At 70.4% G+C, this 40,867-nt stretch carries 33 protein-coding genes; 19 read left to right on the top strand and 14 right to left on the bottom strand.

The features are described 5' to 3' along the window. The first annotated feature begins 199 nt into the window (after positions 1-199). The 3 genes from Q8S40_RS11645 to Q8S40_RS11635 are packed head-to-tail and all read left to right on the top strand — an operon-like array spanning position 200 to position 2,845. Entirely contained in the window at positions 200-1,495 is a 1,296-nt protein-coding gene (locus tag Q8S40_RS11645; protein ID WP_305670532.1) for an O-acetylhomoserine aminocarboxypropyltransferase/cysteine synthase family protein, read from the top strand. After that, positions 1,492-2,496 carry a porphobilinogen synthase gene (gene hemB / locus Q8S40_RS11640; protein WP_304814619.1) on the top strand — a complete coding sequence of 335 codons (1,005 nt, stop codon included), beginning with the start codon at positions 1,492-1,494 and terminating at the stop codon, positions 2,494-2,496. Before Q8S40_RS11645 ends, hemB begins: the two co-directional genes overlap by 4 nt. After that, positions 2,489-2,845: a hypothetical protein gene (locus Q8S40_RS11635; protein WP_304814620.1), complete on the top strand. Its 357-nt coding sequence runs from the start codon at positions 2,489-2,491 to the stop codon at positions 2,843-2,845. The genes hemB and Q8S40_RS11635 overlap by 8 nt, the downstream gene beginning before the upstream one ends. Before the next feature lie 2 nt (positions 2,846-2,847). Here the strand turns inward: Q8S40_RS11635 and Q8S40_RS11630 are convergent, their stop codons facing one another. Together Q8S40_RS11630 and Q8S40_RS11625 are read right to left on the bottom strand one after the other, a co-directional pair. Beyond that, on the bottom strand, positions 2,848-3,693 hold the full coding sequence (locus tag Q8S40_RS11630; protein ID WP_305670531.1) for an alpha/beta fold hydrolase: 846 nt from the start codon (positions 3,691-3,693) through the stop codon (positions 2,848-2,850). Beyond that, on the bottom strand, positions 3,694-4,899 hold the full coding sequence (locus Q8S40_RS11625; protein WP_305670530.1) for a CaiB/BaiF CoA-transferase family protein: 1,206 nt from the start codon (positions 4,897-4,899) through the stop codon (positions 3,694-3,696). A 117-nt stretch (positions 4,900-5,016) separates the two neighbouring features. Between Q8S40_RS11625 and Q8S40_RS11620 the strand changes: the two genes are divergently transcribed. Beyond that, positions 5,017-5,394, top strand: coding sequence for a winged helix-turn-helix domain-containing protein (locus Q8S40_RS11620; protein WP_304814625.1), 378 nt, complete (start codon positions 5,017-5,019; stop codon positions 5,392-5,394). 13 nt (positions 5,395-5,407) lie between these two features. Here the strand turns inward: Q8S40_RS11620 and Q8S40_RS11615 are convergent, their stop codons facing one another. Genes Q8S40_RS11615 through Q8S40_RS11600 form a run of 4 tightly spaced genes read right to left on the bottom strand, consistent with a single transcriptional unit; the run spans position 5,408 to position 15,227 of the window. Further along, a complete protein-coding gene (locus tag Q8S40_RS11615) occupies positions 5,408-9,115 on the bottom strand; it encodes a cellulose synthase subunit BcsC-related outer membrane protein (protein WP_305670529.1) in 3,708 nt (1,235 codons plus the stop codon). Positions 9,116-9,118: 3 nt separating this feature from the next. Further along, on the bottom strand, positions 9,119-13,744 hold the full coding sequence (gene bcsA, locus Q8S40_RS11610; RefSeq protein WP_305670528.1) for a UDP-forming cellulose synthase catalytic subunit: 4,626 nt from the start codon (positions 13,742-13,744) through the stop codon (positions 9,119-9,121). Further along, positions 13,741-14,568 (bottom strand): cellulose synthase operon protein YhjQ/BcsQ, encoded by an 828-nt coding sequence (locus tag Q8S40_RS11605; RefSeq protein WP_304811439.1) that lies wholly within the window; start codon positions 14,566-14,568, stop codon positions 13,741-13,743. Before Q8S40_RS11605 ends, bcsA begins: the two co-directional genes overlap by 4 nt. Positions 14,569-14,600: 32 nt before the next feature. Next, complete coding sequence (locus Q8S40_RS11600) at positions 14,601-15,227, bottom strand: hypothetical protein (protein ID WP_305670527.1); 627 nt, start codon at positions 15,225-15,227, stop codon at positions 14,601-14,603. A 700-nt stretch (positions 15,228-15,927) separates the two neighbouring features. Here Q8S40_RS11600 and Q8S40_RS11595 point away from each other — a divergent pair. Beyond that, a complete protein-coding gene (locus Q8S40_RS11595) occupies positions 15,928-16,791 on the top strand; it encodes an oxygenase MpaB family protein (protein ID WP_305670526.1) in 864 nt (287 codons plus the stop codon). Between the two features lie 9 nt (positions 16,792-16,800). Here Q8S40_RS11595 and Q8S40_RS11590 read toward each other — a convergent pair whose 3' ends face one another. The 5 genes from Q8S40_RS11590 to Q8S40_RS11570 form a co-directional block, all read right to left on the bottom strand. Beyond that, positions 16,801-17,010 (bottom strand): hypothetical protein, encoded by a 210-nt coding sequence (locus Q8S40_RS11590; protein ID WP_305670525.1) that lies wholly within the window; start codon positions 17,008-17,010, stop codon positions 16,801-16,803. Positions 17,011-17,074: 64 nt separating this feature from the next. Beyond that, positions 17,075-18,424: a hypothetical protein gene (locus Q8S40_RS11585; protein WP_305670524.1), complete on the bottom strand. Its 1,350-nt coding sequence runs from the start codon at positions 18,422-18,424 to the stop codon at positions 17,075-17,077. Further along, positions 18,421-20,043: an ABC-F family ATP-binding cassette domain-containing protein gene (locus tag Q8S40_RS11580; protein WP_305670523.1), complete on the bottom strand. Its 1,623-nt coding sequence runs from the start codon at positions 20,041-20,043 to the stop codon at positions 18,421-18,423. Before Q8S40_RS11580 ends, Q8S40_RS11585 begins: the two co-directional genes overlap by 4 nt. Positions 20,044-20,076: 33 nt before the next feature. Further along, the gene (locus Q8S40_RS11575) at positions 20,077-21,261 is read right to left on the bottom strand and encodes an acetate/propionate family kinase (RefSeq protein ID WP_305670522.1); all 1,185 of its coding nucleotides are present in this window, start codon (positions 21,259-21,261) and stop codon (positions 20,077-20,079) included. After that, positions 21,258-22,637 carry a bifunctional enoyl-CoA hydratase/phosphate acetyltransferase gene (locus tag Q8S40_RS11570; RefSeq protein WP_305670521.1) on the bottom strand — a complete coding sequence of 460 codons (1,380 nt, stop codon included), beginning with the start codon at positions 22,635-22,637 and terminating at the stop codon, positions 21,258-21,260. Before Q8S40_RS11570 ends, Q8S40_RS11575 begins: the two co-directional genes overlap by 4 nt. Positions 22,638-22,777: 140 nt before the next feature. On the opposite strand from Q8S40_RS11570, the gene Q8S40_RS11565 reads away from it, so the two are divergent. The 3 genes from Q8S40_RS11565 (at position 22,778) to Q8S40_RS11555 (ending at position 24,872) form a co-directional block, all read left to right on the top strand. Continuing rightward, positions 22,778-23,089: a phasin family protein gene (locus Q8S40_RS11565; RefSeq protein WP_305670520.1), complete on the top strand. Its 312-nt coding sequence runs from the start codon at positions 22,778-22,780 to the stop codon at positions 23,087-23,089. Positions 23,090-23,208: 119 nt separating this feature from the next. Beyond that, positions 23,209-23,625, top strand: a complete 417-nt coding sequence (locus Q8S40_RS11560; protein ID WP_305670519.1) for a CopG family transcriptional regulator — start codon at positions 23,209-23,211, stop codon at positions 23,623-23,625. 53 nt (positions 23,626-23,678) lie between these two features. Then, on the top strand, positions 23,679-24,872 hold the full coding sequence (locus Q8S40_RS11555; RefSeq protein WP_305670518.1) for a PHB depolymerase family esterase: 1,194 nt from the start codon (positions 23,679-23,681) through the stop codon (positions 24,870-24,872). Positions 24,873-24,875: 3 nt separating this feature from the next. On the opposite strand, the gene Q8S40_RS11550 is transcribed toward Q8S40_RS11555, so the two are convergent. Next, a complete protein-coding gene (locus tag Q8S40_RS11550; protein WP_305670517.1) occupies positions 24,876-26,843 on the bottom strand; it encodes a methyl-accepting chemotaxis protein in 1,968 nt (655 codons plus the stop codon). A gap of 151 nt (positions 26,844-26,994) precedes the next feature. On the opposite strand from Q8S40_RS11550, the gene Q8S40_RS11545 reads away from it, so the two are divergent. The 5 genes from Q8S40_RS11545 (at position 26,995) to Q8S40_RS11525 (ending at position 29,591) form a co-directional block, all read left to right on the top strand. Continuing rightward, positions 26,995-27,363, top strand: coding sequence for a hypothetical protein (locus Q8S40_RS11545; protein WP_304814299.1), 369 nt, complete (start codon positions 26,995-26,997; stop codon positions 27,361-27,363). A 269-nt stretch (positions 27,364-27,632) separates the two neighbouring features. Beyond that, positions 27,633-27,803, top strand: coding sequence for a hypothetical protein (locus Q8S40_RS11540; protein ID WP_305670516.1), 171 nt, complete (start codon positions 27,633-27,635; stop codon positions 27,801-27,803). Between the two features lie 26 nt (positions 27,804-27,829). Continuing rightward, positions 27,830-28,228, top strand: a complete 399-nt coding sequence (locus Q8S40_RS11535; protein WP_305670515.1) for a DUF4345 domain-containing protein — start codon at positions 27,830-27,832, stop codon at positions 28,226-28,228. A 32-nt stretch (positions 28,229-28,260) separates the two neighbouring features. Further along, positions 28,261-28,920: a DsbA family oxidoreductase gene (locus tag Q8S40_RS11530; protein ID WP_304814302.1), complete on the top strand. Its 660-nt coding sequence runs from the start codon at positions 28,261-28,263 to the stop codon at positions 28,918-28,920. A gap of 95 nt (positions 28,921-29,015) precedes the next feature. Next, complete coding sequence (locus Q8S40_RS11525) at positions 29,016-29,591, top strand: BPSL0067 family protein (RefSeq protein ID WP_305670514.1); 576 nt, start codon at positions 29,016-29,018, stop codon at positions 29,589-29,591. A 7-nt stretch (positions 29,592-29,598) separates the two neighbouring features. On the opposite strand, the gene mfd is transcribed toward Q8S40_RS11525, so the two are convergent. Both mfd and Q8S40_RS11515 read right to left on the bottom strand, forming a co-directional pair. Then, positions 29,599-33,216: a transcription-repair coupling factor gene (gene mfd, locus Q8S40_RS11520; protein WP_305670513.1), complete on the bottom strand. Its 3,618-nt coding sequence runs from the start codon at positions 33,214-33,216 to the stop codon at positions 29,599-29,601. Then, on the bottom strand, positions 33,213-33,470 hold the full coding sequence (locus tag Q8S40_RS11515; RefSeq protein ID WP_371136829.1) for a succinate dehydrogenase assembly factor 2: 258 nt from the start codon (positions 33,468-33,470) through the stop codon (positions 33,213-33,215). The genes mfd and Q8S40_RS11515 overlap by 4 nt, the downstream gene beginning before the upstream one ends. Positions 33,471-33,626: 156 nt before the next feature. Here Q8S40_RS11515 and recG point away from each other — a divergent pair, with 156 nt between their 5' ends. The 6 genes from recG (at position 33,627) to Q8S40_RS11485 (ending at position 40,729) form a co-directional block, all read left to right on the top strand. Beyond that, positions 33,627-35,699, top strand: coding sequence for an ATP-dependent DNA helicase RecG (recG, locus tag Q8S40_RS11510; RefSeq protein ID WP_371136828.1), 2,073 nt, complete (start codon positions 33,627-33,629; stop codon positions 35,697-35,699). Positions 35,700-35,768: 69 nt separating this feature from the next. Beyond that, positions 35,769-36,503, top strand: coding sequence for an ABC transporter ATP-binding protein (locus Q8S40_RS11505; RefSeq protein ID WP_305670511.1), 735 nt, complete (start codon positions 35,769-35,771; stop codon positions 36,501-36,503). Then, on the top strand, positions 36,503-37,234 hold the full coding sequence (locus Q8S40_RS11500; protein ID WP_305670510.1) for an ABC transporter permease subunit: 732 nt from the start codon (positions 36,503-36,505) through the stop codon (positions 37,232-37,234). The genes Q8S40_RS11505 and Q8S40_RS11500 overlap by 1 nt, the downstream gene beginning before the upstream one ends. A 5-nt stretch (positions 37,235-37,239) precedes the next feature. Beyond that, positions 37,240-39,177 carry a GldG family protein gene (locus Q8S40_RS11495; protein WP_305670509.1) on the top strand — a complete coding sequence of 646 codons (1,938 nt, stop codon included), beginning with the start codon at positions 37,240-37,242 and terminating at the stop codon, positions 39,175-39,177. Positions 39,178-39,202: 25 nt separating this feature from the next. Then, complete coding sequence (locus Q8S40_RS11490; protein WP_305670508.1) at positions 39,203-40,285, top strand: DUF4340 domain-containing protein; 1,083 nt, start codon at positions 39,203-39,205, stop codon at positions 40,283-40,285. Continuing rightward, the gene (locus tag Q8S40_RS11485; RefSeq protein WP_305670507.1) at positions 40,286-40,729 is read left to right on the top strand and encodes an NUDIX hydrolase; all 444 of its coding nucleotides are present in this window, start codon (positions 40,286-40,288) and stop codon (positions 40,727-40,729) included. Positions 40,730-40,867: the final 138 nt, after the last annotated feature.

Raw genomic sequence — 40,867 nt, 5'->3', positions numbered from 1 at the left:
CCCGTCGGCGCGAAAAGCACTCTGACGCTTTGATGACTGTTTCGTTATCGCCGATATACAAGTGGCAGGCCCGCGAGTATCCACGAAACGGGCATGGCGGCGGTCCGCCCGCATTGGCCCGCCCCTTCCGCTTGGCGTCCGGGCAAGTGCCGTGTCACCAATGCGCCCGGAAGCGCCAGAGATGGCCAGAGGGGCAAAAATGACCGACAGCACCAATCCGGAAACCATCGCACTGCATGCCGGCTGGCGCGCGGACCCCACCACCGGTTCCGTCGCCGTGCCGATCCACCAGACCACCAGCTTCCAGTTCCAAGATACCGGCCACGCCCAGCGCCTGTTCGGCCTGGCCGAGATGGGCAACATCTACACCCGCATCATGAACCCCACGGTGGACGTGCTGGAAAAGCGCGTGGCCGCGCTGGAGGGCGGCGTGGCGGCGCTGGCGGTGGGCTCCGGCCAGGCGGCGACCACCTTCTGCGTGCTGAACCTGTGCGAGGCGGGGGACAACATCGTCTCCTCCACCGATCTGTATGGCGGCACCTGGAACCTGTTCGCCAATACGCTGAAATCCTTCGGCATCGAGGTCCGTTTCGTGGACCCGGCGAACCCGCAGGCCTTCGCCGATGCCACCGATGACCGCACCCGCTGCTGGTATGCGGAGACGCTGCCCAATCCGAAGCTGCAGGTCTTCCCGATCGCGGAAGTCGCAGCCCTCGGCCGCAAGCTCGGCGTGCCGCTGATCATGGACAACACCGCAGCCCCGGTGCTGTGCAAACCGCTGGCACTCGGCGCGGCCATCGTCATGCACTCGACCACCAAATGGATCGGCGGCCATGGCACCAGCATCGGCGGCGTGGTGGTGGATGGCGGCAATTTCGACTGGGAGGGCAATGCCGCCCGCTTCCCCACCCTGAACAAGCCGGATGCCAGCTACCACGGCGCGGTCTGGACCCAGGCGGTGAAGGCGATGGGGCCGGTCGCCTACATCATCCGCATGCGGGTGATCCTGCTGCGCGACTTCGGCGCGCCCATGGCGCCGATGAACGCCTTCCTGACCCTGCAGGGGCTGGAGACGCTACCGCTGCGAATGGAACGCCACTGCGCCAACGCCATCAAGGTCGCGGCCCACCTGGCCGGCCACCCCGCGGTCGCCAGCGTCACCCACCCCAGCCTGATGACCGGCGAATCGAAGCGCCGGGCCGATGCGGCGCTGAAGGGCGGCTATGGCAGCCTGATGGGCTTCGAACTGAAGGCCGGTGCCGAGGCGGGCCGCAAGTTCATCGAATCGCTCAAGATGTTCTACCACGTCGCCAATATCGGCGACGCCCGCAGCCTGGCGATCCACCCCGCCACCACCACCCACAGCCAGCTCTCGGCCGAGGAACAGGCGGCATCCGGCGTCAGCCCGGGCTATGTGCGCCTGTCCATCGGCATCGAGCATATCGACGACATCATCGCCGATCTCGACCAGGCGCTGGCGGCCGCCGCGGCATGAGTGGCTATCCGGCCCAGCGCCCCCGCCGCAACCGGGTGGATGCCTTCACCCGGCGTCTGGTGGCGGAGAACAAGCTCTCGGTCGATGACCTGATCTGGCCGATCTTCGTCATCGAGGGCCAGGGCATCGAGACCGAGGTGGCCTCCATGCCCGGCATCAAGCGGGTCACGCTGGACCGGCTGGCGGCGCATGTGGAGCCGGCGGCGAAGCTCGGCATCCCGGCGCTTGCCCTGTTCCCCGCCACCGACCCATCGAGGAAGGATGGCGAGGGGACCGAGGCGAAGAATCCGGAAAACCTGATGTGCAGCGCCGCCCGGTTGCTGAAGCGGGAATTCCCGGATCTCGGCCTGGTCGGCGACGTGGCGCTCGACCCCTACACCGACCACGGTCATGACGGCGTGTTGCGCCCCGGGCCGGGCGGCATGTATGTGGCGAATGACGAGACGGTGGAGATCCTGGCGATCCAGGCGGTGATCCAGGCCGAGGCCGGCATCGACATCATCGCGCCGTCGGACATGATGGATGGCCGCATCGGCGCCATCCGCGCGGCGCTCGATGCCAAGGGGCTGATCCACACGCGGATCATGTCCTACGCCGCCAAATACGCCTCGGCCTTCTACGGCCCGTTCCGGGATGCGGTGGGCTCCGGCGCCTCGCTGCAGGGGGGCGACAAGAAGACCTACCAGATGGACCCCGCCAATACGGATGAGGCGCTGCGCGAGGTGGCGCTGGACCTCGCCGAAGGCGCGGACATGGTGATGGTCAAGCCGGGCATGCCCTATCTCGACATCGTCCGCCGCGTGAAGGACCGTTTCGCCGTGCCGACCTTCGCCTACCAGGTGTCAGGCGAATACGCGATGATCATGGCCGCCGTCCGCAATGGCTGGCTCGACCATGACCGCGCGATGATGGAAAGCCTGCTCGGCTTCAAGCGCGCCGGCGCGGATGGCGTGCTGAGCTACTTCGCCGTGGAGGCCGCGACGCTGCTGCGCCATGGCTGAACCGACCCCCTTCCCCCGCCCCTGGCACGGCGCCTCCGACCGCGGCAGCGAGCCCGCGGTGGCGGCGCTGCGGGCGCAGCGGGCGGAGGTGGAGGCGCTGATGGTCTGGCAATTCGCCCGGCCTGGCGAGGCGAAGACCCTCGCCTGGTGGCGGCTGCACCGCGCGCGGCAGGCCCGCCTGGCCCTGATGCAGGAAGACGCGCACCGGCTGCCGCCACTACCGGCACCGGATGGGGCGCTCGACCGCTGGCAGAAGCTCCGCCTGCGGTTCGGCCTGCTGCGGCTGGAGACGGCGCGGCCACCCGGCCGCATCGCCCGGCTTCTGGAGAACGAGCCGGGGCCGCGCTGAGGTCAGTCCAGGAAGCCGGCCACCAGAGCCACCTGGGACGCATCCATCAGCGCCGGCGCATGCCCGACCGCCGGAATCTCCGCCACCCGCACGCCGGGGCGCGCGGCCATTGCGGCCAGCGTCTCCGGCAATAGCAGGTCGCTCTCAGCGCCACGGATCGCCAGGACGGGAACCGAGACCAATCCCCACAGCGCCGAGAGGTCCACCGGCTCGGGCGGCCGGGCGCGGATCGGCACGGCGAGGGCGGGGTCGAAATGCAGCATCAGCCCGCCTTCCGGCGCCGCCCGGGCCGAATGGTGCGCCAGATGGCCCCATTGCGCGTCGGTCAGTTGGCCGAAGGGCGCATGCACCTGGCGCAGATGCGCCTCCACCGCCGCGAGATCCGCGAAGCGGGGTGTCTCGGCGAGATAGGCCTGGATGCGCGCGATCGCCGCCTGCGGCACAAGCGGCCCGACATCGTTCAGCACCAGGCGGCGGATCGGGTTCCCCGTGGCGGCGGCTACCATCATGCCGCAGATGCCACCCAGCGAGGTGCCGACCCAATCAACCGGCCCATCCAGCCGCGCCAGCAGATGCGCCAGCGCGCCGACATAGACCGGCGGCGCATACATCGCCGGGTCCGGCAGCCAGTCAGACAGGCCACGCCCCGGCAGATCCGGGCACAGCACGCGCCGGCCCTGCGCGGCCAGCGCCTGCGCCAGCGCATCGAAATCCCGCCCATTGCGGGTCAGGCCGTGGACGCAGACCACGGGGATGTCCCCGGGGGCGCCATCCGCCGGCCCCCATTCGGTCCAGGCCAGCTGGTGGAAGGCCGCACCCAGCAGGTAGCGCAGCCTTCCCGCCCGCATTCAGACCACGCCCTTCTCGCGCAGCGCCGCGATCCGGCTTTCGCTCATGCCCAGAAGGCCGGAGAGCACTTCCTCGGAGTGTTCGCCCAGCCTGGGCGGCGGCACGCGGTAATCCGCCGGGGTGGCGGAAAGCCGCACCGGATTGGCGATGACCTCCACCGTGGCGCCGGAGGTGTGCAGCATCTCCACCACCACCTTGCGGGCCTGGACATGCGGGTCCGCGAAGACCTTCTCCAGCGTATTGATCGGGCCGCAGCCGATCTTGGCGGCCTCCAGCGCGGCCACCCATTCATCCGTGCTGCGCTGCTGCATCACGGGCGTCAGCGTCTGGGTCACGAAATCGCGGTTGGCGACGCGCGCGGCGTTGGTGGCGAAGCGTTCGTCGGACAGCAGCGCCTGCTGGCCGGTCACTTCGCAGAAGCGCACGAAGGTGGGGTCATTGCCGACGGACAGCACGATATGCCCGTCCCGCGTCGGGAACACCTGGTAGGGCACGATGTTCGGGTGCTGGTTGCCCAGCCGCACCGGGTTTTCCTTGGTCGCCAGGTAGTTCATGCCCTGGTTCGCCAGCCAGGCCACGCTGGTGTCCAGCATGCCGATATCCACCTGCTGGCCCTGGCCGGTGCGTTCCCGGTGGCGAAGCGCCGCCAGGATGCCGATGCAGCCATACAAGCCGGCGAACAGGTCGGCCACCGGCACGCCCACCTTCTGCGGCAGCCCATCCGGCTCCCCGGTCAGGGACATGACGCCGCCCATCGCCTGGATCAGCGAATCATAGCCCGGACGCGGCGCATAGGGGCCGGTCTGACCAAAGCCGGTGATCGAGCAATAGATCAGGCCGGGGAATTTCTGGCTGAGCTGTTCGAAGCCCAGGCCGTATTTCGCCAGTGCGCCGACCTTGAAGTTCTCCACCAGGATGTCGCAGCCATCCAGCAGATCATGGATGATCGCCTGGCCTTCCGGCTTGGCGATATCCAGCGTCAGCGACTTCTTGTTGCGGTTGACCCCGAGGAAATAGGCGCTTTCCTCGGTCTCCGGCCAAACCGGCGGCGCGAAGCCGCGGGTGTCGTCGCCCGAGCCGGGCTTTTCGATCTTGATGACCTCCGCACCCAGGTCACCCAGCATCTGGGTGCAGGTGGGGCCGGCCAGGACACGGGTCAGGTCGAGAACACGAAGGCCGCGAAGCGGGCCGGTGGGCGATGTCATGGGCTGCCTCCATCTCCCGGGTTGCTTAAGCGTGGTGCCCGGACAGGGCAAGCCCGGGGCGCCGCGCCGAGGCGGGAGGTGGTTGGCGCCGGCTGGCGCGCGTGGTTTCCTGGCGCCATGGCAGGACGGCGCAATCGGGGCGAAGTGGGGCGGCGGATGCTGACGCTGCGGCTCGCCCTGGGCGAACAGGTCGCCATCGGCCCGGGCAAGGCCGAGCTGCTGGAGGCGATCCGCGACGCAGGCTCCATCGCCGCGGCCGGACGGCGCATGCAGATGTCCTACCAGCGGGCGCATGATCTGGTGAGCGCGCTGAACGAAGATTTCCGGGAGCCGCTGGTGACGACCGCCATGGGCGGATCGGGCGGCGGTGGCGCGCGCCTGACCCCCCTCGGGGAGCAGGTGCTGCGCGCGTACCGGGAGGCGGAGGCGGCGGCGGAGGCCGCGGTCCGGGATCGCGTCGCCTGGCTGCGCGGGGTCCTGGCCGGCCAGGGCTGACCGCGGCCCGGCTTCAGAAGCGGTTCCGAAGGCGCAGCTGGAACCGCGTCTCGTCGAAATTCGAAGCCTTGTCGTAGCGCAGCCCGGCCCCGATCGAGAGGCTCGGGTTCAGCGCATAATCCAGATCCGCCCTGATCCCGCCCACGGCACCGGCCTGGGACTGGCTGCGAAAATTCGCCAGGATCGGGTTATCGGTGCCCGCCGTGGAATTCGCCAGCGACACCAGCTGGCCCTGCAGACCCGGATCGTTCGGGAAGACCGGCGCGGAATCCTCCCGCCAGGCCGCATAGCCGATGGTGGCGCCGACGCCATAGGACAGGTCGCCGCTCCGGCCACGGTAGTCCACCGGGATGTTCAGCGCCGTGTATTGCTGCGGCGAGAAATAGCCGCCATGGCCGAGGGTGAAGTAGCGCAGGTTGCGCTCATAGGCGAGGTAGACGAGGTCCAGCCCGGTCCGCAGCTCCGCGTCCCCCTGCCGCCAGACCGGGACGGAAACGCCCGCGCCACCCTCGATCCGGGTATTGGAGGCGACGCCGCTGCCATCCAGGCTGGAATAGCCGCCGCCGATATAGCCATAGCCATTGCCGAGCGGGAATTCGAGCTGCGCCCGCCCACCGGTCCGCAGCACCGGGCCCCAGCTTGTGCCAGTGCGCGGGTCCGTGGCGCCGGACCAGGACAGCAGGCTGTCATTCATGCCGCGCCGTTCGGCGGTGAAGCGCGCGCGCAGCCCCTGCGCGGTCAGTTGCGGCGCGATCTCGGCACCGCCGATGATGTTGGAGGTCTGGAAGCCGATCGGCGTGGTGCCGACATCCAGCCGCAGCCAATCCCCGCGCTGATAGGCGAGGCCGACGCCGACGCCGGCGGCACCGGAATCGCGCGGCGCCGGCAAGGTCCCTGCCCCGTTCAGCACGCTGGTGCCGAAGCGCTGCCGCGCCTGCCGGGAATTCTCCAGCGACCCGGAATCGATGGTGGTGGGCTCCGCGAAGGCGGTCAGCCGACCGCCGATCACCGGCAGCGCCGCCACCCCCTCCAGCCGCGCCGAAAGCTCACTCAGCTTGTCGAGGCCGCCATCGCCGGAGCGCATGCGGCCGGAGGCGATGGCGGCCAGGCTGGGGCCGACATCGTCGCGCAGCGCGGCCAGCTCGCGCTCGATCTCCCGGCTCAGCGGGTCGGCCGGCACGCCGGGCCGCGCCACCGCGGCGGGGCCGAAGGGATTGGTCTGGCCGGCGGGCGTCGCCGGGGCCAGGCCGCGCCCGCCGCCGAGTTCAGCGGCGCGTTGCCGCTGCGCGGCCTCCAGCGCCTGGCGCGCCCTGCCGCCATCCCCGGCATCCCGCGCCACGCGGGCCTCCAGCAGCAGCATGCGCGCATCACCCGGCATGGCGCTGCGGCCTTCCGCGAGCAACTGCGCCGCGCGCTGGCGGTCTCCGGCGGCGATCGCCGCCTCGATGGTGGCGCGCCGCGTCTCGACATTGCGCGGGTCGCGGGCCAGCAGGGTCTCCGCGATCCGCAGCGCCTCGGCGGGCTGCCGGGCGGTGATGTAGAGGCGCGCGAGGGCCAGTTGCGCGGCCGGGTCACTGCCGGAGGCCAGGGCCGGGCGCAGGCGTTCGAAGGCACCGGCCTGGTCGCCTGCCTCGTTCAGCCGGTCCGCGGCGCGGATCGCGGCGCCGCCGCGCAACGCCGCGAGGTCGCGCTGCGCCTCGGCGGACACGCCGCCGGCCTCGATCTCGGCGGCGAGCGCCACCGCTTCCGCCTCCAGCCCGGCCGAGAGCAGCGCGCCGGCGATGGCGATACGGGCCGGCACCTGCGTGCGGTTGGCGATCGCCGCGACCCGCCCGGCTTCCCCGGCGCCAGGCCGGTCGCCGGCCTCGCCGAAGGCACGGATCACGGCGGCGGCGGTGGACCCGGTGGGGTCTGGCCGGGCCGCGATGGTCAGCAGCCGGGTGCGGCCATCCAGCGGCGAAGCCGCCATCAGCGCCACCGCCGCCGCCACGTCGCGCTGGCTGCGGATGCGGGTGGCAAGGCGGGACATGTCGGCGCTGCGGCGATTGGCGGGGATGCGGGCCAGGAAGGCATCGGCATCGGCGAGCCTGCCATCCTCCTCCGCCATCAGTGCCGCGGCATAGGTCGCATCCGGCGTATTGAGCCGGCCGGCCAGTTCCTCGACCAGCGCGCGGCCCTCCGCGCCACGGCCCTGGCGGCGCAGCGCGCGGGCCAGGTCGAGGCGAATCCAGGGGTCATCCGGCGCCGCCGCCACGGCATTGCGCAGCAATGCGGCAGCCGCGGCCGGGTCGGCCATGCGCGCGGCCTCGGTGCGGAAGGCGATGGCGGCGGCGGGCGCGGGCGGTGTGCCGCCAGCCGCCGCGCCGGGCACCGCGCCCGGCACGCTGGCCTGGCTCACAGCGACCTCGCCGCCGCGATTCTGCGCCCGCAGCGCGGCATTCAGCCCGGCCTGGGCGGTGGGAAAGCCGGGGCGCCGGGCCAGCGCCGCCCGGAACCGGGCCTCCGCCCCCGGCGCGTCGCCACGGCGCAGCGCGATCTCGCCCAGCACCGTCTCGGCGTCGGATCGGTCTTCCACATCACGCAGGGCGGCGCGCCGGCCGGCGGCATCGGCCTGATCGAGCGCGCCCCGGCGCAAGGCGGCACGGGCGGAGGCGACTTCCTCCCCATAGGAGGCCGCATCCAGGGCGCGCTGCCACTGCCGGGCATTGGCCGGGTTGGCGGCGATGGCGCGCTCCAGCAGATCCCGCGCCTGCGGCAGGTTGCCTTCCCGCAGCCGGATGATGCCAAGGCCGCCGAGGGAATCGGCATCCGCAGGGTTGTCCTGCACCAGCGCCTGGAACCGCCGCGCGCTGTCGCCGAGGGCACCGGCTTCGAGCCGGGCGAAGGCCGTCTCCCGCGCCGCGGCATCCGGGTCGGGCACGGCCGCGGTGGGTGCGGGGGTGCTGCGCAGCGTGGCCAGGCGCTGCGCCATGGCGGTGTCATCCGGGAAACGGCGCAGGAAGGTCTCGGCCTGCGGCGCGATCGCGGGGTCGTTGCCGGCGAAGCCGATCGCGGCGGCCCAGGCGCGGCGCGCCTCGACCGAGATATCGGGCACCTCGGCCAGGGCGCGCAGACGCTCGATGCCCTGGGTGCGGGTGGCCGGTGCGAAGGTCAGTGCCTGGGCATAGGCGAGGCGCGTGCGGTCATCCGCGCCGGGCCGGTCAGCGAGGCGGCCGAGATTCCGCACCCCCTCCTCCCGCGTCGCCGGCGCACCGGCCAGGGCCTGGTAGTACTCGGCGGCGAATTCCTCGGGCGGCGGGCGGTTGCCGAAGACGGCGCGGTAGCGCTGCACCGCGGCGGCGGCGCGGCCATCCTGGGCCAGCCGGCGGGCTTCCTCGATGCCGGTGCGGTCGAGCAGGCTGGCGCGCAGCGCATCCTGCACGGATTCCATCTGCGCCGTCGCGCCGGTGCGTTGCAGCCGGATCAGGTAGCCATTCGCCGCATCCCGGTTGCCACGCGCCAGTTCAAGCCGCGCCGCCACTTCCAGGGCCGAGGGGTTCTGCGGCTCAGCCGCCAGGGCCCGCTCCACCGGCGCCGCGGCCAGATCCGGACGATCCTGCCCCAGCCAGCGTTCCGCCTGCCGGATCAGGATTCCGACGGCGCCGGAGGCCGGAGCCTCCTGTGCCATGGCGGGCGCGGCCACCAGCGTGGCCAGCAGGAGGAAGGGGAGCGGCTTTCGCATCCGTCAGTGGTCCTTCGGGCTGCGCGCACGCAGGCGCATGGCGGAACGGCGGCGCAGCATCCACGCCGTCGGCAGGCCCAGCAGCAGCGCCGCGGCCAGCATCAGCGCGATGACCACGTAGGGGTCTTCGCCGATCCAGAGATAGGGCACGAGCCACCAGGGCGGGTTGCCCACGGAATAACCGCGCCCGGTGCGGAAGGCGCTGATGCGGCTGCCGTTGAGCACGGAGAGGTCACCCTGCACCTGCCCCGCCGTCGCCGGGTCGCGCAAGGTTGCCACCGCATTGGCCAGCGCCAGCGGCGTGGCGCCCAGCACCGCGACGACAGACCGGCCCGATTGCAGCGGAGATTGCGTGCCGACGATCACCGCCACGCTCTCGCCAAGCTCGGTCAATGCCGCGGCGGCGCGCTGGCGTTCCTCGCCCTCACCCAGGAACAGCGCGCGGATCTCGGACAGGCGGTCGGAGGCCCCGAGGCTCAGCCGGTCCGCCGTCACCAGCACAGGGCTGTCGCGCAGCAGCGCCGCGGCGGCCGGCTGCCGGCCGAGCGTGCCGAGCAGGATCACATCCCGCGCGCTGGTGGTGGCGAGGCCATTGGGGAAGGCGACCTGCAAACCCGTCGCCGGCAGCCCGACCTTCAGCGCCAGCGCGCCGATCAGGTCGAGGAAGGCGCCGGTTTCCACCGTGTTCGGCTGTTCCGGCAGCACCACCGCGGTGCCGGACAGATCCGCCATGCGGGTGAAGGGAAAGCCGGAGGAGGCGAAGAAGCCCAGCGAGGGCAGCCGCGCATGCCGCCAGGCGCCGGAGATGTCGATGGTCGAGGTCGGCTCGATCGCGGCGCGGATCTCGCCCGGCACCGCCACGCAGTCGCCGCGCGCCAACGGGCGCATGTCGAAGCGCATCTGCAACTCGTCCTGGCCGGCCAGCAGGTAGGTCGGCACCAGCACGCGGCCACGGCGCACCGCCGGGTCGTCCAGCAGCGTGCCGACCAGCCAGGGCTGCGCGAAGCCCGGCAGCCACCAGCGTTCCCCGCTGCCCAGCGGCAACGATTTCAGGAAGGCGCCGGAGATGGCGATGTCGAGGCGTGACGCCGCCACATCCAGCGCCTGGCCGGTCGGCGCCCGGAAGGCGATATCCACCGGAACGCCCCGCCCGGCCCAGGTCAGCAAATCCGGCGCGGTCCGCATCGGCACGCGGATGGTGCCGGGCGAATAGCCGTAGGCCTGCAGGTCGCTGCGATCCGTGCGCTGGCCGAACTGCTCCGGCCGGTCGGCCGCGACCCAGCGCGGCGCGTCATAGGGCTGGCGCGGCGCCAGGGTGGGCGGGGTCGAGATCACCACGATCTCGCCGCCGAAGCTGTTGCCGCCCACCGCCATGGCGGTCGCCGCCTGCACCAGCTCCGCCTCGGATCGCCCGGCCATGACCAGCAGCGTGCCGAAGGGGTCGGTCGGGTTCGGCACCAGCGCCAGCGTCGGCCCGGCGATGCGCGGCAAGGGCAGGTTCGGGATGGCATCGGCGCTGGCGGCCAGCACCAGCGCGTTGCCGGTCGGCGGCAACTGCCGGGAGACAGGGAAGCGCGCGCCGCGATAATCCGCCTCCACCGCGAAATAGGAGGTGGCGATCGCCGCCGCGCGCAGCGCCGCGGTGCCGGATTCGGAGGCCATGACCACCGGCAGGTTCAAGGCCTGGCGCAGGTTGCGGCGGTCGAACAGCGGCTCCGGCAACCGCGCCAAATCACGCTGCGGCGCCAGCCGCTCGATGGTCAGCGACAGGGTCGAGAGGTCGGAGACATTGGCCGAGAGCAGGCCGGAGAGCGGATCGTTGCACTCGGTGCTGTAGCGCGCGCTGAAGCGGAAATTCAGCCGGTTCAGCTCGGCGAAGGCCAGCGGGTCCAGGTCGAAGCCGACCGGGCCGAAGGCACCGCGCGCCGGGTCCAGCGGCAGGTTGCCGACGAACTGTTCATTCAGCGTCACGGCGATCTGCGAGAGGGAGGGGATGAGCTGGGCGGAAGACCCGCCCTGCACCACCAGCCGCGCGGCGGTGACGACCTCATCGCGGGAGAAGCCGAACAGCACGCCTTGCAGATCCGCCGTGCCGCGGAACTGCATCGGGCCGGCGAGCCCAAGCTCGCGCAGCGTGAAGCGCAGTTCCCGCACCGCATTCGAGGCCAGAGGCGCCGCGGCCAGCGGGGTGAAGGATGGGGGCGTGGGTTGGGTCGCCAGCGGGGCGGGCGCGAATCCGGCCCGCGGCGGTGCCGGTTCGGTCAGGGACGGCTCGGCCAGGGAAGGCTGGGCGAAGGAGGGCTGGCCGAAGGACGGCTCGGCCAGGCTGCCAGGGTCCAGCAGCGGGCGCGGCGCCTGGGCCAGAGCTGCCCCGGGCAGCCCGAGCGCCAAGGCCAGCAGCGCCGCGGAAACCACTTCCGGCACTCTCGCGCGCCCTGTCGCGACCTCTCCCGGCCGGCGCGGACGCAGCATGTCGGACTTCCGTTCCTGGACCGCGGCGGCCAGCGCTTCCGGCTTGCGGACCGGTGGCTTGCGGATGCGGAAGCGGTAGCGCACGAAAACCGCGTCACGCGTTGCCGCCACCACGTCACGCAGCGCCCGCATGGGGCGGTCGACCGGCCAGTTGTCCCAGGCAACCCACGCATCCGGCCGGCCGAAGAACACGCGCACCAGCGCCATCTCATTCCGCACATCGGTCAGCACGAAACGCACCATCGCCTCATCATCCTCCCAGCGCAGCAGTTGCGCCGGGATTTCCAGAACCTCGCCACCGACATGGAAGGCGATGCGGATCTCGGCCTCGTCGGCCAGGCCGAGCGGCCGGTCCAGCAGCAGCCGCGCGCCGGATAGCGACATGTCCGACGTCGTGGCCGGCATCCGGCGCCCGTCGGACAGCACGATCTCGGCGGGGATGTCGGCCTGGATGCGGGCGCGCGCGCGCATCTGCTCGCGCTCCACCCCCACCGCGACGGCGGCGGAAACCGGCACCAGGCACAGCACGGCCCACAGCGTGTTCAGCGCATAGGCCTGGAATTCCAGCGAGCCGGCCGTGGTGGTGGACAGCCCGTAGATGCCGATGGACACGCCGACGAGCAGCATGCCGAGGATCAGCATGGTCGGCAGCACGGCGCGCACGTCGAGGTAGCCTTCCTCCACCATGCCGCCCTTGTCGGTCACGTTGAACTTGCCCTTCAGCGGGTCCCACAGCGTGGCCAGGGTCACGCGCACCAATGGGCCGGCCAACGTCGCCTCATAGATCTCGGACCAGAAGGAATGGCGGTTCTTGCCGTTCAGCCGGGCCGCCGTGCCGAAGGCGTGGATCATGTGGCTGCCGGCATAGGCGATGATCGCCAGCGGCGAGGCCGCGATGATGTTCTGGCCGAGGAACAGGAAGGCCAGTGGCGCCGTCAGGAAGACGATGCGCGGCAGCGCGAACAGGAAGGAGAAGCCGGCGGTGGTGTAGCAAAGCCGCTGCGCGATGGTGAGTTCGCGCACCATCGGCGTGTTTTCCTGCCGCAGGATCTGGATCATCCCGCGCGCCCAGCGCATGCGCTGGCCCATATGGATGGAAAGGCGTTCGGTGGCGAGGCCGGCGGCCAGCGGCAGGCGGAGATAGGCGGTGTGCCAACCCTTCTTCTGCATCAGCAGGGCACGGTGGCAATCCTCCGTCACCGTCTGGTGCGGCACGCCACCCACTTCCTCCAGCGCCGTGCGGCGGATCAGCGCGCAGGAGCCGCAGAAGAAAGCGGCGTTCCACAGATCATTGCCGGGCTGGATGGCGCCGTAGAACAGCAGCCCCTCATTCGGCACCGGGCGGCGGCGCGCCAGGTTCCGCTCGAACGGGTCGGCCGAGTAGAAGAAGTGCGGCGTCTGCACCAAGGCGATGCGGGCATCACGCACCATCCAGCCGGCGGTGAGCTGCAGGAAGGCGCGGGTCGGCGCGTGGTCGCAATCGAAGATCGCGATGTATTCGCCATCCGTGTGCTTCAGCGCGTGGTTGATGTTGCCGGCCTTGGCGCCCTTGTTGTCGGGGCGGATGATGTAGCCGCAGCCCACTTCCTCGGCGAATTTGCGGAATTCGGTGCGGCGGCCGTCATCCAGGATGTAGACATTCATCCGGTCCCGCGGCCAGTCGATGTTCATCGCCGCCAGCACCGTTGGGCGGACGATGTCGAGGTCCTCGTTGTAGGACGGCACGTAGATGTCCACGGTGGGCCAGGTCGCCGGGTCCGCCGGCAGCGGCACCGGCTTGCGGTCCAGCGGCCAGGTCAGCTGGATGTAGGACAGGAACAGCAGCGTCGCCGCATAGGCCTCCGCGAGGATCAGGCCAATGGACAGAGTGCCGCCCAGCACGGTGTCGAATTCCAGCGTCTGCGTCACCCGCCAGAACAGGTAGCGGGAGGTGATGGCGACCGAGAGCATCACCAGCACCACGGTGACGCGGCGGGACCGGAAGCGGTTCAGGATGATGAAGGCGGCAGCCCCCGCCAGGGTCAGCACGCCCTGGGCCTCACCCGGCAGCGGCACCGTGACGACGATGAGAAGCGCCAGCAGGCCGATGCCGATCAGCAGCCCACGCAGCAGGCGGCCGGCGAGCGGCAATTGGCCTTCCGTCGCGGCGCGGATCAACGCCGGTGACCCCAGGATGCCAGCGCCGAGAAGGTTGGCCGCGGCTTGTCCCGGTCCTGCGGCACGGCCAGCGCCAGCAGTCCCTCGATGCGTTCGGCCAGCAGGGCGAGATCCTCGGAGCCCGGCCCGGTGCCCTCCACCGGCAGGCGCCGGTCGGCCAGCGCTTCCGCCACCGCCGGGTCGCGCGCCACGGCGCTGACCGGGCGGTCGCCCATGGTCTGCTGCGCGAATTCAAGCACGGCATCCGACAGCGGGGAGGCGAGTTCCACCTGATTCAACACCAGGATCGCCTTCTGCGCCGAGCGCGCCGCCAGGGTGCCACGGCCAAGGAAACGGCCGCTGGCGATGGAGGGGATGAAGGATGCGGAACCCGAATCCGCCAGCAGCACCACGCAGATCACGTCCGCCAGCGGCAGCACCGCAGACAGCGCCGGCGTCGGCCCTGGCGGTGCATCCACCACCACCACGCGCTGCGGCGCCGACAACATGTCCCGCACCTGGCTGGCCAGCACATCCGGCTGTTCCAGCAGCAGCCGGGTCAGGTCCAGCGCCGCCTTGGGTTCGGCGTTGCCGTGCGCCAACAGGGAAACCGCCGCCCGCGTCGGGCGTACGCAGTCGCGCCAGGAAACCCCCTCCCCCAGCCGGGCCAGGAAGCCGCCTTCCTCATGAATCGGCACGCCGAGATGCAGGCGCAGCGCGTTCTGTGGATCGAGGTCGAGTCCCACGACCTCATGCCCCTGTGCCGCCAGTACGGCGGCGACATTGGCAGCAAGGGTGGTCTTCCCGACGCCGCCCTTGGGCGAGACGAAAGCTACGAGCGGCATGGCAGATGGGATACTCTGGCTAGGTGTGTAGGCTAGAGCGTGGAGGGAGGCGGAGCGCGGCGGTCGGTATAGCGTGGTGGGGCCGGCGCCAATTCATCGAGCAGCGCAAAGCGCCGGGCCGGCACGGCTTCAACCGCCACCGCGGGCGGCCCACCCGGGGGCGGACGGTGCGCGCCGAGCGACACGTCACGGCGATCCCGCAGCATCTTTGCCGGTGGCCGTTCGCCGACATGGATGGGCGCCTCGAACCCCTCCGGCGGGGGTAGTGCAAGCGGACCGCGCAGCCGGGCGGTACGCTGGGAGCCAGGGGTGGCCGTCAGGGCCGGCTGCATCGGCGGCGTTTCGATCAGCCGGTAGAGGCTTGCCAGCAGCGAACGGGCGCGCGGCGCGGCTGGAGCACCGGCAGCGCCGGCGGTTTTCGGATCCGCGATGGCCTCGGTCCCGACAATCCCGGCCGTGCCGGGCCCGGGCTTCTCAACCACGGCCAGACCGGGACCATCCGGCAGCAGGACAGCGACATCCAGAACACGCGGGGTGACAAAGGAAGGTACCGGTTCGGCCAAAACCTCCGGCACCGTGATTTCCGTGCTCGGCCAGGTTCTGTAGCTGAACTGGGCGAGACCGCAGGAAGCAACCAGCCGTTCGACGTGACGCTCCATGCTTCCTCACCACCTGTCATAAAACAGGAAGGTTTCAATGCAACGGAATTCGCCCAAAAGTCAACGGAAACGCGCTTCAGGTCGCAGCTTCACGGCATACGAACAAAGGAAAAACCCGTTCCACCTCCCTCCTCGTTTGTGATTTTTCCGAAACGATGCCGACTTGACCGTTTGGAAAGCGCGTTGAGGGTTGCTCCGGGCAGGCTGCAGGCAACCGGCCGGCGCCGTGCACGCTGGCATCTGGCGCAACTTCCGGAGTCCAGGCGCAAGCCCTCGGTGCCTGACCTGACAAGATTGGTCGCCGCCTGGCGCAGCGGGAGGGCAGGATCAGCGCGGCATGGCATTCAGCATGCCGCGCGCGCCGAAGCCGCACAGCGGAACCGCCGGCACGCGGCAGGACACCGGCAGCCCGAGCATCTTCGCCAGGCGTGGCCGGCGCGCATCGCGGACAGCAACCGGAAGAACAGCACGCCGCCGCACACCACGTCGCCGTTCCACGGCTATCGCCCGGCCGGCCCCTCCACCGGCACCTTGGCGCAGAATGCCTGCCGCCGCCGTCGGGGATGAGGTTCAGCGCGTCGGCAGAAGGTAGCGCGCGCGCGCCACGCGCTGGCGCTGGCCGCCGGAAAACTGCCCCCGGCCGCCCGTCGGGCAACGCGCCGAGAGTGGCGTTGCGCTGCGGCAACACCATATGCAGGAAATGCCCCAGACATCGTCCAGCACGCGGCAGCCGGATTTCGCGCGCCCCCTCAAGGCCGCCATTGCCGGCCGCGTCGTTGCCCTTTTCAACGACCGCAGCCGTGGCGAAGCGCCGGTGCAGCGCCGCCCGGATGGGCTGTTCGGCCCAGGCTCCGTCGCCTGGCGCGTGCATGGCGATGTCGCCGCCATGATGGTCGGCGGCATTTCCTCCCTGTTGCTGCAGATGCTGCACCCGGCGGTGCTGGCCGGCGTCTGGGACCATTCCAATTTCAGGACCGACATGCAGGGCCGCTTGCGCCGCACCGCGCGCTTCATCGCCCTGACCACCTATGGCGGCCGCGAGGAGGCCGAGGCGGTGATCCGCCGCGTCCGCCACATCCATGACAGGGTGGGCGGCACCCTGCCCTGCGGCACGCCCTATGCCGCCAATGACCCGGCGCTGCTCGCCTGGGTGCATGTGACGGAGGCCACGAGCTTCCTGAGCGCCTGGCGCCGCTATGTCGAGCCGCGCATGACACTGGCCGACCAGGACCGCTACTTCGCGGAGATGGCGCAGATCGCCCGTGCCCTGGGCGCCGCCCCGGTGCCGACCGATCGCGCCGGGGCGCGGCACCTGATGGAAAGCTACCGGCCGCAACTGCGCGAGGACCACCGCACGCGGGAGGTCCGGTCGCTGGTGCTGAAGGGCGCCGGCTCGGACCTGCTGGCGACGCAGGTGCAGGCCCTGGGCAACCAGGCCGCCATCGACCTGCTGCCCGAATGGGCCAGGCGGCTGCACGGGCTGCCCAACCCGTTGCTCGGCCGACCCTTCGTGCGCGCCGGCACGCTCGGCGTGGCGCAGACGCTGCGCTGGGCGTTCCGCTGAGGCGCGCCTTCAGCCCCGCATCAGCGGCAGCGCCGGGGTGAAGGCCCGGGTCCCGGCGACGTCACAGGTCGGCGCGACCGGCTTGAACCCGGGCACCATCGCCGCGGGCTGCCTGCCGCTTTGCCCGCCGCAGAAAACCTCAACGGCGGCTATCTGAATCCCGAAACAGTTCCGCGGCGCGAGGTGGTGCAGCGCGGACCGGTGCGGCAGGTGCTGCACCCCCCGGCACATGACGACACCAGGGCACTAAGCGATTCCGTGCTGCCGCCCGGCATCAGCCGGATCAGCCCCTTGGTGGATGCTCCACCAGCCGAACCCAGCCGCCGATAAGGCCGAGCATCGCCTCCGGCGGGGCGGGCAGATCCGTCGCTTGCAGCGCCAGCACGCTGAGCGGCCGCCCGGCCACGGTATAGGCCGCCAGCTCCAGCCCCTCGCCGGTGATCGCGGGGTGGCAGACCACCTCCGCACCCTCCGCCTGGTCCTCCGCCTCGGTGAGGAAGTCGCGGATCCGGTCGAGGCCGGGCACCTGGCCCGCGGCTTCATCCAGGAAGGTGGCGATGACATCGTCCGTCTCGGCCAGCGGCACCAGATCGAGCGGCACGCTGCCGCCGGTCTCGGCCGCGACCCGGGCGCGCCAGGCTTCGATGGCCTTGGCCTGGGCGAGGCTTTCGGGCGTTTCCTCCGCCTCGGGCTCCTCCTCCTCGGGCAGCCCGCCGGCGGCGGCGATCTCGTCCCAGATCGCCAGGTTCCAGTCGATCCGCAGCCCGACCAGGACGCCGAAGCCGCTGCGCACCAGATCGTCCGTATCGCCCGGCGGCAGGTCGCGCGGTTCCCGTCCCTCGGCCAGGTCGGTCAGGATGCGGCGCATCGCCAGTGGGGACAGCGCCTCGATATCGGTGGGGGATCGCCAGCCCGGCAGCAGGCGCAGCTGCTCCGACGGCGCCAGCCCGCCGGATGCGATCAGCCCTTCCGCGATTGCCGACGCATCCGGGGCGGTGCTGGACAGCGCCACCGGCAGCGCAATCAGTTCCGCCCAGCCGGAGGGTCCGAGCTCGGCGCCACCGGCGATGGCCAGCAGGTCGGCGCGCAGATCCGCGGCGTTCTCGGCGCTGTGCCGATCCTCCATCTTGCGCAAGGCGAGGTCGAGGACGTCGCCGCGGCCGCATTGCAGCAGGTCGTTGACGAGGCCTTCGAATTCGCCGTTCTCGCGATCCGCATAGACGACCAGCAAATCCTCCGCCACCGGGCCGGGCGCGGCTGGAAACTCCGGTGCGGGCGCGGCGGGCGGCGCCGGCAGGCCGAGCGCGCGCCAGGCATCGGCCCCGCGCAGCAGGCGTTCCCGGTCCACCCAGGCGCGACGCAGCTCCGGCGTTTCCGCACGGCCGGCGAGCGCGCGGCGAAAGGCGCCGCGATCGGCGCGCTGGACGAAGATGTCCACGCCTTCCTCCGCCATCACCGCCGCCACCGCGCGGGTGACGGCGTTGGCGGTGGCGAGGTCCGTCTCGCCCGGGCGCAGCGTGTCCAGTGTCTCGGCATCGGGGTAGAGCGTCAGCAGCACGGAGGACAGATCCTCCGCCACTTCCCGCGCCAGCCAGGCGGCATCTTCCACCAGGCCCTGATCCGGCGTGCTCATGCGTGCAGCCCCGGCGCTTCCTGGCCGGTTCGCGCGACATATTCGGTGTAGCCGCCGCCATAGAGGTGCACGCCATCCGGTGTCAGTTCCAGCACGCGGTTGGAAAGCGCGGCGAGGAAGTGCCGGTCATGCGAGACGAACAGCATCGTGCCCTCATATTGCGACAAGGCGGTGATCAGCATTTCCTTGGTCGCGATATCCAGATGGTTGGTGGGTTCATCCAGCACAAGCAGGTTGGGCGGGTCGAACAGCATGCGCGCCATCACCAGCCGCGCCTTCTCTCCGCCTGACAGCACGCGGCACTTCTTTTCCACCTCATCGCCGGAAAAGCCGAAGCAACCGGCGAGGGAACGAAGCTGGCCCTGGCTGGCGCGGGGGAACTCATCCTCCAGCGCCTGGAACACGGTGCGGTCGCCATCCAGCAATTCCATGGCGTGCTGCGCGAAATAGCCCAGCTTCACGCTGCCGCCGACCGCGACGCTGCCTTCATCCGGCGTGGTGGAACCGGTGGCCAGCTTCAGCAGGGTGGATTTGCCGGCGCCGTTCACGCCGAGCACGCAGCAGCGTTCGCGCCGCCGCAGCAGGAAATCCAGCCCCTCATAGATCACGCGGTTGCCGTAGCGCTTGTGCACGCCGCGCATCTGCACGACGTCATCGCCGGAGCGCGGCGCCGGCAGGAATTCGAAGGACACGGTCTGGCGCCGCTTCGGCGGTTCCACACGCTCGATCTTGTCGAGCTTCTTCACCCGGCTCTGCACCTGCGCGGCGTGGGAGGCGCGGGCCTTGAAGCGCTCGATGAATTTGATCTCCTTGGCCAGCATCGCCTGCTGGCGCTCGAACTGCGCCTGCTGCTGCTTTTCCGCCATGGCGCGCTGCTGTTCGTAGAATTCGTAATTGCCGGAATAGCTGGTCAGAGACCCGCCATCGATCTCGATCACCTTGTTGATGATGCGGTTCATGAATTCGCGGTCGTGCGAGGTCATCAGCAACGCGCCGTCATAGCCGCGCAGGAAACTCTCCAGCCAGATCAGGCTTTCGAGATCCAGGTGGTTCGAAGGCTCGTCCAGCAGCATCACGTCCGGACGCATCAGCAGGATGCGGGCGAGTGCCACGCGCATCTTCCAGCCGCCGGACAGCGCGCCGACATCGCCGTCCATCATTTCCTCGCTGAAGGACAGGCCGGCCAGAACCTCCCGCGCCTTGCCGTCCAGCGCATAGCCGCCGAGGTCGTCGAAGCGCGCCTGCACCTCGCCGAACCGCTCGATGATGGACTCCAGCTCATCGGCCTTGTCCGGGTCTGCCATGGCGGCTTCCAGCTCGCGCAGCTCGGCGGCCACGGTGCTGACATCGCCGGCGCCGTCCATCACCTCCGCCACCGCGCTGCGGCCGGCCATCTCGCCGACATCCTGGCTGAAGAAGCCGATGGAGACGCCGCGATCGACCAGGACCAGCCCCTCATCGGGCGGCTCCTGGCCGGTGATCATGCGGAACAGCGTGGTCTTGCCGGCGCCGTTCGGGCCAACCAGGCCGATCTTCTCACCGCGCTGGAGCGCGGCCGAGGCCTCGATGAACAGAAGCTGGAGGCCGTTCTGCTTGCTGATATTGTCTAGACGAATCATGGATGCTGCGGGCTTGGTGCGGTTTCGCCCGGCTTATGGCACGCCCGGACCGTCGGCGGCGAGCACCGCCAGCGCTTCCTCCGCCACCACCCGCTCCTCATCCGTGCGGATGACCAGCGCGGCGACGCGGCTGGATTCGGTGCTGATACGCGCGGCATTGGCCCCGTTCGCGGCCGGGTCCAGCGTCAGGCCAAGCCAGGCCAGGCGCTGACACACCGCCGCCCGGATGCGCGGCTGGTTCTCGCCGATGCCGGCGGTGAAGACCAGCGCATCCAGCCCGCCCAGCGTCGCCGCCAGCCGCGCCACCTCGCCGGCAATGCGGAAGGTGAACAGCTCGATCGCCTCCCGCGCCTCGGGCGCCGGGCTGTCCAGCAGCACGCGGCTATCGGCGCTGATGCCGGAGACGCCAAGCAACCCGCTGCGATGATACAGCAGGTCTTCCACCTGCCCCAGGCTCTGCCCGCCCGGCCCCAGCAGATGCAGCAGCACCCCCGCATCCAGCGCGCCGCAGCGCGTCGCCATCGGAATGCCGTCCAGCGTGGAGAAACCCATGCTGCTGTCCCGGCTGCGCCCGCCCTCCAGCGCACACAGGCTGGCCCCGCTGCCGAGATGCGCCACCACCACCTTCCCCCGCGCAAGCGCCGGCACATCGCGGGCCAGGCTGGCGGCGATGGAGGCATAGGACAGGCCATGGAAGCCGTAGCGCCTGATGCCCGCCTCATGCAGCGCGCGCGGGATGGCGAAGCGGCTGACCAGTTCGGATTGCGTGCGGTGGAAGGCTGTGTCGAAGGACGCGGTCTGCACCACCTCCGGCCGCAGCGCCGCGACGGCGCGGATCAGGCGCAGGCTTTGCGGCTGGTGCAGTGGGGCATTCGGTGTCAGCGCCTCGATCGTGGCGAGGGCTGCGTCATCCAGCCGCACCGGCCCGGCAAAGCCCGCCCCGCCATGCACCACGCGATGGCCGATGGCGACCAGGCGATCGATCTCGAAATGCCGCGCCAGCCAGTCGAAGGTCTCCGCCACCACGGCCACCGCATCCTCCGGCGGCGCATGCAGGGCGATGTCCAGCTCGGCCGGGCCTTCATGCAGCTGCAGCCGCAGCGGCGGCTTGCGGAAATCGATCAGCCCGCTGGCCAGCCGCACCGCATCCGCCGTGAAGATGCCGATCTTGACCGAGGAGGACCCGGCATTCAGCGTCAGCAACAGCTTCTGGGTCATGCGGTGGCCACCAGCTTCGCCAGGGCGGCGGAGGCGATGCGCGTCGCCAGCGAATCCGCCCGGCTGGTCAGGATGATCGGCACCCGCGCGCCCAGCACCAGCCCAGCCGCCGTGGCGCCGGCCAGGTAGATCAGCTGCTTCGCCAGCATGTTCCCCGCCTCCAGATCCGGCACCAGCAGGATATCCGCCTGCCCCGCGACCGGGGAGACGATGCCCTTGCTCTGCGCCGCATCCGGGCTGATCGCATTGTCGAAGGCCAGCGGCCCATCCACCCGCGCCCCGGTGATCTGCCCGCGGGATGCCATCACCGTCAGCGCCGCGGCATCGAGGGTGGAGGGCATGGCGGGGTTCACCGTCTCCACCGCCGCCAGCACGGCGACAAGCGGCTGCTCCATGCCGAGCTTGCGCAGCATGTCGATGGCGTTCTGGCAGATGTCCCGCTTGTGTTCGAGCGTCGGCAGGATGTTGATGGCGGCGTCCGTGATCAGCAGCGGCTTGGCATAGGCCGGCACCTCCATCGCATAGACATGGCTGACCCGCCGTTCCGTCCGCAGGCCGGACTCGCGCGCCACCACGGCGCCGATCAGCTCGTCGCTGTGCAGACTGCCCTTGGCGAGCACCGCGACGCGGCCGCTCGCCGCCAGTTCCACCGCCCGCGCGGCGGCGGCATGGCTGTGCGGGGCGTGCTCGATGGTGAAGCCATCCAGCGAGACCTTCGCCTCCGCCGCCGCGGCGTGGATCCTGGCTTCCGGCCCGACCAGGATGGGCTCCAGCAGCCCCTGCTGCCGCACCTCGACGGCCGCGAGGATGGCGGCGGCGGAACAGGGATGCACGATGGCGGCGCGCAGCGGAGGACCGGCCTGGGCGCGCTGCAGGAAGGCATCGTAGCGGTCATGCCGGCGCAGCGAGACATCCGGCAGGCGCGTGCGCGGCCAGGCGATGCTGCGGTCCGGCGCCAGCACCAGCGCCTCCCCCGCCAGAACCTCCTCCCCCTTCTGGTTGGTGCAGCTGGTGGCCAGCCGCACCATGCGGCGTTCGGCCAGCTTCTCCCGCACCGTCACGGTGGCCGTGATGGTGTCCCCCGGCGCCACCGGCTTCAGGAAGCGCAGCGACTGATCGAGGTAGATGGTGCCCGGCCCCGGCAGATGGGTGCCGAGCACGGCGGAGATCAGCGCCGCCGTCCACATGCCATGCGCCACGATATGGCCGAAGCGCCCGGTGGCGGCGAAGGCGGCATCCAGATGCGCCGGGTTCACATCGCCGGAGACACTGGCAAACAGCTCGATGTCATCACGACCGACGATGCGGACGAGGCTGGCGCTTTCGCCCGGCTGCATCTCCTCGAAGGTCCGGTTGCGAAGCAATTCCTGATCCATGACCTTCACCCCGGACGGCATCACGCGCCTGTGTGCCCCTAGCGCCCCATTTGCCCCGCTGCGTTGCGGCAGATCAAGGTTGTGGAAGATGACAGAACGCTACCCCTGCCCGGCGACTTCCGCAGGAAAGGGGATTGACCATGTCGAACCGTCACGCCGCCGCCGCCGAGAAGCCCAGCTCAGCGAGCCAGCCGCTCAACCCGCTCGACTGGCCGCAGCCAGGCCTGGATGCGCCGGTGAAGCTTTATGGGGAGATGATGCGCTTCATGGCGCAACGCATGCAGGCCCAGGCCGCCTTTCTCCAGAGTCTGGCCGATTGCCCGAACCCGACGGATCTGATGCAGCGCCAGGCCGCTTTCATGCAGGGCGCGCTGGAGGCCTATTCCACTGAGGCCGGGCGGTCCTGGAAGATCCTGCAGGAGCCGGCCAAGACGTCCCAGCCGACTTCCTGACCAGGCAGGCCGACAAGCGGCGCGGGCGCGGCGCCGATGCCGCGCCCGTTACCGCGCCACGCTTGAAGAGGTGACCCGCGCCATCCATCTACCATCCACCTGGATGGCGTATGGATGGCATGAGCGAAACACAACGGCCCCTGCGGCCGGCCGGCGATAGCGAGAAGATCACCGTCAATCTCGGCTACATCGATCTCGGCCATATCGACCTGCTGGTGCAGGACGGCTTCTACTCCAACCGCACCGACTTCATCCGCACCGCCATCCGCAACCAGGTTGAGCGCCATGCGGAGGCCGCACAACAATCCGTGCGCCGGCGCAGCCTGGATCTCGGCCTGCGCCACATCACGCGTCGCGATCTGGAAGCCGCGCAGGCGGAAGGCCGGATGCTGGATATCCGCGTGCTCGGCCTGGCCAGCATCGCCGCCGACGTCACGCCGGAACTTGCGCGCGCCACCATCGCTACCGTCTCCGTCCTCGGCGCGTTGCAGGCCAGCCCCGCCATTCGTGCGGCGCTGGCCGACCGCATCGCATGACCCTTCTCTCCCCGGAAGAAACTGATCCCATGTATCGCATGATGCCAACCGGCATGGCCGAGGCCATGAAGCTGACCCGCCAGGGACGGCTGAAGGAAGCCGCCGCCCTGTTGCAAGGCGCGCTGAACGCCCCGGCGCAGCCGCAACACGGCCCCTCGGCGCAGTCGCGCCCGGGCCCCACGGCGCAGCCGCGCCCAGACCTCTCGGCGCAGCCGCGCCCAGACCCAACGGCGCAGCCCCATGCCGCCGCGCGCGGCCGGATCTTTGATGTGGACCCGGATGGCACCACGCATTTTCCCGGCCTGAAGAGCCACGGCCTGAAGAGCCCAGGACTCAAGACCCCCGGCCTGAAGACGCCCGGCTTCAGAACCCGTGGCCCACGCCCTGTCGGGCCGGCCACGCCCGCCGGCGCCCGGTTCCTGTCCGGTGGCTTCAGCGGTGCGGCCGGTGAGCGAAAGTATCGCCTGTACATCCCCGCCAACCTGCCCGCCGGCCCGGTGCCGCTGCTGGTCATGTTGCATGGCTGCACCCAGACGCCGGAGGATTTCGCCTCCGGCACCCGGATGAACGCCCTGGCGGAGGAAACGCCGCGGCTGGTGCTGTATCCCGGCCAGACCAAGGCGGCGAATGCGCAGCGCTGCTGGAACTGGTTCAAGCCCGGCGACCAGGCGCGGGACCGCGGCGAGCCTGCGCTGATCGCCGGCATGGTGCGCCAGATCATGGATGAGCACGCGGTGGATGCGCGGCGCATCCACGCCGCCGGCCTGTCCGCCGGTGGCGCCGCGGCCGCCATCATGGGTGAGGCCTACCCGGACATCTTCGCCGCGGTCGGCGTGCATTCCGGCCTGGCCTGCGGCGCGGCCCGCGACATGCCCTCCGCCTTCGCCGCGATGAAGGGCGGTGGCCCGGTGCGGACGCCGGCGGGGCGCCCGGTGCCGACCATCGTCTTCCACGCGGACCGCGATGCCACCGTGCATCCGGTGAATGGCGACCAGGTGATCGCCCGTGCCGCCGCCGCCGGGCTTCGCACCAGCACCACGCGCGGCGAGGTGCCGGGCGGCCATGGCTACACCCGCATCTGCCAGGCGGATGCGGGGGGGCGGGTGTTGCTGGAGCAATGGCTGGTGCATGGCGGCGGCCATGCCTGGGCCGGCGGAGATACCGCCGGCAGCTATACGGACCCGCGCGGGCCCGATGCCTCCCGCGCCATGCTGCAGTTCTTCGCGCAGCACAGCCTGGAGGGCTGACCGTCAGGCCGCCTTCCCTGCATCCAGGAAGGCGAAACCTGCGCGGCCGCCATTCCGGTTGCGAAGCTCCACCGTCCGTGGCGGTTGGCCCGGCAGATGCAGCGTGCCGCGCGTGCCGGGTGCCACCTCCAGCTCCCCCAGAACGCCGACACCACCGGGGCCGACATCGTGCATCTCCACCGTCAGCCGCTGCCGCCCGATCTCCAGCACCGCCTGCCCGGATTGCGCGGTGCGAGGATGGTTGCGGCGATCCACCTCCGGCACCGCGGTGCGCAGGATGCCGACCACCTGGCGCGTCAGGCCTTCCGCCTCCGCCGCCAGGGCCGAGGTTTCCAGCCGGCTGCGACCGGCGCGTTCGCCGGCGTCGCGGGCATCGGCCGAGACCTGGCCGATGCGCTGCGTCACCTCCCGCGTCGCCTCGGTGGAGGAGGCGATGCTGCGGGCAATCTCCCGCGTCGCGCTGTCCTGCTGGCCGACCGCATCCGCCAGCCCCGCGGCCAGCGCGTCCAGCCGCGCCACGGATTGGGCGATGCGCTGCACCGTCGCCACCGCCGCAGCGGTGCGCTGGCTGACGGCGGCGATATGCTGGCCGATCTCCTCCGTCGCCTTCGCGGTCTGCGCGGCGAGCCCCTTCACCTCCCCGGCCACCACGGCGAAGCCCTTGCCGGCATCGCCGGCGCGTGCGGCCTCGATGGTCGCGTTCAGCGCCAGCAGATTGGTCTTGCCCGCGATGTCCTGGATCAGCCGCGTCACATCGCCGATCTGGCCGACGGCGGCGGATAGTGCGACGATCACCGTCTCCGTCTCCGTGCTGTCGGCCGCCGTGGCGCGGCTGACCTCCGCGGCCTCGCGCACCTGCTGGGTGATGCCGCGGATCGACGCGGTCAGTTCCTCCGCCGCCGAGGCCACCGTCTCCGCCACCGCGAGTGATTCCTCCGCCGCGCTGCCGACCGCGCCGGCATTCTGATCGACCCGCGCGACGGCGCCGGCCATCGCTTCCGATTCCGCCGCCAGCCTGCGCGCCTGGCGCGCGATGCCATCCATCGCCGCCACCGTCTCGCTCTCCACCCGGTCCGCCATGCCGCGCAGCGCGGCGACCTGGGTTGTGCGGGCGGCGCTGCGCTCGGCATCCTGTTCGGTGCGCAGGCGGCGGGCTTCCTGGCCCTGGGTGCGGAACACCTCCACCGATTCCGCCATGCGGCCAACCTCGTCGCGGCGGCCCAATCCGGGAACCTGCGCGTCGAGGTCGCCATCGGCCATGCGGAGCATGACGCCCGACAGCGCCCGCAACGGCGCGATGGCCCGCATCGACCAGAAGGCGATGCCGGCGCCGAGCAGCAGCCCGGCCCCCAGCAGCCCCAGCATCAGAAGCTGGAAGCCCTCCGCCACGTCGCGCGCCTGGCGGGCGATGAGCTGGTTCTTTTCCTCCTGCAGATCGATGAACTGGTTGATGCGCGCCAGCCATTCGATGAAGGCCGGGCGCGCCTGTTCCAGCAACAGGCTGTGCGCCCGCGCCGCCTCCCCGGCCTGCTGGGCCGCGACCACCTGGGCGACCAGCGGCATGGTCCGCGCCTCCGTCTGTTTGATCGAGGCGAGGATGCGCTGTTCGGCCGCCGTGACCTCCGCGCCGCCGGTCATCATCGCGTCCAGCCGCGTGGCGCTGGCGGCATAATCCGCGGCCAGCCGGTCGATATCAGCCAGGGCGGCGGCGCGTTCGGCCGGCACGGTCACCAGCACCACGTCGCGCAGGCTGATCGCGCGGTCATGCACGCTGCCACGGAAGTTGATGGCGAAGCGCTGCTTGACGCTGTTGATGTCGTTGATCGCGGTGAGGCTGGCGCTGATGCCATTCACCCGCTGCACCGCCACCGCGGCCAGCACGATCATGAGGGTAAGCACCGCGATGAAGCCGGCGATCAGGCGCGCGCGGATACCGCCGATCGCGGAGGCGGCTGGGGCGGATGTGGGCATGGGGGCTGAGAGTCTCCGGGTTGGTCCCGTGATGACATTAAGTTGTTTTAGCTAATCACCTGTGAAGCGGATGTGACCCTGGCAACGTCATCAGCGCTTGGAACAAAACCAGAATATGATACAGTGCGAGTCCCCTGAAAGGTGGATGATCATGGCTGCTCGCAAGCCGAGGCAGGTGCGACCTGTCGATGCGGCGCTGACCCGGCTGCTGGCGCTTGCCGGCAAGGGCGCAGCGCCCGGCCGCATGGCCCGTGAAGTGGAGACGATCGCCGGCGAATGGACCGCCACCGCGGCCTTCGACCGGATGGAGGTTCGCGAGTGGCTGGATGAGCTGCGCGAGCAACTCAGCGAAGGCGTCGGGCATGCCGAGGAGCAGGTCTCCGACCTCGATTCGAGCGAACCGGCCGCCGTGAAGCAGGCCGGCGCCATGCTGGCCGCGCTGGTGGCAACCCGGGATGCCGCGACGCGGGCGATCAGCGCCTTTCAGGCCTCCGCTCCGGAATATGTGAACGCCGGGTGAATCGGCGTGGTTCCGTTTCGCGCGCCTTGAAAAACGTATCGTACCGCGGCCGAATCTCGCCAGCCTGGATGATGTACCAGGTGTATTCATGCGGATAATGTACCGAAGCCCAGGCAAAGCGCGCCGCTCAGCAAACCGCCGGTTGCCGGCGGTGACACACGGTGCGGATGGCGGCGCGGGATCGGCGCAAGACACGCGCACGCCGTCTCCGATTCGAGATCGCAACCTTGAGTAGACGCGTCCGCACCGCTCGGCTTAGGGTCCGCGCCATGCAGCCAACCCCCCCCTCGAAGCGCCGGAAGCGCCTGCTACGGTCAGCGCTGCTGATCGGTGCGGTGGTCCTGATCGCCGCAGCCAGCCTGGGCGGCGGAGACGTGGTGCGCGCGGCCTTCGAACCGGCGGTACGGGTGCAGCCCTACGACCCGTTGCCGCGCTGGTAGCCCGCCACCGCGCGCTGCAACTGGCAGTGGCATTGGGCGGCTGCGTTCCGGTCTTCGCCGGGACCGCGGGCCTGGTGCTGGGGCCACAGATGGCCAGTGGCGGCGCCTTTGCCGCCGCGCCCTGGGATGCGGCGCTAGACAGCCATTTTCGCTACCTTTCGGGCCTGCTGCTCGGCATCGGTCTGGGCTTCTGGAGCACGATTCCCGCGCTTCCGGCGCGGACGGCGCGATTCCGGCTGCTGACCGCCATCGTCGTGCTGGGCGGCCTGGCCCGGCTGGCGGCGCTGCCCGGCCAGGGCTGGCCTGGCGGGCCGATGACGGCGGCTCTGGTGATGGAACTGGTCGTCACCCCGCTGCTGTGTCTGTGGCAGGGGCGGGTCGCGCACGAAGCGGAACGCAACACAAGGCCGCAACCCGCCGCCTGACTCGTGGCCCGGCACGGTGCTATCATGCGCCGGTGAACATCCTCGCCCCCCCGCGTGCTCGCCTGCAGATCGAGGTCGTCTTCGATCTGGTCTGCCCCTGGTGCTTCCTCGGGACGCGCCGGCTGCGGCGCACCCTGCGGGCGCGGCCGGACATTGCCGCCGATATCGCCTGGCGCCCCTTCCTGCTGAACCCGGACATCGCCCCCGGCGGCGTGCCGCGGCAGGACTACGTGATCCGCAAATTCGGCGGCGAGGACCGCGCCCGCCGCCTGCACGCCACCATCGCCGAGCTCGGCCGCGGCGAGGGGCTGGATTTCCAGTTCGACCGCATCCGCCGCATCCCCCCTTCACTCGACGCGCACCGCCTGGTGCGGCTGGCAGACCGGCATGGCGTGGCGGCGGATGCGGTGGATGCGCTGTTCCAGGCCTATTTCTGCGAGGGCCTGGACATCGGCGAATTGTCCGTGCTGGTCACCATCGCCGCCGACCTCGGCATGGATGCCGGCGCCACGCGCCGCCTGCTGTCCGGCAATGCGGAGACGGAGGCGGTGCACGCGGACAACCTCCGCGCCCATCGCCTCGGCATCAACGGCGTGCCCTGCTTCGTGGTGCAGGGGCGGCATGCCATCGCCGGGGCGCAGGAGCCGGAGGTGATCGAGCGGCTGCTGGATGTGGCGGTGGTGGAGGGCTGAGGCCTCCTTCCGCCCCGGCATCGCCGAGGCAGGAAGGATTTGGCCCGCGCCATTTTCCGGTGCATGCTGAAGGCCTCGCGAGGGGAGCGCAGCCGATGTCCGGCTCCTGGGCTACGCCACGGACCACCGCGCAATGGGATGAGCATCTCAAGCGGCTCTGCGGGATGTTCGGCTGTGTGCCGGTCAAGGCGAAGTCCCCTGTTGTTCCCGCCGCCGAGGCGATCGCCCATCTCCGGTTCTTCGCCTATCCCGACGCCGCGGAGCTGCAGAAGCTGGAAAAGGGCGTGGGCAGCGGGCAATGCGTCGCGCTGATCCAGACCTACGTCCCGGAAATTTCACAGACCGCCAGCTGGCAGATGGGTCCGCGCGTGCAGGACATGCCCGCAAAGGACATTCCGAAGGGCGCGGTGATCGCCACATTCTGGAACGGCGCCTATCCGAAGGATCGCGCACGCGGCAAGCACGCCGCTTTCTACATCGGCCATGACAAGGCGGGCATCAGGGTTGTGGACCAGTGGCTCGGCACGTCGCCGAAGGAGGCGAAGGTCATCCGCGGCGGCGCCGGCTTGATCCGCTTCAAGGGAATCACCATCCCCAAGGATCAGTCAGGCGCCTCGCCGGAAATGGGCAACACCGGCGAGTACTATCATCTCGTCCTGGATAAGCGCTGAAACCGGCTCAGCGCTTCCACCTTCCGGGGAACGGAATCGGCTTGGTCGAGGCCCCCTTCGGCGCCGGTGGCACATTGCCGGCGCGGAACACGGTCTTCTTGAAGGCGGGCGCGCCCTTGGCGGCCGGCTTGGCCGGCGCGGAGGGCTGGGGCGGCGGGGCGCTGGCCTTGGGCACGCGGCCCTGCGCGACCTCGGCCAAGGCGCTCAGCAATTCCCGCGCGGCGCGGATGCGAGCCTCGTAGGGCATCTCCTGCGCCCAGGTCAGCTTCTGGTCCGGCCGCAGGCGCGCGGCGCCATGCTGGCCCGTCACCCATTCGATCAGCCCGGGCGGGTTCGGGAAGCGATTGCCGCGGAAGGCGAGCACGATGCCCTTCGGCCCGACATCCAGCTTCTCCACCCCCACCTGGCGGCACAGCGCCTTGAGCCACACCACCTGCAGCAGCGTCTCGGCCTCCGGCGGCAGCTTGCCGAAACGGTCCGCCAGCTCGGCCGCCATCGCCTCGATCTCGGCTTCGGTCTGCAGGCTGCCGATGCGGCGATACAGGCCGAGGCGCACGGGAAGGTCGCGCACATAGGCCTCCGGCAGCATCACCGGCAGGCCGAGGTTGATCTGCGGCGTCCAGTCCCGGTCCTCCAGCGCGTCGCGATCCTTCGCGCCCGCCTTCAGGTTCTGCACCGCATCCTCCAGCATCTGCTGGTACAGCTCGATGCCGACCTCCCGGATATGACCGGATTGCTCGTCGCCCAGCAGGTTGCCGGCGCCGCGGATATCCAGGTCGTGGCTCGCCAGGGTGAAGCCGGCGCCGAGATTGTCCAGCGTCTGCATCACCTCCAGCCGTTTCTCCGCGGCCGCGGACAGCCGGTGCGACTGCGGCCAGGTGAGATAGGCATAGCCGCGCAGCTTGCCGCGCCCGACCCGGCCGCGCAGCTGGTACAGCCCGGCCAGGCCGAACATGTCCGCGCGGTGGATCAGCAGCGTGTTCACCGCCGGCATATCCAACCCGCTCTCGACGATATTGGTGGACAGCAGGATGTCGTATTTCTGGTCGCCGAACTCCGTCATCACCCGCTCAAGCTCGGTCGGTGCGAGGCGGCCATGCGCCTCGACGATGCGGGCTTCGGGCACGATCTCCGTCAGGCGTTCGCGCAGCCGGGGCAGATCCTCCAGCCGCGGGCAGACGCAGAAGATCTGTCCGCCGCGGAAGCGCTCGCGCAGGATCGCCTCGCGGATCACCACGCTGTCCCAGGGCGTGATGAAGGTGCGGACGGCCAGGCGGTCCACCGGCGGCGTCGCGATCACGCTCATCTCGCGCACGCCGGTCAACGCCAGTTGCAGCGTGCGCGGGATGGGCGTGGCGGTCAGCGTCAGCACATGCACATCGGCCTTGAACTGCTTGAGGCGTTCCTTGTGCGCGACGCCGAAATGCTGCTCCTCATCGACGATGACCATGCCGAGATCGGCGAATTCGATGGATTTCGCCAGCAGCGCATGGGTGCCGACGACGATGTTGATGGTGCCGTCCTTCACCCCATCCCGCACCGCCTGCGCGTCCTTCGCATTCACCATGCGGGAGAGTTGCGCCACCTTGATCGGCAGCCCCTCGAAACGCGTGGAGAAGACGCGGAAATGCTGGCGGGCGAGCAGCGTGGTGGGCACCACCACCGCCACCTGGGTGCCAGACATCGCCACTGCGAAGGCGGCACGCAGCGCCACTTCGGTCTTGCCGAAGCCGACATCGCCGCAGATCAGCCGGTCCATCGGCCGGCCGGCGGCCAGATCCTCCAGCACATCGGCGATGGCGCGCTGCTGGTCTTCCGTTTCCGCGAAGGGGAAGCGGGCGCAGAACTCGTCCCAGGCGCCCTCGGGCGGAATGGCGGCGGGGGCGTCGCGGGTCTGGCGTTCGGCGGCGATGCGGATCAGCGCCGCCGCCATGTCCTGGATGCGGTTTTTCGCTTTCGCCTTGCGCGCCTGCCAGGTGGAACCGCCGAGCTTGTCCAGCGCCGCACCCGCGACCTCGGAGCCGAAGCGGGACAGGACCTCGATGTTCTCGACGGGCAGGAACAGCTTATCGCCGCCGTCGTAGATCAGCCGCAGGCATTCATGCGGCGCCTCGCTGATGCGGATGGTCTCCAGCCCGTCATAGCGGCCGATGCCGTGATCCTGGTGCACCACCAGGTCGCCCTGGGCGATTTCCGTCGCATCGGCAATGAACTGGTCGGCGCGCTTGCGGCGGCGTGGCGGGCGGGCGATGCGCTCGCCCAGCAGATCCTGCTCGCAGACCAGCGCCAGCCCGTCGCTGTGCCTGTCCGACGGCGCGACGAAGCCGCGCTCGATGCCGACGATGGCGAGTGCCACCGTGCCCAGCCTCAGCTTCTGGACATCGAGGAAATGGTCGACCGGCTCGGCCGGCACATTGTGCTCGCGCAGCAGATTGCCGAGGCGCTCGCGCGATCCGCGCGTCCAGGCGGCCAGCACCGGGCGCATGTTGCGCTTCGCCAGCGCGGCCGCGTGTTCGCCATAGGCCTCGAAGACGTTGCGGCCCTCGGCGCGCACATCGTTGAACATGCGGCCGAGTCGCCCACCGGCATCGATGCCCGCCGCGTGTTCCGGCTGGTCGAAGGGGGAGAAGCGGAAGACCCGCGCCTCCTCCAGCATGTCGATCCAGCCATCATGGTCGATGTAGAGGCGATCCGGCGGGGCGGGGCGGTAGGGCACCTCGCCCTCCCGCGTCGGCATGCGCCGCGCCTCATAATGGTCCACCACCATTTCCAGCCGGGCGCCGAGCGCGTCTTCCGTCTGGTGGTCGAGGGAGACGGAAACCCCCTCCCCCAGATGGTCGATCAGGGTTTCCATATGTTCATGGAACAGCCCGGCCCAATGCTCCATGCCCGGATGGCGGCGGCCGGCAGAGATGCTGACGTAGAGCGGGTCCTCCCCCGCCGCGGCGCCGAATAATTCGCGGTAGCCGGAGCGGAAGCGGCTGATCGAGGCCGGGTCGAGGAACACCTCGCCCACCGGGCGCAGCACCAGCGCATCCACCTTGGCGCCGCTGCGCTGGGTGGCGGTGTCGAAGGCCCGAAGATCGTCGATCTCGTCGCCGAAGAAATCGAGCCGCACCGGCTCGGCATGGCCGGAGGGGAACAGGTCCACAATGCCGCCCCGCACCGCATATTCGCCGTGCTCCATGACGGAGCCGGTGCGGTGGTAGCCATTGGCTTCCAGGAAGGCCGTCAACGCCTCCGGCTTCACCCGCCCGCCGCGCTTCAGCGCCAGCGTGGCGCCCAGGAAGGAGGCGCGGGGCGGGACCTTCTGGACCAGGGCGTTGATGGTGGTCAGCAGGATGCGCGGCGCCTGGCTGGGCTCGGCCAGGCGCGTCAGCGTGGCGACGCGTTCGGAAACGATCTCGGGGTTGGGCGAAACGCGGTCATAGGGCAGGCAGTCCCAGGCCGGGAAGCGCAGCACCTCGACATGCGGAGCGAAGAAGCCCAGCGCCTCCGCCATCCGGGCCATGCGGGCATCGTCACGGCAGACATGCAGCACCGGGCCGGTCGATTCGGCACGTCGGCGGGCCAGCAGCAGCGCATCGAAGCCTTCCGGCGCGCCATGGACCGTGAGGATGTTCATCGCAGGTGCGGCGGCAGCCCGGCGCCGGATTCGTTGCACTCCACCAGCATGCGGGACAGCAGGGGGCTCGCCACCTCGTCCGGGATCGGGCGGCGCTGCATCAGCCAGTCGGCCAGATCGACATCCGGCAGTTCCAGGATCTGTTCCAGCTCGTCCAGCTCGGCCTCGGTGAAGGCGGCGATGTGGCGGGCGACGAAGGCGCCAACCATGAGGTCGGTTTCCTTGGTGCCGCGGTGCCAGGCGCGGAAATTCAGCCGTCGACGACGCGGGTCGAGTTCGGGGGCGGGATCAGGATCGGTCAGCTTGAGGGTCTCGTCGATCTGGGGGATGTCGGGCTACTCACCCAGCACGTCATATAGGGGGCTATGGGAATCCTGTCAGCAAGCGGTCCAGAGAATGCGCCGGACTATGTGACGCCCTTGCTGGCGCCGCTGGATGGGCTGCCGGGCGTGGGCCGCACGCTGGCCGCCCTGCTGGCCGAGGCCGCCGGTGGGCCGCGCGTGCTGGACCTGCTGCTGCATCTGCCGGAACGGGTGGTGATCCGCCGCCGCGCCGCCACGCCGGCGGAGGCGCCGCTGGACCAGGATTGCGTGCTGGCCGTGACCGCCACCGCCCACCGCGCCGCCCGGTCCGGCCGCAGCCAGCGCAGCTATGTGGAGGTGCGGGCCGAGTCGGGTGGGCAGCCTTTGGTGCTGCGCTTCATGAATGGCCGCCTGCCCTGGATCCTGAAGCTGCTGCCGCCGGGGGAACCGCGCTTCCTGGCCGGGCGCGTGCAGACGGAAGGCGCCAACGGCTTCGCCATGATGAACCCCATGGTGGCGGAGCAGGAATCGGCCCTGCCGCTGGTGGAGCCGGTCTGGCCGATGGTGCGCGGCCTGACCGGCAAGCGCATCGCCAATGCCATGGACCAGGCCCTCGCTTTGCTGCCCGAATTGCCGGAATGGGCCGATGCCCCGCTGGTGGCGCAGGAAGCCTGGCCGGGCTTCGCCGCCGCCATCCGCACCCTGCAACGCCCCACCGGGCCGATCCCCGCTTTGCCCCGCCGCCGCCTGGCCTATGACGAGTTGCTGGCGCATCAGGTCGCCGTCGCCCTGGTGCGCCAGCGGCAGCGGGACCGGCCCGGCCGCGCGATGGCGGGCACGGGGGTGCTGGCCGCAAAGGCACTCGCCGCCTTCGGCCACACCCCCACCGAAGGCCAGGCCCAGGCGCTGGCCGAGATCGCAAAGGACATGGCCAGCCCGCGCCGGATGCTGCGGCTGGTGCAGGGCGATGTGGGGTCCGGCAAGACACTGGTGGCCGTGCTGGCCATGCTCCAGGCGGTGGAATCCGGCGCCCAGGGCGCGCTGATGGCGCCGACCGAGCTGCTGGCGCGCCAGCATCTGCGAACCCTGGAGAAACTCTGCATCCCGGCCGGCGTGCAGGTGGAATTGCTGACCGGCAGCGTGAAGGGCGCCGCACGCAAGCGGGTGCTGCGCGGGCTGGCCGATGGCATGGTGCAGATCGTCGTCGGCACCCATGCCCTGTTCCAGGAGGCGGTGGTGTTCCGCAACCTCGGGCTTTCGGTGGTGGATGAACAGCACCGCTTCGGCATCGGCCAACGCCTGATGCTGGCCCGGAAGGGCCAGGACGCGGACATGCTGGTGATGACCGCCACCCCAATCCCGCGCACCCTGCTGCTGACGCAATGGGGCGAGATGGCCGTCTCCCGCCTCGAGGGCAAACCCGCCGGCCGGCAGCCGATCGCCACCCGCATCGTCAGCCAGGACCGGCTGCCGGAGGTGATCGACCGTCTCGGCGAGGCGATCGCGCGCGGCGAGCGCGCCTATTGGGTGGTGCGCGCCATCTCCGGCGGCGAACGCGACGATTCGGTAGCGGCGGAGGACCGTTTCGCCGAACTCGCCGCCCGCTTCCCCGGCAAGGTCGGCATGGCGCATGGCATGCAGGATCTGGCGGTGCGGGAGGCGGCGCTGGCCGATTTCGCCGCCGGCACCACCCAGCTTCTGGTGGCGACCACGGTCATCGAGGTCGGCGTGGATGTGCCGGATGCCACCATCATGCTGATCGAGCAGGCGGAACGCTTCGGCCTGGCCGCGCTGCACCAGCTGCGCGGCCGGGTCGGGCGCGGGGCCAAGCCATCTTCCTGCCTGCTGGTGCACTCCCCCGCTTTGGGGGAGGCCGAGAAGCGCCGCCTGCTGGTGCTGCGGGATACCGAGGACGGGTTTCGCATCGCCGAGGAAGATTTGTTCAACCGGGGCGGCGGCCAGGCGCTCGGTGCGCGGCAGTCCGGCCTGCCCGGCGCCCGGCTGCTGGACCCGAAGGAGGAGGCGGAGGAGATCGCCCGCCTCACCCACCTCGCCCACCAGGACGCGGCCCTGCTGCTGCATCGCGACCCACCGCTGGAAACCCCGCGCGGGCGGGCGGCGCTCGGCCTGCTGGCGCTGTTCGGGCATGACACGACTTTGGCGGCGCTGGATGCGGGTTGAGGTTGGGGGGTTGCATCCCTCCCCCCGCGTCCTTAATCGCGGCGCTGTGTAATCCGGGGGGTGCCGGCTTTGACTGCGCTGATCGAGATCGAGCGCCTGACCAAGCGCTTCGGGGCCTTCACGGCCGTGGATGACGTGACCTTCTCCGTCGCCAAGGGCGAGGTGCTGGGCTTTCTCGGCCCGAATGGCGCCGGCAAATCCACCACCATGCGGATGCTGGCCGGCTTCATGACGCCCACCTCCGGCACCGCCCGCATCTGCGGGGAGGATGTGGTGGACCGCCCGGTGGCGGCGAAGCGCCACCTTGGCTTCCTGCCCGAAGGCGCGCCCACCTACCCGGAGATGACCGTCACCGGCTTCCTCCAGTTCTGCGGCCGCGCGCGGGGCTTCCACGGGTCGGCACTCGGCGACAGGGTCGCCCACGCCATGTCCCTCACGCAGTTGGAAGGCGTCCGCCTCCAGCCGGTGGAGACGTTATCAAAAGGCTTCAAGCGCCGGGTCGGCCTGGCCGCCGCCCTGCTGCACGACCCCGCCGTGCTGGTGCTGGACGAGCCGACCGATGGCCTGGACCCGAACCAGAAGCACGAGGTCCGCAACCTGATCCGCGCCATGGCGCCGGAAAAGGCGATCGTCATCTCCACCCACATCCTTGAGGAAGTCGCCGCCGTCTGCACCCGCGCCGTGGTCATCGCGCGTGGCCGCGTGGTGGCGGATGCAACCCCGGCGGAACTCGCCGCGAAGGGACCGACCATGGACGCCGTCTTCCGCGCCCTCACCCTCCCCGCCGAAGTGGAGGCCGCGTGATGGGTGGCATGGTCACTGTCTTCCGCCGCGAATTGGCGGGCTATTTCGCCACCCCCGTCGCCTATGTGTTCATCGTCATCTTCCTGGTGATGGCCGGCGCGCTGACCTTCACGCTGGGCAATTTCTTCGCCCGCGGGCAGGCCGATCTGCAGCCCTTCTTCACCTTCGTGCCCTGGCTGTTCCTGTTCCTGGTGCCCGCGCTGACCATGCGCCTGTGGGCGGAGGAACGCCGCCTCGGCACCATCGAGCTGCTGCTGACCCTGCCGCTGGCGCAGTGGGAGGCGGTGGTTGGCAAGTTCCTGGCCGCCTGGGCGTTTTGCGCCATCGCCCTGGTCCTGACCTTCCCGCTGGTCATCACGGTGAACATCCTCGGCAACCCGGATAACGGGGTGATCCTGACCGGCTATCTCGGATGCCTGATGGTGGCCGGCGCCTTCCTGGCCGTGGGTGCCGCAATCTCCGCATTGACGAAAAACCAGGTCATCGCTTTCGTCCTCGCGGTGGCCGCATGCTTCTTCCTGACGGCGGCCGGCAGCCCGGTGGTGACGGAGTTCCTGTCCCAGCGCGTGCCGCAACTGGCCGATATCGCGCGGTCCATCAGCATCACGGAACGTCTGGGCGGCTTCACCCGGGGCGTGATCTCGGCCCGGGATGTCGTGTTCTTCGCCTCCTTCATGGCCTTCTTCCTGTTCGCGAACACCATCGCGATCGACCAGCGGAAGGCGGATTGAGCCCCATGAGCACCACCACCCTTCCCCCCGCGAAGCGCCAGGGCAAGCGCGGCTTCTCGGCCCTTCTGGCGCTGGCTCTCGCCGCCGTGCTGCTGGTCGGCGTGAACATGCTGGCCGACCGGCTGCTGTCCCGCGCCCGCATCGATTTGACGCAGAACCGCCTCTACACCCTGTCGGACGGCACGCGTCAGGTGCTGCAGGGGCTGGCGGACCCGGTCACCTTCCGCGTCTTCTATTCCCGCCGCCTCGGCGCCGCGATTCCGCTCTATGGCGCCTATGCCGAGCGGGTGCGGGCGATGCTGGAGGAATACGCCGCCGTATCCGATGGCAAGATCCGCCTGGAATTCTACGACCCCGAGCCGTTCAGTGAGACCGAGGACCGCGCCATGGCGCTCGGCATCCAGGGCGTGCCGGTGGATCAATCCGGCGAGCAGGTCTATTTCGGCCTCGCGGGCGTCAATCTGCTGGATGATGAGCGGACCATCCCCTTCTTCCAGCCGGATCGCGAGCGCTTCCTGGAATACGACCTGACCCGCATGGTGTGGGAGCTTTCCAATCCCACCCGCCCGGTGCTGGGGGTGATTTCCTCCCTGCCGCTGAATGGCGACCCGCGGGCGATGATGATGCGCCAGCCGGGCGTCGGGCAGCCCTTCGTGGTGATGAACCAGATCCGCAACTTCTACACGGTGCGGGATGTCGCGATCGACGCGCAGGTGATCGAGCCGGACGTGCAGGTGCTGCTGGTGGCGCATGCGCAGAACCTGTCGGACGCCACGCTGTACGCCATCGACCAGTTCGTGATGCGCGGCGGGCGGCTGATTGCGCTGACGGACCCGCATAGCGAAAGCCAGGTCTCCCGCCCCTCCCCGGGCCAGCCGCCGGCACGCGATACCGCCTCCTCCCTGTCCCGGCTGCTGGAGCCCTGGGGCATCGAGGCGCCTTCGGACAAGGTGGTGCTGGACCTGCGCGGCGCCTGGCGCGTCCGCGCCGATCCGCGGGACCGGGTGCAGGCGGTGGATTACGCCGCCTGGTTCAACGTGCCGACCGAGGGGCTGAACCGCACCGAGGTCGCCACCGCCGAGTTGCAGCAGGTCACCGTCGCCTCCGCCGGCGAGGTGCGCCGGCGCGAGGGCGCCTCGGTGGAATTCACCCCGCTGATCACCAGCAGCACGCGTTCCATGCTGGTCGATGCGGCGGCGGTGCGGACCGACCCGAGCCCGTCCCGCCTGCTGGCGGAGTTCCGCCCGGATGACACCATCCGCACCATCGTCGCCCGCGTGCGCGGCCCGCTGAACAGCGCCTTCGAGGCGGCACCCCCGCCGCCCGAAGGCGCCGAACGGCCGGCGGACTTCCCCGCACATCGCCCGCGCACCGAGGGCCCGGCCAACCTGATCGTCGGCAATGACGCGGATATCCTGGAGGACCGCTTCTGGGTCCGCACCCAGGATTTCTTCGGCCAGCAGGTGGCCACGCCGATCAGCGACAATGGCGCCCTGCTGATCAACCTCGCCGACAGCATGGCGGGCGGCGAGGCGCTGGTTTCGCTGCGCTCCCGCGGTGAATCGCTGCGCCCCTTCGCCATGGTGGACGACATCCGCCGGGACGCCGAGGCGCAGTTCCGCCAGACGGAGCGCGGCCTGACGGAACGCCTGGAAGCCACCGAGCGCCGCCTGCGCGAACTCCGCCAGGGTGGCGGCCAGGGCGCCCAGGCGAATGCCGTGATCACGCCCGAGCAGCGCGCCGAGATCGACGCGGCGCGTGCCGAGATCGTCCGCACCCGCGGCCAGCTTCGCCAGGTTCAGCTGGAGCTGCGGCGGGATATCGAGCGGCTGGAGACCTGGCTGCGGCTGGTGAACATCGCCCTGGTCCCGGCGCTGCTGACACTGTTCGCGATTGGTCTTGGCCTGATGCGGAACCGGCGTCGCGCGGGGGCACGGGCATGAGAAATCATTTTGCGGGAGCACGGGCATGAAGCGTCGCACGCTGCTCATCCTCGGCGGCGCCGCGGCGGTGGCCGTGGGGGGCGCCATCCTGCTGACGCCGGACCGCGCCAGCCCGCCACCATCCTCCGCCAGCGACCTCGCCTTCCCGAACCTGGCGCCACGCCTGGCCAATGCCGCGGCGATCGAGGTGCAGCGCCATGACGGCACGCTGCAGGTCCGCCGCGTCGGCGAGGCCTGGGTCTTGCCGGCCAAGGCGGATTACCCGGTCCGGCCGGAACGGGTGCGCGAATTGCTGGTCGGCCTGACCGAGCTGCGCCTGACGGAGCCGCGCACCGCCAATCCGGAAATGCTGGACCGCCTCGGCCTTGATGACCCGGCGCGCCCGGCCGCCACATCCTCCCTGCTCCGCGTGCTGGATGCGCAGGGTGGCGCGATTGCGGAGCTGGTGGTCGGCCGGCGCCGCATGCGGGTGCAGGGCAATGTGCCGGAATCGGTTTATGTCCGCCGCCCGGGCGAAACCCAGGCCTGGCTCGCCGAGGGTCGCCTGCCGCTGGATTCGGACCCGAATCTCTGGATCGACCGCGACCTGGCGAACATCCCGCGTGACCGGGTGCGCGGCGCCAACATCCACCGGCCGGGCGCGGCACCGCTGATCCTGCGTCGCGGCACGGATACGGATGCGCCGCTGGCCGTGCTGGAACCCACGGAGACGCCGGAGCTGGACGAGATCAGCCTGGACGAGGTGGCGCGCGGCTTCGAATTCCTCACCTTCCTTGATGTCCGCCGCGCCGCCGAAATTCCCGGCGAGCGCATCGGCGAGGGCCGCTTCGAGCTGACCGACAACCTCCGCATCACCGTTGTCGCGCATAAGGATGGGGAGACGCTGTGGGCGACCCTGTCGGCCGAGGGCGATGCGGAGGCCGATCGGCTGAACGCCCGGTGGCAGGGCTGGGCCTACCAGCTCGGCCAGTGGAAGGAGAGGTCCTTCGTGCCGCGGCTGGAGGATCTGCGGAAGCAGGACGCCAACGCCCCCGCCGCCGCCGAGGCGCCCGCCGCGTCGGAGACCGCCCCGGAAGGCGCACCGGAATCGCTCGTCACGCCGCAGTAGATGTCCGCGACGACCAACCCGCGCGAATACCCGGCCCGTCCCTGGGTCGGCATCGGCGTGGTGCTGCTGCGCGGCGAGGAGGTGCTGCTGATCCGCCGCGGCCGCGCGCCTCGCCTTGGCGAATGGTCGCTGCCCGGCGGCGGCCAGCGCCTGGGCGAGACGGCAGAGGATTGCGCCCGCCGCGAATTGCTGGAGGAAGCGGGCGTGGAAGCCGGGCCGCTGCGCCTGCTCGCGGTGGTCGATGCCATCACGCCCGGGGAGGCCGGGCGCGGCCCGCGCTTCCACTACACCATCATCGATTTCGCCGGCGCCTGGCTGTCCGGCACCGCCCGCCCCGGTGGCGACGTGACGGAGGTCGCCTGGGCCGGGCTGGATGCGCTGGAGCCCTTCGGCCTGTGGCCGGAAGCGCTGCGCGTCATCGCCCTGGCCCGGCAGCAGGCCTAGATGTTTGGTCCCAGGCTTTGATGGTGCATTCTTGTCGCCTGGATGGAGGGATGCGCTATGGGCCAAGTTCTCCATGGGAGCGCCACCACGACAGAGGCGGTCCGTCGAGCGATACAGCATAGTCAAGCGAGCCTGAGG

It is taken from the genome of Falsiroseomonas sp. (assembly GCF_030695085.1).
In the GTDB taxonomy this organism is placed as follows: domain Bacteria; phylum Pseudomonadota; class Alphaproteobacteria; order Acetobacterales; family Acetobacteraceae; genus Falsiroseomonas.
The sequence above is the reverse complement of the archived record's forward strand: the minus strand, read 5'-3'. Positions and strand labels throughout refer to the sequence as shown.

What these genes read in the sequence shown, in the direction of transcription:
- Q8S40_RS11645 (WP_305670532.1), top strand. Translation starts at nt 200, where the DNA reads ATGACCGACAGCACCAATCCGGAAACCATCGCACTGCATGCCGGCTGG.
- hemB (WP_304814619.1), top strand. Translation starts at nt 1,492, where the DNA reads ATGAGTGGCTATCCGGCCCAGCGCCCCCGCCGCAACCGGGTGGATGCC.
- Q8S40_RS11635 (WP_304814620.1), top strand. Translation starts at nt 2,489, where the DNA reads ATGGCTGAACCGACCCCCTTCCCCCGCCCCTGGCACGGCGCCTCCGAC.
- Q8S40_RS11630 (WP_305670531.1), bottom strand. Translation starts at nt 3,693, where the DNA reads ATGCGGGCGGGAAGGCTGCGCTACCTGCTGGGTGCGGCCTTCCACCAG.
- Q8S40_RS11625 (WP_305670530.1), bottom strand. Translation starts at nt 4,899, where the DNA reads ATGACATCGCCCACCGGCCCGCTTCGCGGCCTTCGTGTTCTCGACCTG.
- Q8S40_RS11620 (WP_304814625.1), top strand. Translation starts at nt 5,017, where the DNA reads ATGGCAGGACGGCGCAATCGGGGCGAAGTGGGGCGGCGGATGCTGACG.
- Q8S40_RS11615 (WP_305670529.1), bottom strand. Translation starts at nt 9,115, where the DNA reads ATGCGAAAGCCGCTCCCCTTCCTCCTGCTGGCCACGCTGGTGGCCGCG.
- Q8S40_RS11605 (WP_304811439.1), bottom strand. Translation starts at nt 14,568, where the DNA reads ATGCCGCTCGTAGCTTTCGTCTCGCCCAAGGGCGGCGTCGGGAAGACC.
- Q8S40_RS11600 (WP_305670527.1), bottom strand. Translation starts at nt 15,227, where the DNA reads ATGGAGCGTCACGTCGAACGGCTGGTTGCTTCCTGCGGTCTCGCCCAG.
- Q8S40_RS11595 (WP_305670526.1), top strand. Translation starts at nt 15,928, where the DNA reads ATGCCCCAGACATCGTCCAGCACGCGGCAGCCGGATTTCGCGCGCCCC.
- Q8S40_RS11585 (WP_305670524.1), bottom strand. Translation starts at nt 18,424, where the DNA reads ATGAGCACGCCGGATCAGGGCCTGGTGGAAGATGCCGCCTGGCTGGCG.
- Q8S40_RS11580 (WP_305670523.1), bottom strand. Translation starts at nt 20,043, where the DNA reads ATGATTCGTCTAGACAATATCAGCAAGCAGAACGGCCTCCAGCTTCTG.
- Q8S40_RS11575 (WP_305670522.1), bottom strand. Translation starts at nt 21,261, where the DNA reads ATGACCCAGAAGCTGTTGCTGACGCTGAATGCCGGGTCCTCCTCGGTC.
- Q8S40_RS11570 (WP_305670521.1), bottom strand. Translation starts at nt 22,637, where the DNA reads ATGGATCAGGAATTGCTTCGCAACCGGACCTTCGAGGAGATGCAGCCG.
- Q8S40_RS11565 (WP_305670520.1), top strand. Translation starts at nt 22,778, where the DNA reads ATGTCGAACCGTCACGCCGCCGCCGCCGAGAAGCCCAGCTCAGCGAGC.
- Q8S40_RS11560 (WP_305670519.1), top strand. Translation starts at nt 23,209, where the DNA reads ATGAGCGAAACACAACGGCCCCTGCGGCCGGCCGGCGATAGCGAGAAG.
- Q8S40_RS11555 (WP_305670518.1), top strand. Translation starts at nt 23,679, where the DNA reads ATGGCCGAGGCCATGAAGCTGACCCGCCAGGGACGGCTGAAGGAAGCC.
- Q8S40_RS11550 (WP_305670517.1), bottom strand. Translation starts at nt 26,843, where the DNA reads ATGCCCACATCCGCCCCAGCCGCCTCCGCGATCGGCGGTATCCGCGCG.
- Q8S40_RS11545 (WP_304814299.1), top strand. Translation starts at nt 26,995, where the DNA reads ATGGCTGCTCGCAAGCCGAGGCAGGTGCGACCTGTCGATGCGGCGCTG.
- Q8S40_RS11540 (WP_305670516.1), top strand. Translation starts at nt 27,633, where the DNA reads ATGCAGCCAACCCCCCCCTCGAAGCGCCGGAAGCGCCTGCTACGGTCA.
- Q8S40_RS11525 (WP_305670514.1), top strand. Translation starts at nt 29,016, where the DNA reads ATGTCCGGCTCCTGGGCTACGCCACGGACCACCGCGCAATGGGATGAG.
- mfd (WP_305670513.1), bottom strand. Translation starts at nt 33,216, where the DNA reads ATGAACATCCTCACGGTCCATGGCGCGCCGGAAGGCTTCGATGCGCTG.
- Q8S40_RS11500 (WP_305670510.1), top strand. Translation starts at nt 36,503, where the DNA reads ATGGGTGGCATGGTCACTGTCTTCCGCCGCGAATTGGCGGGCTATTTC.
- Q8S40_RS11495 (WP_305670509.1), top strand. Translation starts at nt 37,240, where the DNA reads ATGAGCACCACCACCCTTCCCCCCGCGAAGCGCCAGGGCAAGCGCGGC.
- Q8S40_RS11490 (WP_305670508.1), top strand. Translation starts at nt 39,203, where the DNA reads ATGAAGCGTCGCACGCTGCTCATCCTCGGCGGCGCCGCGGCGGTGGCC.
- Q8S40_RS11485 (WP_305670507.1), top strand. Translation starts at nt 40,286, where the DNA reads ATGTCCGCGACGACCAACCCGCGCGAATACCCGGCCCGTCCCTGGGTC.